This is a genomic window from Mesorhizobium sp. M7A.F.Ca.US.011.01.1.1 (genome assembly GCF_003998295.1).
Taxonomy (GTDB): Bacteria; Pseudomonadota; Alphaproteobacteria; order Rhizobiales; family Rhizobiaceae; genus Mesorhizobium.
The window spans coordinates 166060-223730 of record NZ_RZRT01000005.1; the positions used below are offsets into that span (position 1 = coordinate 166060).

A 57671-nucleotide genomic window follows, 5' to 3' on the forward strand; every position below is an offset into this window, starting at 1 on the left:
GCGGCGTCACATACTGGCCGGTATAGAGCTGGACGCCGGGCTCAGTGGTCCAGACCTCCATCTCGACACCGGAACCGGCGCCTTGCGTCCACGCCGCCTGCTTGAGCGGCCCGCGTGTCGAAGCGAGGCAGAAATTCTGGTCGTAGGGCAGCTGTTCGCCCTCGGTCTCCATGCGCAGCGGCCGCGCCTGGCGGAAATCGAACGGCGTGCCGTCAACCGGCTTGACCACCCCGGTCGGGATCATATCGCCATCGACCGGCAGATAGGCGCCGGCATTCAACATCATTCTGTGGTCGAGAATGTCTCCGGCGCCGCCATCGTTCAGGTTGAAGTAGGAATGCTGGGTGAGGTTGCACAGCGTCGGCTCCTCACAGGTGGCTGTCAGCTCGACGCTGAGCGTGCCGGGGATCTTCAACCGGTAGGTGCAGGTGACATCGAGCGCGCCGGGAAAACCCATCGCGCCCTCGGGATCGTGCAGGGTCAGCGTGACGAAATCCCTGCCATGCAAGGAAACCGTCCACGGCCGGTGGGAGTAACCTTGCGAGCCGCCATGCAGCGTATGCCTGTCGAGGAAGTTTTGCTCGGTCTGGTAGCGGCTGCCGCCAATGGTGAAGCGGCCGTCGCGGATGCGGTTGGCGTAGCGACCGACGACCGCACCGAAGAAGGCCGTATCCGTCTCGTAGCCTTCCAGACTGTCGTAGCCGAGCACCAGCGGCGCATCGTGCCCGGTCAGGCGCAGATCCTGGATGATCGCGCCTAGACCGATGATGTTGGCTGTGATGCCGCCGCCCCTGATCGTGAAGCGACGCACCTGCTCGCCAGCCTGCGTCGTGCCGAAAACCTCGCCGTCCTTCATCGCCATGCCCGTAATGCCAGTTGATCCAGAGGACTTCGGCTTGGTTTTCCCGCTGAGATGGGCAGGCCATTGGCCTCCCCATCTCCGGGATAGAATATCAGAGGCCGAGGCCGCCGATGCAGACATATTTGGTATCGAGGTAATCTTCGATGCCCTGATGTCCGCCTTCCTTGCCGAGGCCGGATTCCTTGACGCCGCCGAACGGTGCCTCCGGCGTGGTGATGAGGCCTTCGTTGACGCCGACCATGCCGTATTTCAGCCCTTCCATGACGCGGAAGGCGCGGCCGAGATCGCCTGTGTAGAAGTAGCAGGCGAGGCCGAATTCGGTGTCGTTGGCGAGCGCTATCGCTTCTTCTTCGGTCTCGAACTTGAACACCGGCGCCACCGGGCCAAAGATCTCTTCCTTCATGAAGCGCATCTTGGGTGTCGCGTTGGCGATGACCGTCGGCTGGAAGAACGAGCCGCCGAGCGCATGGCGCTTGCCGCCGGCGACGATCTTGCCGCCCTTGGATGTGGCGTCGGCGATCAGTTCTTCGACCTTCTCGACCGCCTTCTCGTCGATCAGCGGCCCCTGCTGCACGCCGTCCTCGAGGCCGGAGCCGACCTTCAGCCCGTTGCTGGCGGCAGCGAGCTTCTCGACGAACTTGTCATAGACACCAGCCTGGACAAGGAAGCGGTTGGTGCAGACGCAGGTCTGGCCGGAATTGCGATACTTGGCGGTGATCGCACCGGCGACCGCACGCTCGAGGTCGGCGTCATCGAAGACAATGAACGGCGCGTTGCCGCCGAGTTCCATCGACACTTTCTTGACGGTGACCGACGACTTCTGGATGAGAAGCTTGCCGACTTCGGTCGATCCGGTGAAGGTGATCTTCGACACCAGCGGATTGGCGCAGATCTCGTCGCCGATCTCGCTTGCCGAACCGGTCAGGATGTTGACGACACCCTTGGGGAAGCCGACCTCCTCTGCGAGCGCACCCCAGGCGAGGCCCGAATATGGCGTCTGCGAGGCCGGCTTGACCACTGCGGTGCAGCCGGCGGCGAGCGCCGGGCCGAGCTTGCGGGCCAGCATCGAGGACGGGAAATTCCACGGCGTGATGGCGGCGATGACCCCGACCGGTTCCTTGGTCACCAGGATGCGGCGGTCCGCCCATGGCGACGGCACGACGTCGCCATAGGTGCGGCGGCCTTCCTCGGCGAACCACAATATGTAGGCCGCGGCAGAGCCGATCTCGCCCTTCGATTCGAACAGCGACTTGCCCTGTTCGATGGTCAGCAGTTCGGCCAGCACGTCCTGATTGTCCATCATCGCGTCATGCAGCTTGCGCAGCAGCTTCGAGCGCTCGAGCGCGGTCGTCTTGCGCCAGGTCTTGAAAGCTTCTGCGGCGGCTTCGATGGCGCGGCGGGTCTCGGCTTTGCCCGACTTCGGCACGGTGCCGATCTTGAGACCGGTGGCCGGGTTGTTGACGTCAACCGTCTGGCCGCTGTCAGCCTGCACCCATTCGCCATTGATGAGATTGGCCTGCCGCATGAAATGGCTGGTTTTCTGAAGCATGGTCTATCCTCCGTTCGGCGCGCTGACGGGCCGGTCTGTGAAATCTTCGGTGAGCGTGCGCCATGGACTGAAGCCGGCACGCCGGAGCCACTGCTCTTTACCGAGGGCAAGGCCCGCAAGCAATCGCAAGATGGCATATAGGGGTTGGACCAGCCCGAGGCGAGAGCAGGCCGGACATATGCCGTGCCGATCGCTGGCCGCACCATCTGACTATCGACATATCCTATCCGAAAACGTGGAGCACCACCGTCAGCCAGAAGGCGGTTGTAACAACCGCGCTCGCCGTGGCGATTGTCATCTGGTTCGACGCCAGCGCCTGGCCGCTGTTGAACTGCACGGCGATGAGATAGGAATTGATGCCGGATGGTAGCGCCGCCACCACCACCGCCACTTTGGCCGTCAATGGCGGCAGGCCAAGCAGCCAGACCAGACCGAGAACCAGAGCCGGCATCAGGAACAATTTCAGCACCGAAAGCGCCAGAGCCGGCCGGACATTGCCGGAGATACCGAAGCGGCGCAGGCTGAGGCCCATGGCGAACAGCGCCACTGGCCCGGCAGTGTCAGCCAGCGCATCGACCAGCCGCGTGGCAAGGTTCGGCAGCGGCGCGCCGGTTAGGCGCCATGCCAGCCCGGCCAGGATGCCGATGATCAGGGGATTGGTGAACAGTCTTCTCAGAAAGCTCTGGATGATGCGCAGCGGGTGTACGGGCTCGCTGCCACCGCGGCCAAATATCTCGAACATGATGATCGATGCCATCATCATGGTCGGCAGATGCACGGAAACGAGCAGCGACAGCACTTCGAATCCGCTGGACCCGAATACACCGAGAACGAAGGGAATGCCCAGCAACACCACATTCGAGAAGGACGACGACACTCCACCGACGATACCTGTGCGTGCGTCCCGCCCGAAGATTCGCGTCGTCACCAGATGGCCGGCAGCCCATGTCATTGCAACCGCAGTGAAGTAAGCGCCCCACAGCGACCATGGCGCCACGCCATGGAAATCGGAATTCACCATCGTCCGAAACAGCAGCAGCGGCATCGCCACGTTGATGGCGAATTCAGAGATGCCGTCCCCGCTGGCCGGCTTCAGATAGCCGGTGAGCCCGGTGAGATAGCCGAGAGCGACGAGGCTGAAGACGAAAAGAACGGTTTCGGTGAGCGGCGACATTTTTCAGGGATAGGCGAGCCACGGCCGCGGCGCAATCGCGCCCGAATTTGATCATGCCCGAATTTGATCATGGTAGACTGGCAACGTTATAGAGGGTTTGGATCATCAGGGCGGACACCAACGACAAATGGCCTTTGTCGAAACCTCGAAGCGTAATCTTTTGCAGCAGGCGTGGCTGACGGCTTTCGTCGCCGCATTGCTCTGCCTTGCCGCGACCGCGCTTGCAGTTGCAGAGACGAAAAGCCTCAAAGGCGTGGCGCTGATCATCGGCCAGTCGAAATACGAGCGCATCGCCGCGCTGCCCAACCCGGCCAACGACGCCCGCGACATGGCCAAGATGCTGACCGACCTCGGCTTCGACGCCCGCAGCGTCACCGATCGCGACGCTGTGAAGCTGAAGCGCGACCTGGAGCGCTTCACGGAAGATGCCGAAGGCGCCGATGTCGCCTTCATCTATTATTCCGGTCACGGCATCGAGGCCGGCGGCGAGAACTATCTGGTTCCAGTCGATGCCGACGTGTCGTCCCTCGGAGATGCCAACCAGGCACTGGTGCCGATTTCCGCCGTCATGGACGCGTTGAAAACGACCGTGCCGGTGACGATCGTGCTGCTCGATGCCTGCCGCACCAACCCGTTCCCCGCCGACGCCATGGTGCGGCGCGCGCCGACCGCCTCCGCCTCGCCCATCGGTGCCGGTGGTCTTGGACCGGTACGCGGCGCCAAGGCGCTGGGCGATGCGCCGGCGGCCGACGCGAGCCTGGGTACGGTGGTCGGCTTTGCCGCCGAACCGGGGCGTCCGGCACTCGATGGCGCCGCCGGCGAAAACAGCCCTTATGCGTCCGCCCTGCTGCGCCACCTCGCGGCAATGAAGGGCACCGAATTCGGCTCGGTCATGCGCATGGTGACCGAGGAGGTCTATCTCGACACAAAGGCAAAGCAGCGCCCCTGGGTCAATGAAAGCTTGCGCCGGCTGCTCTATTTCGGCGTCGCGCCGGCGGAGCCTACCGGCGACGACGGGCTGATCACCGGCGAAAGGCGCCAACTCCTGCTGACGATTTCCGACCTGCCCGACCCGAAACGGGCGCAGGTGGAACTGGCCTCGCTGCAGGAAGGCGTGCCGCTCGATGCGCTTTATGGCGTGCTGAAAGCGCTCGGCACGGAAAAGATCCCGGAAGATCCGACCGACCTGCAAAAGGTGCTCGACGCCCAGGCCGAGCGCCTGAAGAAGATGATGTCCGAGCGTGCAGCGCTTCGCACCGACGACCCAGAGATCAAACGGCTTGTCGCCTCCGCCGACAAGGCGATCGGCCAAGGCGCCATCGTGACAGCGCGTAAATTCCTCGACGATGCCGTCGGCCGGATCGAACAGACCAACGATGCGGTCGATCAAGCCGAGGATCTCGTCAAGCAGAAGCGTCTTGCCGATGCCGCGATCTATGCGAGGCGGGCCGATGCCTCTGGCCTGGTGTTCGACTACAAATCCGCAGCCGGCGACTACGCCAAGGCGTTTTCGCTGGCCGAAAAATGGGACGACAAGCTGCGCTGGAACTACAAGAACCAGGAAGCCGAGGCGTTGAACGCCTACGGCTACGCCACCGGCGACCTCGATGCGCTGCAGCACTCCATCGAGGCCTATCGCACTATCCTGAACTTCATCCCAAATGGCGAACAAAACCGCGATTGGGCCATCACTCGCAACAACATGGCGGTGGTGCTGCAGACCATCGGCGAGCGCGAGACGGAGACCGCGCGCCTTGAAGAGGCAGCGCGGATCTTTCGCGATTCCCTTGTCGTGTTCGAGCGCGAGAAGGACGATCTCAACTGGGCCGCAGCGCAGAACAATCTGGCAAATGTGCTGTTGAAGATCGGCGAACGCGAGAGCGACCCGAAGCGCCTGAACGAGGCGGTGGTGGCGATGCGCGCGACGCTCCAGAAACGCCCGCGCGAAAAAGTGCCGCTCGACTGGGCCGCTTCGCAGAACAATCTCGGCCTGGCGCTCTATGCGCTTTCCGAGCGCGAGGCCGCCGGCGAACATCTGACGCAAGCCGAGGCGGCCTACCTGCTGGCACTTGAGGAATACACACGCGAAAAGGCGCCGGTTGAATGGGCGATGGTCGAGAACAATCTCGGCAACACGCTGGTGTCGCTCGGCATCCAACTCAACGACAAGGCGAAGATAAACGAGGCGGCCAACGCGTTCCGTGCCGCGCTTGAAGTGCGAACCCATGACACCTTCCCGGTCTCGTGGGCAACCAGCCGGCTCAACCTCGGCAACGCGCTGAGCGGTGTCGCTCGCTTCGATATGGGCACCGGCGCGCTCGAAGAGGCAGCTGCGGCCTATGACGATGCACTGACGGTGTTTACCCGGCAGCGTTTCCCGATGGACTGGGCGTCGGCGCAGAACAATCTCGGTTCGATCTACCAGACGCTTGGCCAGCGCACCCGAGACGCGGCCAAGCTGGAGCAGTCGGCCGCGGCCTTCCGGGCGGCCCGGCAGGTCTATGTCAGACGAAAATTCCCTCTCGACTGGGCAATGAGCCACTACAATCTCGGTAACACGCTGCAGCTCCTCGGCGGCGTCACCGACAAGCCGGAACATTATGGTGAAGCCATTGCCGCCTACCGCGATGCGTTGCGCGAGTACAAGCGCGAGACAAACCCGCGCCAATGGGCGCTGGCCCAAGCCGGCCTCGGCTCGACGCTGCACTGGCTGAGCATGAGCAATGCCGACCCGAGGACCTTGCTGGAGTCCATCGCGGCCCGCCGAGCAGCCCTCGAAGTGCTCACCGTCGACAAGGCACCGGTCGACTGGGCCAACGCCCAGAACGGCATCGGCATGAGCCTGCTCAACCTCGGCAATCTCGAACGCACCGACAAATACCTCGGTGATGCCGAGGCCGCCTTCGCGGCCACGCTGAAGGTATTCACCAGGGAAAGCCTGCCCATGCAATGGGCCTTCGCGCAGAACAATCTCGGTGACGTGAGCTGGAACCGAGCCAGCTATGGCGGGGGCAAGGCCGAATATCAAAAGGCGATCGAATTCTTCGAGAACGCCAAGCAGGGCTTTACCGAAGCCGGCTACACGATCCCGATCCCGCTCACCGACCAGAAGATCGATCTGGTGAAGAAGCAGATGGCGAAGAAGTAGGTCTACGCATCCCGCCGACCGCGCCTTGTCTTTCGGCTGGCTTTACCGTCCCTATATGTCCCGTCACCGGAACCCATTGCCGGGAACCGGAGAAGGATAGCGGATGATTCGATTTGCCTTGGCGTTGTTCCTGTTTCTTATTCCCGGCGTGGCCCACGCCACGGATGCAGGCTGGGCGCTGCTGCGCGATGGCGGACATGTCGTGCTGCTGCGCCATGCCATGGTCACCGGCACCACCGACCCGGCCAATTTCGACATCGACAGTTGCGCCACCCAGATGAACCTGTCGGCCCGTGGCAAGCAACAGGCGAGCAAGATCGGCGCTCTGTTTGCCGCCCGTGCGGCACCGATCGAGCGCGTGTTGTCCAGCCGCTATTGCCGCTGCCTCGACACTGCCCGCATCGCCTTCGAGGCCGAGCCGGAGCTGTTTGCGCCGCTTGATCTCCTGAAGAGCGATCCGGCCGAGAAGGCAGCACAACTCGACGCGATCATGAAGGAGATCCGCGCCTATTCCGGCTCCGACAATCTGGTCATGGTCACCCATCTGGAAGACATCGTGGCGCTGACCGGCATCTCACCGCGCGAAGGCGAGGCCGTGGTCGTGGAGCCGCAGGGCGATGGCCTGCGCGTACTCGGCCGCGTCACCTTCTGAGCTCCCTGCGCGCGATCGCTGACGTCGAAAGCGGTGTTGCCGAAATGCCACCGCCGCAAGAAGCCGCGAATTCGCCACGACAATGCCGCTTGCGACAACCCGTCGCAGGGGCTATAGGCGCGCTCCCGGTCACGAGAACCGAAGTGAGCACAACGGTTGGAGCTTTCGCCTCCGCCCGTGCAGGCGGCTTTGCCGCCCTGTATACGGCGCCGCTTTGGGGATTGGGATCGCGGATGTAGCTCAACTGGGAGAGCGCCGGATTTTGTCCGGAGGTTGTGGGTTCGAGTCCCGTCGTCTGCACCACGGATAGCTCAGCTGGAAGAGCATCAGATTGTCAATCTGACTGTCGAAGGTTCGATTCCTTCTCCATTGGCCTCCAAGCCATCCGAAAAACGGTCCGGGGACTGGAATGCGAAAGACTGGACGGATGGCCCAAGCCCTCGGGCGCGGATCATCCCAAGCGTCTTTCGCCATCGGCTCGCGGCCAGGCCCGCGGTGACGATCAAGGCGCAGTGTCGCCGGCAAAGGAAGCTTCGGCCTCCGGCGCCCGCTTCGCTGCCCCGCGATCCGCTCCCGAAGGCCCGCCACGGATTGATGCCACCAGTCCCCGGATCATTCGTGCCCGGACGATGACGCAAGACGATGATGTGAAACGAGAAACGAAAGGAACGATCGACGCATGACTTGACGCCTCGCATGGGGCCATGCCCGACAGGAGTGAAACAATGACAATTCTCGACAAGGTTCTTGGACGCGAGCGCGTCCTCGTAAAGGAAAACGAACGTGCCCTCACCCTCCACAAGGGTGAGATCAAGACTGTCCTGCTGCCGGGCGAACATTGGCTCGCCAACCGGCGCGGCAGCCTTGAAGTGTCCCGGCACGATCTGAAGAACCCGGAATTCGTTTCGGCATACGAGAAGGCGTTGTTCGACAAGCTCCCGGATGTGGCCGCGCGTCATTTCACCGTCGTTCGCACCGGGCGCACGGATGTCGCCATTATCGAGCGTGACGGCAATCTGCACGCCGTTCTGGCGCCGGACCGCAAGCTCGTGCTGTGGACGGATGCCGGTCCGTGGAAGGTGACGCTGATCGACACATCGGTCGATCTCGCCATCGATGCGGCGGTCATGCGCCGGCTCGGCCAGGCCCGGAAGGCGGAATTGATGTCGGTCCATCCGGTCGTCGACGGTCAGGCCGGACTGCTGTTCATCGACGGCGTCCTGGTCAGGACGCTGACGGCGGGCGTGCATGGCTTCTGGAACGTCGGACGCATGGTGCAGATCAAGGTCGTCGACCTCAAGCGCCAGTCGCTCGACGTTGCCGGGCAGGAAGTGCTGACCAAGGATCGCGTGACGATCCGCGTCAACATCGCAGCCGAATACCGGGTCGTCGATCCTGTCAAGGCGGTGAGCATGGTGAAGGACTTCTCCGAAGCCCTTTACCGCGCCCTGCAGTACGCCTTCCGCAAGACCCTTGGCGCGCTGACACTCGATCAGATCCTTGAAAAGAAGGTGACGATCGACGAGGAAGCCGCTGGCAAGGTCCGCGCCGATATGGCCGAGATCGGGGTGGAGGTCAGCGATATCGCCCTCAAGGATGTCATCCTGCCGGGCGAGATGCGCGAGATCCTCAACCAGGTGGTGTCGGCCGAAAAGCAGGCCGAGGCCAACATCATCCGTCGCCGCGAGGAGACGAACGCGACGCGTTCCCTCCTCAACACGGCCAGGGTGATGGCGGAAAACCCGGTGATGCTGCGGTTGAAGGAGCTTGAGGCTCTGGAAACCATCGCCGGCAAGGTCGAGCGGCTGACCGTCCACAACGGAACGGGCGGGCTGCTGAACGACCTGGTCAAGCTCCGCGACAGCTGATGCATGTCGCCCAAAGTGGTTCCGGTTTTGGGAAAACGACATGCCTCGAAACAAAGGCTGACGTAGCGTCAACAAGAAGGGCCGCCGGGTAAACCGGCGGCCTTCTTGCGTTTTCCGGACACCCTACCCATCTGCGCCCGGCGTATCAGGCCTTTTCCTGCCGGGAAAAACCGATTAGACAGCGCCCAAACCAGATGCGGACAGATTCCGCCCGCAACCGAAGGAAAAGCCCTTGTCCACCACGTTCGACAAAGTCGCCAAGATCATTGCCGACACCAGCGAGATCGATATCGAAACCATCACGCCCGAGAGCCACACGATCGACGATCTCGGCATCGACAGCCTCGATTTCCTCGACATCGTCTTCGCCATCGACAAGGAATTCGGCATCAAGGTGCCGCTGGAAAAGTGGACCCAGGAAGTTAACGACGGCAAGGCTTCGACCGACGATTACTTCGTCATGAAGAACCTGTGCGCCAAGATCGACGCACTGGTTGCCGCCAAGACCGCCTGACTTCGGTTGAGCGCGCGATCTTGACGCGCCCTGCCGCCTGACCCACAAAGCCGCTCATGAGCAGCCCCCGCGACGTCGTCATCACTGGTATCGGCCTTGTCTCCTCGCTGGGGGAAGGTCCGGACGCCCATTGGCAGAAGCTCGCGCAGCCGGGCCTGGAACCGGTGCTCGAAGCGGCGCGCTTTGCACCCTATACCGTCCATCCATTGCCGGAGATCGACTGGAACCTGCAGATCGCCAAACGCGGCGATCAGCGCCAGATGGAAACCTGGCAGAGGCTCGGCACCTATGCCGCAGGCCTGGCGCTGGACGACGCCGGCATCAAGGGCAATGACGAACTCTGCACGACCATGGACATGGTTGTGGCCGCAGGCGGCGGCGAACGCGACGAGGCGGTCGATGCCGCCATTCTCGCCGCTTCGGAAAGCCGCAACGACCGCGATGTGCTGCTCAACGAGAAATTGACCACCGAATTGCGGCCGACTTTGTTTCTGGCCCAGCTTTCCAATCTGCTCGCCGGCAACATCTCCATCGTCCACAAGGTGACGGGATCGTCCAGAACCTTCATGGGCGAGGAAGGTGCCGGCGTCGCCGCCGTCGAGACCGCCGCCGCGCGCATCCGCTCGGGCCAGTCGACTCACATCCTGGTCGGCGGCGCCTTTCAGACCGAACATTCCGACATGCTGCTCGGCTATGAACTCGCCGGCTATCTGCATCGCGGCCCCTGGAAGCCAGTCTGGCAAAGACACGGTGCTGAGGGCGGCGGCGTCGTGACCGGTTCCGGCGGTGCCTTCCTGGTGCTGGAGCAACGCGAGCATGCAACAAGCCGGGGCCGAAAGATCTATGCCGAGCTTGGGCCGGTCGTCTCCGGCCGCGCCAGGCGGCCACGGGGAGAACTCGACGTCGAGATCGCCGCGCTGCTCAAGCAGGCTGCAATGCCGAACGGCAAATTGCTGGCCCTGTCGGGCGCGTCGGGCGCCCATACGGCAACCATCGCCGAGAAAGCCGCGCTCGACGCCAATCCGGCGATTGCCGCGCGCGGCTTCTCGACGCTGACCGGGCACATGAAGGAAGCACAGTTTCCCTTCGCCGTGGCACTGGCGGCGCTGGCCGTCGATCGCAAGGCCGCCTACCCCGTTTTTGATGCCGCAGCCGAGAAGCCGTTCGAAGGGGTTCCCGCAACCGTCCTTGCAACGGCGATCGGCTATCACCAATTCGAGGGCATGGCGCTGATCAACGCCGCCTGAGGCGGTGTTCCACGATCCATGCTGCAACGATAAACGCTCGAGGGCTCCCGCATGGCCAATCTGAACGATCATATGGGCAGGCCGATCGTCGCCGTCACCGGCATCGGCGTGGTGACCTCGCTTGGCGTCGGCAAGGCCGACAATTGGGCGGCGCTGACCTCGGGCAAGTCGGGCATCCACCCGATCACCCGTTTTCCGGTCGATCATCTCAACACCCGCATCTCCGGCATGGTCGACTTCCTGCCATCGAGCTCGAAGGGCTCCAGCCACCTCACCTATGAACTGGCGGAAACCGCCGCGCGTGAGGCCGTGGCCGAATCCGGCCTCGATTCCGGTGATTTCGGTGGTCCTCTCTTCCTCGCTTCACCGCCGGTCGAACTCGACTGGCACGACCGCTTCGCGCTCTACAATTCCGACAAACTGGACTCCGGCGGCGAACGGCTGCTGCGGGTGGCGCGCGGATTGAAGGAACTCGACATTTTCGAGACCACGCAGTTCGGCTCGATCGCGGACCGGCTTGCCGACCGTTTCGGCACACGCGGGCTGCCGATCACGCTGTCGACCGCTTGCGCTTCCGGCGCCACCGCCATCCAGCTCGGTGTCGAGGCGATCCGCCGCGGCGAATGCGACCGGGCGCTGTCGATCGGCGCCGACGGTTCGGCAACCGCCGAGGCGCTGATCCGCTTCTCGCTGCTGTCGGCGCTGTCGACCCACAACGACATTCCCGAAAAGGCGTCAAAACCCTTCTCCAAGGAGCGCGACGGCTTTGTGCTGGCCGAGGGCTCCGGCGCTCTCGTGCTGGAATCGCTGGAAGCCGCGATGGCGCGCGGCGCCACGATTCTTGGCATCCTGCGCGGCTGCGGCGAAAAGGCGGACGATTTCCACCGCACCCGCTCGAAGCCGGACGCTTCGCCGGCGATCGCGGCGGTCCGTGCTGTGCTTGCCGATGCCGGCTTGAGCGAAGACGAGATCGACTACGTGAACGCTCACGGCACTTCGACGCCCGAAAACGACAAGATGGAGCATCTGTCGCTGTCGACCGTGTTCGGCGAGCGGATCGGCTCGATGCCGGTCTCGTCGAACAAATCGATGATCGGCCACACGCTGTCGGCGGCGGGCGCCGTCGAGGCGGCGTTCTCGCTGATGACGATGCGCGAAAGCGTCATTCCGCCGACCATCAACTATGACAATCCCGACCCCGCGATCGTGCTCGACGTGGTGCCGAACAAGAAGCGCAATGCCGAGGTCCGCACCGTTCTGTCGAACTCCTTCGGCTTCGGCGGCCAGAACACTTGCCTTGTCATGGCGCGGGAACCGGTCTAAGCGACCTTTTTCAGCCAGACCGAAACCGACAGGCCCAATGCGCGCATTGCAACTTATCGAGGACCGCCGTCTTGAAACGGTGGACCTGCCGCCACCCTCACCGCCGGCACTTGGCGAAGTCACGCTGCGCATCAAGGCGGTGGCGCTGAACCATATCGACGTCTGGGGCTGGCGCGGCATGGCCTTCGCCAAGCGCAAGCTGCCTCTGGTCGTCGGCGCCGAAGCCTCCGGCGAGGTCGAGGCGGTAGGCCCCGGCGTTTCCAGCCTGCTGCCCGGACAATTGGTATCGATCTACGGCGCGCGCACCTGCGGCCTCTGCCGAGCCTGCCGCGAAGGCCGCGACAACCTCTGTGAACATGTTTCGGGTGTGCACGGTTTCCATCTCGACGGTTTCGCGCAAGAGAAGATCAACCTGCCGGCTCGCCTGCTGGTCCCTGCCCCGCCCGGCGTAACCGACATCGGCGCGGCGGTCGCGCCCGTCACCTTCGGCACGGTCGAGCACATGCTGTTCGACAACGCCAGGCTACAGCCCGGCGAGACGATCCTTATCCATGCCGGCGGATCCGGCATCGGCTCGGCGGCCATCCAGCTGGCCAAGCGGATGGGCTGCACCATCATCACCACGGTCGGCTCCAACGACAAGATCGACAAGGCCAAGGCGCTCGGCGCCGACCATGTCATCAACTACCGCGACGACCGTTTCGAGGGCGTCGTGCGCAAGCTGACCAAGAAGAAGGGCGTCGATGTCGTCTTCGAACATGTCGGCGCCGACACTTTTGCCGCCTCGATGTTGTGCCTGAAGCGTGGCGGCCGCCTGGTGACCTGCGGTTCGACTTCCGGCGTGTCGACGCAGATCAACCTCATGCAGCTGTTCCAGCAGCAATTGAAACTGCTTGGCTCCTTTGGCTGCCGCATGGAGAACATGGCAAACGCCATGCAGAAAATGGCGGCGGGACAGGTCGCACCTGTCATCGATACCGAAGTCGACTTCGACGGTATAGATGCCGCGCTGAAGCGCATGGAAGGCCGCGACGTGTTCGGCAAGATCATCCTGCGCGTCGGCTAGAGCCTTGACCTCTGTGTTCAAGAAGTTCCGCCGGGATCTAAAATTTCGTTACGGCAGGCAACTGCGCCAGCTCAATTACTGGCTGGTGGCGCGGGCGGCGATGATGATCATCTCCGTCCTGCGTCTGCTGCCGGCCGACAGTGCGCTGAATTTCGCTGACCGCGTCGCACGCCTGGTCGGCCCCCGGGTGGGACGCCATCAGGTCGCCGTCGACAATCTGCGCAAGGCCTATCCGAAAAAGAGCGAGGCCGAAATCCAGGAGATCGCCTCCGACATGTGGGGCAACATGGCCCGTCTTGCCGCGGAATACATCTTTCTCGACGCCCTCTTCGACTATGACCCCACGGCCAGCAAGCCCGGCCGCATCGAGGTCAAGGGAGCGGACCACTTCCTCGAAATCGCTGCCGAACAGAAGCCGCATATCGTCTTTACCGGCCATCTCGGCAATTTCGAATTGCTGCCTGTGGCGGCGGCGACCTTCGGCATGAACATCACGGCGCTGTTTCGGCCGCCCAACAATCCCTATCTTGCCGACTACATCCTCTCGACGCGCCGCTCGACCATGGGCTCGTTGCTGCCATCGATGGCCGGTGCCTCATTCGCCTTGGCCGGGGTCCTGGAGAACGGCGGCAACATCGGCATCCTTGTCGACCAGAAATTCTCCAATGGACTGGATACGACGTTCTTCGGCCGTCCGTGCCAGAGCAATCGGGTGCTGGCCACCCTTGCCCGTCACTATGACTGCGACGTCTATCCGGCGCGCTGCATCAGGCTGCCAGGCAACCGCTTCCGGCTCGAAATCGAGGACAAGCTGACATTGCCGCGCACCGCTGACGGCAGCGTCGATGTCCACGCCACCACCCAGCGTCTCAACGATGTCGTCGAACGCTGGGTGCGAGAAGATCCCGGCCAGTGGATGTGGTTCCACAAAAGGTGGGAGATCAGCGGCGGGCGTCGAAAGCGGCCCTCGCAGGCAAAAGCGGTCCCAAACGCTTAAACAGAACTGCTGGCGAGGGTGTTAGCCCTGCGCCAGCCGACAACAGCGAACCTGAATCTCTTCAGTTCGTCACGACAATCCGCGTATTGCCGAAGCCGGCTTGCCGAACCATCGCATAGAAGGCGGCGGCGTTGGTCGGGTGCAAGCGCACACAGCCATGCGATGCCGGGCGCCCGAGCTGCCTCACCGCGCCGGTGCCGTGAATGGCATAGCCGCCGCGGAAGAACACGGAATGAGGCATCGGCGACATGTCGTACTTGCGCGAATACCACATCCGCGCCGTCCGTTGCGGCCGATAGCTGCCGCGCGGGGTAATGTAGCCTTTGCGCGCGGTGGAGACGCTCCACCGGTAAACCGACGCACCATATCTGACGGTCATCGTCTGCGACGACACGTCAATATTTGCAACGAGGCTGGCTGCCCAGCCCTGCCCCGAAGCACCGAACAGCATCGCAACAAACACGGCTGCCATGAGAACTGTCTTTTTCATGCGATCAAACCCCTTTGATTGCCCCTAACCTGTCTGCCCTCAAATTGTCTTTCATCTTTTCAATGGCAGATGAACGGGCTAACACACACACCTTGACCAATTCGCCAATCCAAAGCAGCGAATTTGAACGATTTCCCGCAATAGTTGCCGCAACGACACGCCGCACGGGCTCGATCACCAACGGGCTTGCAAAACCAAGACGATCGCTGCTCAACTCCGCGCATGAACGAGCGACTCCTCCGGGCAATCGATGATCGTCGCGACGATGTCGTCGCGCTGACCACTGAGCTGATCCGGTTTCCGACCATCAATCCACCCGGCGAGGCCTATCGGCCATGCGCCGAATATCTCGGCGCGCGGCTGAAGAAGAGCGGTTTCGAGACCGAGTTCATCCGCGCCGAAGGCACGCCCGGCGACACCGACCGCTACCCGCGCGTCAATGTCGTTGCCCGTTTCGACGGAAGATCGTCAGGCGCCTGCGTCCACTTCAACTCGCACATCGACGTGGTCGAAGCTGGCGACGGCTGGACCGTCGATCCTTTTGCCGGCATCGTCAAAGACGGCAAGGTCTACGGCCGCGGCGCCTGCGACATGAAGGGCGGTCTTGCCGCCTCGATCGTCGCAGCCGAAGCCTTCCTGGAAGTCTTCCCCGATTTTCCCGGCGCCATCGAAATATCCGGCACGGTCGACGAGGAGTCCGGTGGTTTCGGCGGCGTCGCCCATCTGGCGAGCCTGGGCTATTTCTCGAAGCCCAGAGTCGACCACGTCATCATACCCGAGCCGCTCAACAAGGACCGCATCTGCCTCGGTCATCGCGGTGTCTGGTGGGCGGAGATCGAGACCAAGGGGGAGATCGCGCACGGCTCGATGCCGTTTCTCGGCGACAATGCCGTACGTCACATGGGCGCCGTGCTGAGGGCTTTCGAGGACGAGCTGTTCCCCGCACTCGACCGCAAGATGACGCGCATGCCGGTCGTGCCCGAAGGGGCAAAACGCTCGACCATGAACATCAATTCGATCCATGGCGGCCAGACCGAGGACTTCCGGCCCGGCCTGCCGTCGCCCAACGTGCCCGACTCCTGCCGGCTGACCATCGACCGCCGTTTCCTGCTGGAGGAAGATCTCGACACCGTCAAAGGCGAAGTGACCGGTATTCTCGACCGGCTAAAGCGCGAGCGGACAAAATTCGACTACGAAATCCGCGACCTGATGGAAGTGCTGCCGCTGATGACCAAGCGCGACGCCCCGGTGGTCAAGGCGGTTGCGCAAGGCATCATGGCGATCTTCGACCGCGAACCCGACTATGTCATTTCGCCCGGCACCTACGACCAGAAGCACATTGCGCGCATCGGCCATATCTATGATTGCATCGCCTATGGGCCGGGCATTCTCGACCTCGCCCACCGGCCGGACGAATGGGTCGGGATATCGGACATGGTGGAATCGGCCAAGGTGATGGCGATCGGGCTCAACGTGCTGCTGCGCGGCACAGCCACGGAATAGGTGCGCACCGCGACAAGCTTCGACCTGCCGATGCGGTCGCCAGGACAAAAACATTCCCGGCCCCGCCAACGGGCAGAACGAAACGCAATTTACTCCGTGGCGAAATCACGCTTCTATCGCCGCGGTTTGAGCACCTGTCTGAAACGCATGGGGAGTTGCACGATGAAACTGTGGAAAACCATCCTGGCCGCTGCAGTGCTGTCACTGGCCGGCACCTCGGCGTTTGCCGCTCGTACCGACCTGGTCATCGGCATCGCGCTCGAACCACCGCATCTCGATCCGACCGCCGGTGCCGCCGCGGCGATCGACGAGGTGCTTTACGCCAATGTGTTCGAGGGCCTGACGCGCATCGGGCCGAATGGCGAGGTGCTGCCGGATCTGGCCGAAAGCTGGACCATTTCCGATGACGGCAAAGTGTACACCTTCAAGCTGCACACCGGCGTGAAATTCCATGACGGCACCGACTTCGACGCCAGCGACGTAAAATTCTCGCTCGATCGAGCCCGCGCCGAAAATTCCGTCAACGCACAAAAGGGCCTGTTCGCCGCCATCGACAAAGTCGACGTGGTCGACCCGGCAACCGTCAAGGTCACGCTGAAAAACCCGCAGGGCTCGTTCCTCTACAATATGGGCTGGGGCGACGCGGTAATCGTGGCGCCGGAATCTGCAGACACCAACAAGGAGAAGCCGATCGGCACCGGCCCGTTCAAATTCCAGAACTGGGCCAAGGGATCGTCGATCACCTTGGTCAAATCGGACAGTTACTGGGGAACGCCGGCGTCCCTCGACAAGGCCGAATTCCGCATCGTGCCCGATGCCGCGGCCTATGTGCCGGCCCTGCTTTCCGGCGACATCCAGGCTTTCCCGTTCTTCGATGCCGACAGTGTCGCGCAGGTCAAGGACGATCCGCGCTTCAAGGTGGTGATCGGCTCGACCGAGGGTGAGACCATCCTGTCGATCAACAACAAGAAGCCTCCGTTCGACAAATTGCAGGTGAGGCAGGCGATCTCCTACGCGCTCGACCGCAAGGCGATCATCGACGGCGCCTCGGCCGGCCTCGGCCAGCCGATCGGCTCGCACATGTCGCCGGCCAGCAAGGATTATGTCGACCTCACCGGCCGCTACCCGCATGATGTCGCCAAGGCCAAGGAATTGCTGAAAGAGGCAGGCCTCGAAAACGGCTTCAAGGCGACGCTGAAACTGCCGCCGCCCGCCTATGCCCGCCTCGGTGGCGAAATCATAGCCTCACAACTTCGCGACGTCGGCATCGATCTGGAGATCATCCCGGTCGAATGGGCGCAGTGGCTGGATCAGGTGTTCACCAAGAAGGATTACGACCTGACCATCGTCTCCCACACCGAGCCCAACGACATCGATATCTATTCGCGCAAGGACTATTATTTCAACTACGACAATCCGGCTTTCGACAAGGTGATCGCCGATCTCGGCGTCACCTCCGACGAAGCCAAGCGCAAGGAATTGCTGGGGCAAGCGCAGAAGATCCTGGCCGACGACGCCGTGGTCGGCTTCCTCTACGAATTACCGAAGGTCGGCGTCTGGGACGCCAAGCTGCAAGGCCTGTGGGAAAACGCACCGATCCAGGCCAATGATTTGACCAAGGTGAAGTGGTCGGATTGAAGACTCAGGCTGCCTGGCGGAACTTGCGCTCCGTCACACCCCCCTCTGCCCTGCCGGGCATCTCCCCCGCAAGGGGGGAGATCGGCAGTTTGGCCGATGGTGCACCCTTTGCAACCTTCTTGGTCTGCGCACCGTCAACGATTGGCGAAAGCCTCGATGAGAGCACAATCTCCCCCCTTGCGGGGGAGATGTCCGGCAGGACAGAGGGGGGTGTGCGGGAACGCAACCTTTGCCCGGTGGACAAAATAACAGTGCCTCCGCTTCCATGACCGCCTATCTCCTAAAACGCATCGCCGTCGCCATCGCCACGCTGCTGCTGGCTTCCATGGTGGTGTTCGCCGTGCTGGAGATCCTGCCCGGCGATCCGGCACGGCTGATGCTGGGCATGAACGCAAGCGCCGACCAGATCGAACTTCTCCGCAACCAGATGGGCCTCAACGCGCCACTGGCCTTGCGCTATCTGCACTGGGCCGGCGGCCTGCTCAGCCTCGATTTCGGCCGTTCCTACACCTATTCGGTGCCGGTCATCGACCTGGTGCGCGAGCGGCTTGCCGTCTCGCTGCCGCTGGCGCTGATTGCGCTTGCGCTCTCCACCATCATCGCGATTCCCATTGGCCTGTTTTCCGCCAGCCGACGTGGACGCGCCGGTGATACGATTTCGATGGGTGCCGCACAGCTTGGCGTCGCCGTGCCCAATTTCTGGTTCGCGCTGATGCTGATCTATGTGTTCGCCGTCTGGCTGCGGCTGGTCCCGGCCGGTGGGTTTCCCGGCTGGAGTGCCGGCGTCTGGCCAGCCCTGAAATCGCTGCTGCTGCCGGCGGTCGCCCTTGCCTTGCCGCAAGCCGCGATCCTGGCGCGCGTCACCCGCTCGGCGCTGATCGAGGTGCTGAACGAGGACTATATACGCACCGCCCGTGCCAAGGGTCTGCCCTACCGCGCCGTGCTGTGGCGGCATGCGCTGCGCAACGCCATGATCCCGGTGCTGACCATTCTGGGCCTGCAATTCGCCTTTCTGCTTGCCGGCACCATCATCATCGAGAATGTCTTTTACCTGCCCGGCCTCGGCCGGCTGGTGTTCCAGGCCATCACCCAGCGCGATCTGATCGTCGTCGAAAGCGTCGTCATGCTGCTGGTCGCCGCCGTCATCGCCGTCAACCTGCTGGTCGACCTTTCCTATGCGGTCGTCGATCCGCGCCTGAGAAGCCGGCAATGACACTGCACATCGACAAATCGGAGGAGACGTTCGGCAGCATCCTGGCCAAAGCATTCAGGAATACCGCCTTCGTTGCCGGTTTCGTCATCACCTTGCTGATCCTGGCAATGGCTTCAGTCTCTTATGCCTGGACGCCCTACGACGTCACGAAACTGGTGATATCCGACAAGACGCAGGCACCCTCGGTGGCGCACTGGTTCGGCACCGACCATTTCGGCCGCGATATCCTGTCGATGGTCATGGTCGGCGCCCGCAATTCGATTGCCGTGGCACTGGTCGCGGTGGGCATCGGCATGGGCGTCGGCGTGCCGCTCGGCGCCTTTGCGGCGGCACGCGGCGGCCTCGTCGACGAAGCGCTGATGCGGCTGAACGATCTCGTCTTCGCCTTCCCGGCTTTGCTGTCGGCGATCATGATTACCGCCATCTTCGGGCCGGGTGCCGTCAACGCCATCATCGCCATCGGCATCTTCAACATCCCGGTCTTTGCCCGTGTCGCCCGCGCCGGCGCGCTGGCGATCTGGCCGCGCGAGTTCATTCTGGCCGCGCGCGCCGCCGGCAAGAGCAGCACGCAGATCACAATCGAACATGTGCTGCCCAACATCGCCACGCTGCTCCTGGTGCAAGGCACCATCCAGTTCGCGCTGGGCATCCTGGCCGAGGCCGGGCTTTCCTATCTGGGCCTGGGTGCCCAGCCGCCGATGCCGAGCTGGGGCCGCATGCTGTTCGACGCGCAGACCCGCATGGTGGTGGCGCCATGGATGGCGATCTTTCCGGGCATGGCGATCGTCGTCGCCGTGCTGGGACTGAACCTGCTGGGCGACGGCATTGCCGACATCCTCGATCCGAAATCGCGGCGGCAGCGATGAGCCTGCTCGACATTGAGAACCTGTCGCTAACTATCGGCGACACGCAGATCCTCAGGGGTGTGGGGCTCTCCGTCGCGCCCGGCGAGGTGATGGGCCTGGTCGGCGAATCCGGTTCCGGCAAATCGATGACCGCGCTGACGGTGATGCAGCTTCTGCCCCATGCCGCGCGCGCCACCGGACATGTCACATTCGACGGCATCGACATCCTGGCAGCAACCGAGGACCAGATGTGCGCGCTGCGCGGCGACGACATCGGCATGGTGTTCCAGGAGCCGATGACGGCGCTCAATCCGGTCAAGACCATCGGCGAACAGGTTGCCGAAGGCATACGCTGGCACACCAAGGCCAGCCGCGCCGAAGCCGAAGACCGGGCGCGAAAGATGCTCGACCGCGTCGGCTTGCCCGAGGCGAAATTCCCGATGGCGCGCTATCCGCACGAACTGTCCGGCGGCCAGCGCCAGCGCGTCGTCATCGCCATCGCCTGCGCGCTGAAGCCGAAGCTGCTGATCGCCGACGAACCGACGACGGCGCTCGACGTGGTGCTGCAGGCACAGATCCTCGACCTGTTGCGCGACCTCGTCACTGAGAGCCGCATGGGCCTGCTCCTGATCTCGCACGACCTCGCCGTGGTGACCGAGATGGCCGACCGCATCACCATCCTGCGCCATGGCGAAGTGATGGAGGCCGGCGACACGGCGCGCACGCTGTCCGAACAGACCCACCCCTACACGCGCCAGCTGGCGCAGGCCTCGATGCATGTGCCGGCGCGCGCCAGGCCGCATGACATCGAGACGGGCCGCCCTTTGCTTCAGGTCGAAAGCGTGACCCGCGACTACCCCGGCCGACGCACCTCATTGTTCAAACGCGCGCCTGGTATCCGAGCCGTCGACGATGTCTCCCTGTCGATGGCGCCGGGTCAGTCCGTGGCGCTGGTCGGCCGCTCCGGTTGCGGCAAGTCAACGCTCGCCCGCATGATCCTGGCGCTGGACCAGCCAAGCTCGGGCACGATCCGGTTCCGAGGCGAGACCGTCACCGGCAAGAGCGAAGCCGAGCTGAAGCCGGCGCGACGTAACATGCAGGTCGTCTTCCAGGATCCCTACGGTTCCTTCGACCCGCGCCAGAAAGTCGAAAAACTGATCGCCGAACCCCTGCATGTGCTGGAGAAAAAGCCGACGCGCGCCGAACGCCGCGAGATGGTGGCGCATGCGCTGCACGAAGTCGGTCTCGGCATCAGCGACATGGACAAATACCCGCACGAATTTTCCGGCGGCCAGCGCCAGCGCCTGTCGATCGCCCGCGCCATCATCACCCGCCCGAAGCTGGTCGTCGCCGACGAGCCGGTCTCGGCGCTCGACGTCTCGATCCGCGCCCAAATCCTCGATTTATTCGCCGAGCTCAACCAGAAGCTCGGCATCGCCTATCTCTTCATCACCCACGATTTGACCGTCGCCCGCGCCATCACGGACGAGGTGCTGGTCATGCATGACGGCAAGGTCGTCGAGCGCGGCAAGACGAGCGAGGTGCTCGACCACCCGCAATCCGAGGCTGCCAAGGCGCTTGTCACCGCTGCCCCTGACTTGCACCGGGCAATCGCGAAGCGGCTGCGAGAGCAAGGCTGATCAGGAGAGAAGGCGGCCCAATCACTCCTGCGGCTTCACCACATCGACCGGGCTGATATCGAGCAGGTCGAGCGTGCGGCGCAGCAGGCGTATCTCGCTCTCGGCCAATTGCGAATCCGCCTTGGCGATATCGGCCATATGTTTGGCCAATTGCCGGCGCCGCTCGACATCGAGGTCGCGGAACAGTGCGATCGCCTGCGAACCATTGGTCTCGTAGCCGAACTCGTTGAGATATTCGATGACGCTGTCGATACTGCTTTCCGCAATGCCGAAGGCGTCCTTGCAGATGCGCCGGAAGGCAACCATCTCGCTCTCGCTGACAGACCCGTCGGCCAGGATCATGCGAAACAACATCAGCAGTTCCGCCGACAAGACCGGATCGTCCGCCACCTTGCGCACACCCGGGTCGCCGTCGAATATCTGACGTATCTGGTCCAGCAATGCGAATGCCATCAGGAGCCTCTTTCCGGGTTAACCACAAAAATACAAATCCAAGCGCGATGCGCTTGGATAGAGGTAGCGCGGAATCGACCTTGCGCAAACAGGGCGGCCGTGGTCGAACGCCCGATATTTTAGCCGGCCGGACACCCCCATACATCAGATGATCGACCTTAGCATCCAGACCGTCGCCATGCTCGCCTTCGCCGCCTTTGCCGCGGGCTTTGTCGATTCGATCGCCGGCGGTGGCGGGCTGATCACGGTGCCGGCGCTGCTGCTTGCCGGCTTCACGCCGGTCCAGGCGCTCGCCACCAACAAACTGCAAGGCATGTTCGGTTCGGGCTCGGCGACCATCCACTACGCATCGAAGGGTCATGTCGATCTGCGCCGGCAATTGCCATCGGCGCTTTTGGCCCTTGTCGGAAGCGCCATCGGCGCCTTGCTGGCAACGATCGTGCCGGGTGACATTCTGCGGGCTGCCCTTCCCATCGTGCTGATCGCCATCGCACTCTACTTCGCGTTCAAGCCCAACATGAACGATGTCGATCGCGCCGAGCGCCTGTCGCCGTTCCTGTTCGGACTGACCCTGGTGCCCGCCATCGGCTTCTACGACGGCCTGTTTGGACCGGGCGCGGGCTCCTTCTACATGCTGGCCTTCGTGGCGCTTGCCGGCTATGGCGTGCTCAAGGCGACAGCGCATACCAAGCTGCTCAACTTCGCCTCCAACATCGGCGGCTTCATCGTCTTCGCGGCCTTCGGCGTCGTCTACTGGAAGATCGGCCTGATGATGGGCGTTGCCCAGTTCCTCGGCGCCCGCGTCGGCGCCAGCCTGGCCATGCGCATCGGCGCAAAACTGATCAAGCCGCTGCTGGTAATCGTGTGCCTGGCGCTGGCGGTGAAGCTGCTGGCCGACCCTGCGAACCCGCTGCGGGCCTTGATTGGTGTGTGATCACGCGCCCTGATAGAATGCCGCTGTTCGAATCATGTTGGAGAGGCAGACATGAATCTTAGCGCACCTACCCAGATCGTTTTTATCATCTCCGTTGTTATCGCCATCATCGGCGTTCTCGCCGCGCTTGGCGTTCTTGCGTTCATTCCACTCGCATCGGTGTGGATCGTGCTTATTGCTTTCATCGTGCTTGCCGGCGGCTGCTTGATGCGCGGCGCCTGACACGTTCTCTTGAAGTGGGGACGAGGAGCGTCCGGCCAAAAGCCGGGCGCTTTTGATTCCGGCCAAGGGTCTGCTAGATTTCTTTCTACGGAAGGATGGCCGATGCCAGTCGAGATGCAACCCCGGCAAGAGCAGGACCGATCTGTCGCCGGGCGGTTCGAGATGCGCCGGCGCCTGCCCGATCCTCGACTTCAGGGCATGGTGTCGGACATTTGCGGCTATCGCGAAACAGCGCCCGGCCATCTGCGCAACGTCGAATACGCGTCGCTCACCGTACCGCTGGTCATCAGCTTCGCCGAACCCTTCGCCATCGGCCTCGGCAAGGCGCCCGGCGACAATGACCGCTTCGCCAGTTTCGCCGCCGGCCTCTTTGCCGGACCGGTGGTGATCGAATCCTTCGGCGGTGCCTGCTGCGTCCAGGTCAACTTCACGCCGCTTGGCGCACGCCGTTTCTTCCGCCTGCCGATGAGCGAACTGACAGACAGCATGGTCGTCCTCGACGACGTGCTTGGCGCGCAAGGCTTGGCGCTGCGTGAAAAGCTTGGCAACACGCCGGACTGGACGACGCGTTTCGATATGGCCGAAGCCTTCGTCACCGCCCGTCTCGAGAATGCCAGCGAGACGCCGCTCGAAATAGCCTGGGCCTATGACCGCATCATCACATCCGGCGGCCGGACCCGCATTGGATCGATCGCCGAAAGGCTGGGCTGGAGCCGCAAACATCTCGCCGGCAGTTTTTCCAACGCCATCGGCATCGGCCCCAAGACGCTGTCGCGCATCGTCCGCTTCAACCGGGCGCTCGGCCTGTCGAGACAGCCGGCAGCCGACTGGGCTGGCATAGCCGCCGATTGCGGCTATGCCGACCAGGCGCATCTGGTGCGCGAGTTTCGCGACCTCGCCGGCGAGACGCCAACCGCGCTTTCAATCAGGTAACATTTCTTCAAGACCTTGGGACGGCCTTCGACGACAGTGGGCATCGACCAACCCAACTGAAGGAGTTCCCATGCCCACCACCGCTGAAGCGCCGCGGCTTTACCCCGCTTTGCGCTACAAGAACGCTGCAAAAATGATCGACTGGCTGGGCGAAGCCTTCGGCTTCAGCGTTCGTGCCCGCTATGGCGAAGGCGATGTCGTACACCATGCCGAATTGGTCTTCGGCTCCTCGATGATCATGCTGGGCACGGTGCGCGACGACGACTACGGCAAGATGGTCGGCGAGCCCGGCTCAGGCGGCGGCAAGTCGATCTACATTGCCGTCGACGATGCCGATGCCGCCTATGCCAAGGCCAGGAAGGCCGGCGCCACCATCATCCAGGAATTGACCAACCGCGACTATGGCAGCCGCGAGTTCATCTGCCGCGACCCGGAAGGCAATGTCTGGTCGTTTGGCACCTACTGGCCGAAGGGAAGCGAAAGGGCCTGAACGACCATCGCCAGCGCTTGAAGTCGGCGAAAGCGTCCGAACTTCGTCATACCAGGGCGAAGCAGGAGCGAAGCTCCGTCGCGGAGACCCTGGTATCCATGCCGTGACCTCAACCAAAGAGTGCAACGGAGCAGAATTCTGCACCGAAGCAACGCTTCGAAGTCGCGGCATGGATCCTCGGGTCTGCGCCGCGTCGCTACGCTCCTTGCTCCGCCCGTGGATGACGACGTGATGGGCGTTTATCGCTAGTTGCCAAGGTGGTTCGCCAAACGGGCTCTATCGAGCCAGCGCAAAGATCGCGTCGCAGTCGAGATAAGTCTCCAGCTCGGCTGCGACCTCGTCCAAGGCCCGCTCGACCTCGGCCCGATAGTCGATGCCACCGCCCTTGATGCCGAGGCTTTCGAGGAATTTCCCGCGAAAGCCGTCGGCGCCAAACAGACCGTGCATATAGGTGCCGATCACCTTGCCATCGGCCGAGACTGCTCCGTCATCGACGCCATTGATGACTGCCGACGGCCGCAGCGTATCCGGCCCGGTGGTGCGACCGAGATGGATTTCATAACCTTCGAGCGGCAGGTCGAACGGCACCGAGCGCGCGCTGACGTTGCGCACCGTCTTTTCCGGTTCCATCACCGTTTCGACGTCGAGCAGGCCGAGCCCTTCGGCTTCGGTGACGCTGCCCTCGATGCCGTCGGGATCGCACACCATACGGCCGAGCATCTGGAAGCCGCCGCAAATGCCGACGACATGACCGCCGCGCTTGCGGTGCGTGAGCAGGTCGCGATCCCAGCCGTTCTCGCGGAACTTCAGAAGATCGCCGATCGTCGACTTCGAGCCTGGAATGACCACCAGCCCCGCATCGGCGGGCAGCGGCCTTCCCGGCGGCACGAACACCACCTCGACCTGCGGTTCGGCCTTGAGCGGGTCGAGATCGTCGAAATTGGCGATGCGGCCAAGCATCGGCACCGCCACCTTCAGCGCGCGCGCTTCGCCGGACGCCAGCCGTTCAAGCACCACCGAATCTTCCGAAGGCAGGCGTGCCGCCGCCTTCAGCCACGGAACGACACCGAAACAGCGCCATCCCGTGAATGTCTCGATCGACCTTATGCCGTCGTCGAACAGCGAAACGTCGCCGCGGAACTTGTTGATGAGATAGCCGACGATCATCCGCCGGTCCTCTTCCGGCAGGATCAGATGCGTGCCGGCGACCGAAGCGATGACGCCGCCGCGATCGATGTCACCGACCAGCACCACCGGCACGTCGGCGCGCGTGGCAAAGCCCATATTGGCGATGTCGCGGCTGCGCAGGTTGATCTCGGCCGGCGAGCCGGCGCCCTCTACGATGACCAGATCGGCGCCCTCGCCGACCTTGCTCCAGGAGTCCAGCACGGCATCCATCAGCCGGCCCTTCATCGCCTGGTAGTCGCGCGCCCGCGCTTCCCCGAACATTTTGCCCTGCACGATGACCTGTGCGCCGACATCGGTCTGCGGCTTCAGCAGCACCGGGTTCATGTGGACCGATGGCGCGACACCGCAAGCGATCGCCTGCAGCCATTGCGCGCGGCCGATTTCGCCGCCGCCGGCATTGTCGTCGCTGGGGATATCGGCGACGGCGGCGTTGTTCGACATGTTCTGCGGCTTGAACGGCCGCACCTTCAGACCACGGTTCTTTGCCGCGCGGCAGAGGCCGGCGACCAGCACCGTCTTGCCGACATCCGAGCCGGTGCCTTGCAGCATGATCGCCCTGGCCATCAGCCCCTGCCCTGCGCCACGGTTCCGGTAATGTCGGATTTCTGCGCCAGCGGCCCGCCGCGCCAGATGTAGAGCGCCAGCAATGGCTCCTTGCCGGTGCGCATGGCATGATTGACGTTGGACGCGTGGTGGACGACCTCGCCGGCCGTGCGCATGCAAAAGCCGCTCTCGCCCATGCGCCATTCGGTACCGCCGGTCAGCGGAATGTAGATTTCCTCGGCAATGTGATGGTGGTCGGGATAGACGATATCAGGCCCAAGGATCAGCACGCCGGCGGCGACCGCGTCATTGACGAAGTGGCCTCGGGTGCCGAACACTTCCAGCCAGCCGTAATTGTCGATGAACTCCTTTCCGAAATCCGCCTCGCCATAGGTCTGCCCCCAGCGGAAATCATTCCGACGCTCGGCAAGCAGTTGCACCAGCGGCTTGGCATCCGGCGGCGCCAGTTCGGCGGCGCGACCAAGATGGCGCAGGCAGGCAAGCGGATGCGGCTCCAGCGTGCGGGCCGGCATGTCCCAGCCGATCCGCGGCACGGCATCGCGCACCAGGGCGTGATCGACGGACGCAAGGTATGCGTGGAACCGGACCAGCAGTTCATCGAATTTTGTCGCCACATCTTACTCCGGACATGCATTGATGCACAGCCGCTCCGCAGGGGATCGGGTTGCGCGGCGGCATCATTGGTCTAGATTGGTGCGCGCGCAAAGCCAAAAACGACAGGCCAGCGAGCTAGCTGGCCAGCACATAGGGAGCACGCCATGGACGCCGCGGTCGATGCGAGCACCAGCCAGTTCGAACTCAACGAGGAGCAGCGTGCCATCCAGGAGATGGCGCAAGCCTTCGCCGCCGACCGTGTCGCGCCGAAAGCGCTCGACTGGGACCGCAACAAGCATTTCCCGGCCGACGTGATCCGCGAGACCGGGCCGCTCGGGCTCGGCGGCATCTATATCAGGGACGATGTCGGCGGTTCGGCACTTGGCCGGCTCGATGCCGTGCTGATCTTCGAGGCGCTTTCGCACGCCGATCCGGCCTTTTCGTCCTTCATCTCGATCCACAACATGGTGGCCTCGATGATCGACCGTTTCGGCAATGACGAACAGCGCCTGCGCTTCCTACCAAAACTGACCTCGATGGAATGGCTGGCGAGCTACTGCCTGACCGAGCCAGGCTCCGGCTCCGACGCCGCGGCGCTCAAGACCCGTGCGGTCAGGAGCGGCGGCGACTATGTCCTCAACGGCACCAAGCAGTTCATCTCGGGCGCCGGCGACAGCGATGTCTACGCCGTCATGGTGCGCACCGGTGCCGAGGGGCCGAAAGGCATTTCCACCATCATCGTGCCGAAAGACGCGCCAGGCCTCTCCTTCGGCGCCAACGAACACAAGATGGGCTGGCACATGCAGTCGACCCGCCAGGTCATTTTCGAGGATTGCAAGGTACCGGCCGAGAACCTTTTGTCCGGCGAAGGCGCGGGCTTCGGCATCGCCATGGCCGGGCTCGACGGCGGCCGGCTGAACATATCAGCCTGTTCGCTGGGCGGCGCGCAGTCGGCGCTCGACAAGGCGCTTTCCTACACCGCCGAGCGCAAGGCTTTCGGCTCGAAGATCAACCAGTTCCAGGCGCTGCAGTTCAGGCTGGCCGACATGGAGACCGAGCTGCAGGCGGCGCGTATTTTCCTTTATGCCGCCGCCTCGAAGCTCGACAGCAAGGCGCCGGATGCCGGCAAATGGTCGGCGATGGCCAAGCGCTTCGTCACCGACACCGGCTTCAATGTCGCCAACGACGCACTGCAACTGCTCGGCGGCTACGGCTACCTGCACGATTACGGCATCGAGAAACTGGTGCGGGACCTGCGGGTACACCAGATCCTCGAAGGCACCAACGAGATCATGCGCGTCATCATCGCGCGGGCATTAATTGGCCGCTGACGGCAACAATTCAGGAGAAATCGATGAGCACCATTGCCTTCATCGGCCTAGGGAACATGGGTAATCCGATGGCCGCTAACCTGGTCAAGGCGGGGCATGCGGTGAATGGTTTCGACCTTGTGCCGGAAAGCCTCACCGTCGCCCGAGAGCATGGCGTGACTGTGATGGCCAACGCCGTTGCCGCAGCGAAGGATGCCGATGTGGTGATTACGATGCTTCCCGCTGGCAAGCATGTGCTCTCCGTCTACGAAGACATCGCGCCCAAGGCGAAAAAGGGGGCGCTGTTCATCGATTCCTCCACCATCGATGTGGAGTCGGCGCGCAAGGTGCACGCCATAGCCGCCAAACACGGCCTGCTATCCATCGATGCGCCCGTCTCAGGCGGCACCGGCGGTGCCGCAGCCGGCACGCTGACCTTCATGGCCGGAGGCTCCGATGACGCCTTTGCAACTGCGGAGCCGATCCTGAAGCCGATGGCCGGCCGCATCGTCCATTGCGGCGGCGACGGCGCCGGCCAGGCGGCAAAGATCTGCAACAACATGATCCTCGGCATTTCGATGATCGGTGTCGCCGAAGCCTTCGTGCTGGCGGAAAAGCTCGGCCTGTCACACCAGGCGCTGTTCGACGTGGCCTCCACCTCCTCCGGCCAGTGCTGGTCCTTGACCACCTATTGCCCGGTGCCCGGCCCGGTGCCGACTTCGCCCGCAAACAGGGACTACAACCCAGGATTTGCAGCAGCACTGATGCTGAAAGACCTGAAATTGTCCCAGGAAGCCGCGCAAAGTGCGGGTGCTGTAACGCCGCTTGGTGCCGAAGCAGCCCAGCTCTATGCCTTGTTCAACGCCCAGGGACATGGCGGCGTCGATTTCTCCGGCATAATTAATTTTCTCAGGGGTATCCCAGCGTAACCCACGGATTTGGCGGGTTTTTCCGGTTTCCTTCGGTGGAAAAAATGCAAATTTAGATTTGCTTAAGCTCTCGATAACTCCGCGGTAACGATGTCCCTATAAAACGGACTGCGAGGCGGACATATCTCATCCGCCCGGCGCTCCGGATCAGGTCTCGCGTACCGGAGCCCGTAAGTTTCGACAAGTGCCATAAGTTTCGCAAAGTGTTTGCGTAGCGAAGCGCCATGCGTATCTGGCAAAGCCGCGTTCCTGATGGAGCGCGGTTTTTGCGTTTTGCCCTGCAGCACGTTTTGAGACATCGATAACCCGGAAACTGTACTCCGGGATGCCTCACAAGCGCCCGCGGGCGCCTTCCGGATCATAGGGCGAGGCGGCGATCACCTTGGCCGCGCGGCGCTCGCCGAGGATGGACACCTCGAGCTCGATACCGGGCGACACAAGGTCCAGGGGCAGCAGCGCGAGTGCGATGTCGTGACCAAGAGTATAGGAAAAGCCTGCCGAAGTGACGTGACCAACGAGTGCGCCTTCGCGGTAGACGCCCTCGAAGGCGAACGCGCTCGCACCTTCGGTATCGATCGACAGCGTGACGATCCGGCGTGTCACCTGCTTCTGTTTTGCGACCAGTGCCACGCGGCCGATGAAGTCCCCCTTGTCGAGGTTGACGAAGCGGTCGAGACCGCTTTCCCAGGCTGACAATTCAAGATTCATATCCCGATACATGGCCCGATAGGATTTATCGAGACGAAGCGATTCCAGCGCTTGAAGTCCGACCAGTCTCAGCCCGTGTGCCTCTCCCGATGCCAGAAGTGCCTCCAGCAAATGCCGCTGATAGCAGAGCGGATGATAGAGCTCCCATCCCAATTCGCCCGAATAGTTGACGCGCAGCAGTCGCACGTCGCTTGCCATGCCGACAGTGCCGGACTGCACGCTGAACCAGGGGAAGGCCTCGTTGGAGAGATTTATCTCCGTCAGCGGCTGCAATATGTCGCGCGCCTTCGGCCCAACCACCGTGAAGCTGCCGCGATCCTCCGTGACGTTGCGCAGATGCACGCTGCCGTCCTTCGGCAACAGCCGGCGGAGATCGTCAAGGTTCCAGCGCTCTGCGCGCGGCGTCGATATGAGGTAGAACAGGTCGCTCTGCAGCCGCGCCACCACATATTCGGCCTGCACGCCGCCGGCTGGCGTCAGGTGATGGGCAAGAGCGACGCGACCGGGACGCGGCAGTCTGTTGGCCAGGATTCCGTCGAGCCAGTCCCTTGCGCCCGGTCCGCTGACCTCGAACTTGGTCATTGGTGTCATCTCGACCAGGCCAGCGGCCTGGCGGACAGCCTGGACCTCCGCGGCGACGTGGTTCCCTTTGGGGGTCCAGCGCCAGCTGTAGACGTTGCGCGCTTCGACACCCGCAGGCGCAAACCAACTCGGCATCTCCCAGCCGTTCAACACATCCCATACCGCGCCGAGCTGGCTTAGACGGTCATAGGAAGGGGCCGTTTTCTGCGGTCGCGCCGCCGGCATGTCCTGGCCAGGATAGTGCTGTGCGGCGTGGGTGCCCCAGGCTTCCCGGACCTTTGCCCGGGTCCAGTTCTTGTTGGCATATTGGCCGAACCGACGGGGATCCAGTTCCGCCGTGTCGATGCTGTTGCCACCCTCCACGATCCGTTCGGAGAGGTAATAGCCAATCGCACCGCCCCAAAGGATGCCCCCTGGCACTCCTTCGGCGAGCCAGACATTCTCCAGGCCCCACGCCTGCCCCATCAGCGGCAGTTCATCGGCTGTCATCTGGAAAGGTCCTCGCACGTTCCGCTTGATGCCGGCGCGTCCGAGCGCGGGAACTAGTTCGGTCGCGCGTTCCCAGTTCCAGGACACAGCGTCGAAGTCTTCATCAAGCAGATCGGCGCCGAACCATTCCGGGACGCCGTTTTCACCGAACAGCTTGAGCTGCTCGGTGCGCTCATAGGGGCCGAACATCAGCCCGTCTCCCTCTTCGCGCAGATAGCCCTCGTAACCCTCGTCCCTGAGGATCGGCATCTCCGGAAGACCAAGCCGTTTGCGTTCCACGATTTCGGGAACCGCCTCGGTGATCCAGTACTGATGCAGGATCGGGATCGCGGGAATGTCCAGGCCCAGCATGGCGCCTGTCTGGCGTGCGTAATTGCCGGTTGCAAGGATGACATGTTCGCAAACGATGTCACCGCGCGAGGTCTTGACCTTCCACTCGCCGCTCGGCATCCGCTCGAAACCCACAACCTCGGTATCAAGATGGATCTTCGCGCCGAGGTCGCGTGCACCCTTGGCCATGGCCTGGGTGACATCGGCGGGTGCAATGTGGCCGTCATCGGGATGGTAGAGGGCGCCCAGCATGCTGTTGTTGTCGAGCAGCGGCCAGATCTCTCGCGCCTCCGCGGGCGATACGATCCGGGCCCGCACACCCTGGACCTCGGCGACGTCCATATAGCTTCTGTACTCGTCCAGCCTGTCGCGCGTATTGGCAATGCGCAGTTGCCCGCATTTGTGCCAGCCGACGTTCTGGCCCGTCTCCGCCTCCAGGCCTTCATAGATTTCGATCGACCTGGCGATCATGCGGCCGACATTGCGGCTGCGCGCGTAAGAGGGGATGAGCCCCGCGGCATGCCATGTCGACCCGGCCGTAAGCTGTGTTCGCTCCAGCAATGCCACATCGGTCCAGCCGCGCTTTGCCAGGCCGTAGAGAATGCCGGCACCCACACAGCCGCCACCGACCACGACCGCACGAAAGGAACTCACCATATGCGCGTGCCCTTGTATGAAATTGCCACCGGTCCACATGAACGCATGCGCATACTGTCAGACAGCATCCGGCTTTTCAGCATATTTCCTTGTCTGGAACGCAGCAGTGGTCACCCGATTGTTGGGCCACAAAGCCGGCCGAACTGTCAGCTGTCGCGCCCGCGTCTTTGCGTTTTGCCCAGCTATATTCCGATTGCAGCATTCGGGATCGGGACATGATCTTCGTTGATCAGCACGATCGGCGCATCGGTTCCCTCGACCCTGACGACCAGCAGGCGCAAGCTCCATGTGCCGGCTGTCCGGACAGCGGTCGAATAGGCCGTGCCCTTGCCCTTGGCGCCGTGGACCGGAATGCCGAACTGGGCGTCGCCGGCCCCATTTGCATTGACGTTGAGATGGCCGCCGACCCAGAAACTGTCGGTCAAATCATCACCCAACGCCGCCTTGACGCGGTCGTCGGCGCGAAGCCTGTCCATCGTCATGTGATAGGCATCGCTGCCTTTCAGGACGTAGGGAATGCTGCCCACCATCGTCGCGCAGCCGCCAATCCCGACCACCCAGACGGCAAGGCCGGCGATTGCCCAGTTGCGCTGCGTCTTGCGGAACTGCTCGGCGTCACGCCAGGCGCGGTTCTGCCAGGCCCAGCGGCTGCCGCGCGCGCCCAGCACGATGATCATGATGATGTTGACGACAGGGATCAGCGCCAGCAGCGCAATGAAGGTGCTGTTGCCGATGCCCCAGATCCAGTTGAGGAAGAAGGCGCCCCAGTTCCAGCGGTCGAGTTCGGCTGGAATTTCAGCCGGCTGGTTGAGCGGTTGTCCGGCCATCGTGTCCCCCATCGGTGACGTACCGACTGATTCTAGCGCATGAGCCCGTCAATGCGCAAAATCAAAGTTCTGCAACTTCTGTCAGGTCTTGTTGGAGAGCCGGCGAAAGTTCGCTTTCACGGCACGGCTTGCCGGCTTCAGCGCGGCGCCGATCGAGCGTTCAGCGGCGACACCGTTAAACAGCGACGGCGTGCGGCCGGAAAAGACCTCCGGCCAGAACCGCGATGCCGATTGCAGGAAAGACATTTGCGCCGCAAGCGCACCTTCGGCCATGGCAACGGTCTTCTCGTTGACCGCACGCGCGGTCTCCGTGCTCCATGGCTGGCTGCTCCCGCCATCCATGGCCATCAACGGCAGCCGCATCATCGCCACCAGCGGCGCCAGCATCAGGTCGTCGCCGATGCTGGCCGCTTCTTGCGTCCGTCGGCTTTTGCCGGTCTTTCTCATGGAAACAAACCCCTTGTCGCGGCCGAATCAGCCGCAGCCCCACACACTACGCGCTTGTGGTGGAATTCGTTCGCTTCCCGCTTCAGCATGGTCTCAAGGCTGGGCGCTCCCTCAAGGAGCGCCCAGCCAAGGGGTCGAGTTCTACCGCTTGCGAAGATCGGCTTGCGCCAGATCCAGCGCCTTCGAGATGCGGTCGCAGGCCATGTCGATCGTATCGCGGGTCCAGATCAGCGGCGGCGACAGGATCATCGTGTCGCCGGTAGCGCGCAGCATCATGCCGTGCGCGATGGCATGATCGCGCACGGTCACCGCCGCACTTCCAGCCGGCAGGAACCGCTCCTTGGTCGCCTTGTCCTTGACGATCTCGATCGCGCCCATCAGTCCGATCGAACGCACCTCGCCGACCAGATCATGTCCGGCAATGCGCTCCTGCAACGCCTTGGCGAAATAAGGACCGGTGTCGTTCCTGACGCGGTCGACCAGCCCTTCGCGCTCGATGATCTCGAGGTTCTTCAGCGCCACGGCGCAGGCCACCGGGTGGCCGGAATAGGTGTAGCCATGGTTGAACTCGCCGCCCTTCTCGACCAGCGTCGAGGCGATGCGGTCGCCAACCAGCAATGCCGACAGCGGCTGATAGCCCGAGGTCAGAGCCTTGGCGGTGGTGATCGTGTCGGGCTCGATGCCGAGCGTCTGGGCGGCGAACCATTCGCCGGTGCGGCCATAACCGGTGATGACTTCGTCCAGCATCAGCAGGACATCGTATTTGCGGCAGATGCGCTGCACTTCCGGCCAGTAGCTCGCCGGCGGTATCTTCACGCCGCCCGCCCCCATGACCGGCTCGCCGATAAACGCGGCAACCTTGTCGGCGCCGGCTTCGAGGATCGCCTCCTCGACAGCCCCGGCCGCGCGCAGGCCGAAATCATGATCGCTCTCGCCAGGCAGAGCCAGTTCATAGGCGTAGGGCATCATCACATGGACTATGTTGGGCACCGCACCGTTGAGCTGCTTGTGCATACCATCCATGCCGCCGAGCGAGGTGCCGGCAACGGTCGAGCCGTGATAGGCCATCTTGCGCGAGATGATGCGGTTCTTCTCCGGCTGGCCTTCCAGCACCCAATAGTGGCGCACGAGACGCAGGGCCGTGTCGTTGGCCTCCGAGCCCGACGAGCCATAGAACACCTGGTTGACGTGCTTCGGCGCGATCTCCGCCAGCTTCTTGGACAGCAGCACTGGCGTCGGCGTCGAGCATTTGAAGAAGGAGTTGTAATAAGGCAGTTCCTTCATCTGGGCATAGGCGGCCTCGGCCAGCTCGTCACGGCCATAGCCGATGTTGACGCACCACAGCCCGGCCATGCCGTCGAGGATTTCAGCCCCTTCGGAATCGTAGATGAAAGGGCCGTTGGCATGGGTGATGATGCGCGACCCGGCCCCGCGCATTTCCTTGTGGTCGGTGAACGGATGCAGATGATGCGCGGCGTCGATCTGCTGAAGCTGCTTCAGCGAATAATTCTGATAGGTCATGTCTGATCTTTCCTCTGGATTCTATCCGGCAAGCCGGGGCGAATGCTTCAGAGGCACAGAGGTGGCGAATAGCCGATGCGGGCGCACAGCCGCAAAAGCTCAGCGCGCAGTGTACGCGGTGACGGCGTCACCGCGACCCGCAATGCGCGAGCCTCAAATGCGTCAATCAACATCCTGACGAGAGCCATGGAAGCCACCTTAGAGCAAAGGCTGGTCGAGGAGAACCACCCTTTGCTTGGCCCATAACGGAATGAGTCTAGGCCTTGGCTGTCAGCGCCCTCTGCAGGAAAACATATTTCATCGCCGTCTGCGCCGCCTGCGGCCGGCGGTCGCCACGCCCGCCATGGCCGCCCTCGGTCTCCTCGAAGAACAGCGTCCTGGCATGGCCGGCTTCCTGCAGGCGGGCGGCCATCTTGCGCGCATGGCCGGGATGGACCCGATCGTCAGCGGTCGATGTGGTCAGCAGCACCGGCGGATAGGCGGCAGCGGCGTCGACATGCTGGTAGGGCGAGTAGGCTGAAAGCCACTTCGCGTCTTCGGGTTTCGACGGATCGCCGTATTCGGCCATCCACGAGGCGCCGGGCGGCAATTCGGCGTAACGCAGCATGTCGAGCAGCGGCACCTCGATGATGACGGCGCCGAAAAGCTCGGGATGCTGCGTCAAGGAAACGCCGGTCAGCAAGCCGCCATTCGAACCACCCTGGATGCCGAGTGAGCTTGCTGTCGCGATGCCGCGCTTGACGACGTCCTGCGCGACCGCTGCGAAATCATCGAATCCGTTTTGGCGATTGCCCTTGAGCGCCGCTTGATGCCAGGCCGGGCCGAACTCGCCGCCGCCACGGATGCAGGCCTGCACATAGGCATTGCCCTTTTCCAGCCATAGCCTGCCGCGCACGCCGGCATAGCCGGGCAGCAGCGGCACTTCGAAACCGCCATAGCCGTAAAGCAGCGTCGGCACCGGCCCCTTCTGATCGCGCCGCCTGACGACGAAATAAGGGATCATCGTGCCGTCCTTGGAGCGCGCCTCGAACTGTTCCGAGATGAGCGGCGAGGCATCGAAACGCGCCGGCTGCGACTTCACGGTAGCGAGCGTCTCGCCATTGTCGTCAGACCAGATGATCGAACTCGGCGTCAGGAAATCGGTGAAGGAGAAGGACACGCTCGAGCCGAACTGCTCGGCATGGCTGATGCCGACATTGCCATTTTCGGGCAGCGCCACCGGTTTCAGCGACCAGTTGCCATCCTTGCGCTCGCAGACGACGACCTTGCCGCGCACATTGTCCATCAGGCTGATGAACAGCCGGTCCCGCGTGCGGGCAACGCCGGCTATGGAAACGCGATATGCCGGCTCGAACAAGGTTTCGACAGGTCCGAGCGCGCCGATCTTGACCCAGTGCGCGAGATCCAGCGAATAGAGGCCGTCGGGCTTGCAAACCGTGCCGTCGGGCGCCGTCCATGGACTGCGCACGCCGAACACGAGCTGATCCCTGAATATTGCCGTATCGGTCATGTCGTCCGGTAGCGGCAGTTGTTTGTTTTCGCCGGAAGGCAGCCGAAGGAAGATGTGCGAAGCGAAGAAATTCAGCGTTCGAGCCAGGACCAGATAACGTCTGTCACCGTCGTACTCGACAGCGGCACCAACGGCGAGATCCTCTTTCTGCGTCTCGAAGATCGGCGTCGCGTCCTCCAGCTTGGTACCGCGCTTCCACAGCTTTATGACTCGCGGATAGCCGGACTCGGTCTTGTCGGCCTCGTCGAAAGCGGCCGAAACAATCACGGTGTCCTTATCCAGCCAGCTGAAGCCCGACTTGGAAGCGGGTGCACGAAACCCACCCTCGACAAACGACTTGGTCGCGATGTCGAATTCGCGCATCTCGCTGGCATCGCCGCCATCCGGCGACATACTCACCAGGCAACGGTTGAAGTCCGGATAGAGTCGGCTTGCACCGCCAAAAACCCATTTTACCCCCTCCTTCGCCGCAAGCTGGTCGAAGTCGATGATCGTTTCCCAGTCGGGCTTCTCGGTCTTGTAGGAAGCGACGGTCGTGCGGCGCCAGAGGCCGAGCACATTGGTCTTGTCCTGCCAGAAATTGTAGACATGGCCGGCTTTTGCCGCGCCGACCGCGATGTTGTCCTCGGCCGTCATCAGGTTGAGCGCGGTCTGGAACGACGCCTGATAGGACGGATCGCCCTGCAATTCGCCAACCGTGACCTCGTTCTGGCGATGTACCCAGTCCAGTGACTGCTTGGCCGTCCTGTCCTCCAGCCAGAGGAAGGGATCGTCGGTCGAGGGGGTGGAATTCGGCGTCTGGGTGGCAGGCTTGGTCATGAGGTCTCCGATAAACGCGTTGCTTTGAAAAAGCCAACGCCGATAGGCCGTATCGATATTCACTAGGCTCAGCGCACAATTGAGGCTTTCCGCCCACCAGCGAGGCTAGCAATAGCCAGCGCCAAGCACAGCAGCCCAAGCGTGATCGGCAGCCCGCCGGCACCCAAAATATCCATCGCGCCGCCCGCCAGCGGCGGCACGGCGATACCGCCGACGCCCCACATCAAGGAAAAGGCCGCATTACCGGCAACCAGTGCGGAGCCGGTGAAGCGTTCGCCGAGCTCGATGATCGACATCGTGTAGATGCCGTAGGAAACCGCGCCCCAGACAAAGATCATTGGCCAGATGAGCGGCGATTCGATGAGAAGCGGAAGCAGGACGCAGCCGAGCACCGTGATCGCGACGCAGGCGAGCCGCACCTGGCGCGCGGAAAGCCTTTCCGCCAGCAGGCCTAGCGGCACCTGCATGGCGATATTGCCGGCAATCATCACCGACAGCAGCGCCGACATGCGGATCTCGGTGATGCCGTGATGGGTGCCATAGACCGGCAGCAACGCCAGCGCGCCCTGTTCGAAGCCGGCGGCGACTATGACGGCAAACAAAAGCAGCCACGCCAGCGGCACGAAACCCAGGACGGAAACCTGATGCCCGGCCTCGTCGACCTTTGGCAAGCGCGGCAGCACCGAGGCCAGGCAAATGCCGCACAGCACGAAGGCGAGAATGCCGACGAGGAAGGGCGGCCAGCCCTCGGTGCCGACGGCAAGCAGGCACAGTGGCCCGGCCGCGAAACCGGCCGAGATGATCGTCGAATAGACACCCATGACGCGCCCTCGCCGGGCCGGCGGCGCCAGCGCGATGACCCAGATCTCGCTCAGCACATAGAGCGGGTTGGTCACCACACCGATCAGGAAGCGCAGGGGAAACCACAAATAGACATTTTGCGTCCAGCCGATCAGCGCCAGCACGACAGCCGAAAGGGCCGCACAGGTAAGCGCCGTGCGCCCTGCCCCGAACCGCCGCGCCAGCGCCGGGATCAATGGCGACGACAGGATGAAACCGATCGGCGTCATGGCCGCCGACAAGCCGATCATCGCTGGCGAAACGCCCTGGCGCTGCAGGATGAAACTCAGCAGCGGATAGGACAACCCTTGCGCGATGGCGAACACCGAGACGGTCGCGATCACACCGGTGATCGCTGCCCATTGCATCGCCTCGTCCTTGTTCGATTCAACCAAATTCATGTGCGCACCGCTATCGAGGCTGCAGGATTAGCGATTGAGCAACGTGGTGGTAAGCCCCTGGCAGGCGAAAACCGCTTTCTCCGGACAATGCCTGCCAGGAGGGTGGGACTGTCAGGAGGTCGGGCTCGTCAGGAAGCTCGGCGCACGGACGACCGGTACAGCGCGAACATCACCAGCACCGCGTCGAGGCCGGCAATGACGACCGGCAGCCCGAGCGCGCCGAAGCCTTGCATGAGCAGGCCGGCACCGGGCGGGCCGACGATGCCACCGACGCCCCACATCAGTGCAAAGGCAGCGTTGCCGGCGACCAGCACAGAGCCCTTGAACCGGCTGCCGAGTTCGACCAATGCCATGGTGTAGACGCCGTAACCGACCGCGCCCATCACCAGCAGCACGACCCAGATCAACGGCGTTGTGATCAGCAGAGGCAGCAAAAGCGCGCAAACGGTTGTTGCCAGCGCGCAGACGATGATCATGGCGCGGCCGCCAAAACGCTCCGCGAGAAGGCCGAGTGGTATCTGCAGCAGGATGTTTCCGAGGGAAAGCGCCATCACCAGCGAGGCCAGAACGGCTTCGGCCAGGCCGTAGCTGGCGCCGAAGACCGGCACCAGCGCATAGGTGCTCTGCTGGACCGCCGCCGAGACAAGCACGGCAAGCAGCAGCGCAGGCGCCATCCTGGCAAAGCCGACAAGGCCGCTGGCAGGCTGGCCGTCATCCTCGAATCCGGTGAGCTTAGACGAGACCGCGTGCAGGATCACCGCGCAGAGCGCGAAACCGGCGACGCCGACCATGAAGGGCGCCCAGCCCGACGTACCGAGCAGGGTCAGCGCGAATGGCCCGGCGGCGTAACCGGCGCCCATCAGCGTGTTGAACACGCCCATCACCCTGCCGCGCCGCGATGGCGGCGCCAGCGACAGTGCCCAAACCTCGCCAAGGATGTAGAGCGGGTTGATGACGACGCCGATAATAAAGCGAATGACGAACCACGCCACCCAGTCCTGCAGATAGCCGATGCCCAGGAAGCAGAGTGCGCCGATCAGCGAGCAGCCGACCGCCAGGTTGCGCCCACCGACCAGCCGCACCGCCGCCGGCACGAAGGAAGCCGAAAAGATCAGCCCGAGCGGCATCATCGCCGCCGACAAGCCGATCAGCGCCGGCGACATGCCTTGTTTCTGCATCAGCAGCGTGAACAGCGGCGAGCTCAGCCCTTGCGCAGCGCCAAACATGGCAAGTGCCGCGGTGACGGCGGCAAGCGCTGCCCACTGCGTTCCCGCTTCGCCTTCGCTCGAGCCGGTCGCGACCATGCTGGTTCTGTCATCCATATGAAGTGCTGGCCATCGGGCCAGCAAGCCCGACTAGCTACGGGTTCGATCCGGGCAAAGGAAGGGCCGGCAGGCGAAATCCGCTTGCGCCAACGGGGTGATGGGATCAGGCCGATGTCGCGGCCGCGCGGCTGCCGTTCCGGCATGTCGCTTCCCTCGCCCTAGTGGTCGCCGCCTCCGCAATGGCTGGACAGCCGCCGGTCCATTATGCCGCCCGCTATCGCATCCTACGAGGACCATCATGACCGCCGCCCTACAACCCTTGGAACCGGCATTGGCCACCGACCGCGCCCGTCGCGGCGGCCGCGCCGGAAAGCGCGCCGGCGGCTCGGCCGCGTTCGAGCAGCCGGCTTTCCGCCAGCTGAAGAACCCGCTGGCGCCGACCAGGCTGGTCTCCGACGACGAGCTGGAATCGATCCACCTCGCTTCCCTGCGCGTGCTGCGGGAAATCGGCGTCGACGTGCTGCATGACGAGGCCCGGAGCATCATGAAGGCGCATGGCGCCGATGTGCGCGACGGCTCAGAACGGGTGCGCTTCGACAGCGACATGATCCTGGAACTGGTGTCGCACTGCCCGTCGGAGTTCACCATCCATGCCCGCAATCCCGCTCACAATGTGCGCTTCGGCGGCAACAATGTGATCATCTCGATGATGGCGTCGGCGCCCAATTGCTCCGATATCGATCGTGGCCGCCGGCCCGGCAACCAGCAGGACTACCGCAACTTCCTCAAGCTTGCGCAGATGCACAACATCCTGAACTGCACGGGCGGCTATCCGGTCGAGCCGACCGATATCCATCCGTCCGTCCGCCACCTCGAATGCATCCGCGATCTCAGCGTGCTCACCGACAAGGTGTTCCACATCTATTCGCTCGGCAAGGAGCGCAATGTCGACGGCATCGAGATCGCCAGGATCGCGCGCGGCATCAGCCATGAACAGATGCTGGAGGAACCATCCGTCTTCACCATCATCAACACGAATTCGCCGCTCAAGCTCGACGTGCCGATGATGGAAGGCATCATCCAGATGTCGAGCAAGGGCCAGGTCGTCGTCGTGACGCCGTTCACCCTGTCGGGGGCCATGGCGCCTGTCACCATCGCCGGCGCACTGGTGCAGCAGAACGCCGAGGCGCTTGCCGGCATCGCCTTCGCCCAGATGGTGCGCAAGGGCGCGCCCGTCGGCTATGGCGGCTTCACCTCCAATGTCGACATGAAGTCCGGTTCGCCGGCGTTCGGCACGCCGGAATACATGAAGGCGCAGCTTGTCGGCGGCCAGCTTGCCCGCCGCTACAACATCCCCTACCGCACCTCCAACACTTGCGCCGCCAACACGGTCGACGCGCAGGCGGCTTATGAAAGCGTGTTCTCGCTGTGGGGCGCCATCCAGGGCGGCGGCAATCTGATGATGCATGCCGCCGGCTGGCTCGAGGGCGGCCTGCGCTGCTCCTACGAGAAGACCATTCTGGACATCGACCTGCTGCAGATGGTGGCCGAATTCCTGACCCCGCTCGATCTTTCCGAAGATGCACTCGGCTTCGACGCCATCCAGTCGGTGGGGCCAGGCGGCCATTTCTTCGGCACCCAGCACACGCAGGACCGCTACAAGACCGCCTTCTATTCGCCGATCCTCTCCGACTGGCGCAATTACGAGACCTGGGCGGAAGCCGGCTCACCGACGGCGCTCGAAAAGGCCAACAAGGTCTGGAAGGAGCGGCTGGCGTCCTATGAGGAGCCTTACATGGATCCGGCCATCCGCGAGGAACTCAACGCCTTCGTCGCCAAGCGGCGGTCCGAAGGCGGCGCGCCGACCGATTTTTGATCATCTGTGTTGTTGATGAACAGTCGACCCCCACTCCGTCGAGCTGCGCTCGACACCTCTTCCCCGATCGACGGGGGAGAGGAAAGGCGCGAGCTTATACAGGCTGGCTCCCTTCCTCTCCCTCCGGAGGGGGGAGAGGTGGCGTCGCGAAGCGGCGACGGAGTGGGGGAAGCCGTTCCTGAAACGCGCAGCCGCCGCAAAATTGGTACAACGAAGATAGCGCGTAACCTACGGCAAGCGGGCAACCAGGCGGAAGCATTGCTTTGATGAACAGTCGACCCCCACTCCGTCGAGCTACGCTCGACACCTCTCCCCCGATCGACGGGGTAGAGGAAAGGTGCGAGCTTATACAGGCTGGCTCCCTTCCTCTCCCTCCGGAGGGGGGAGAGGTGGCGCCGCGAAGCGGCGACGGAGTGGGGGAAGCCGTTCATGAAACGCGCAGCCGCCGAAAAACAGGCACAACTCGGCGAGCGAGAAAACTCAGGCAAGGCGACAATCAAGCCGAAGCGCTGCTTTGGCTTGAGTTAAAAGCCCGCAAGCTTGGCGGTTACAAGTTCACGCGACAGTTCTCTATCGAACCATACTACGCTGACTTCGCTTGCCGCGAAAATTGGCTTGTCGTGGAAATCGACGGGCACCAACACGCCGGCAGTTCATATGACCGCCACCGCGACGACTTCATGCGCGCTCAAGGCTATTCGATCCTGCGTGTTTGGAACCATGACGTCCTGAAACATCGCACGTCGGTCTGTGAAACCATCCTCGCCGCGCTTGATGGCAGGCTGGCCGAGAACATCGCTGCATCCGATCTCCGCTTTGTCTTCACACCCCGCTCACCCGATTCAATCTCTTCAAAAACGGACTTATCTAGATGAAATCTCACGTAAAAGCGGTTGTCATCGGCGGCGGCGTCGTCGGCTGCTCGGTTCTCTACCACCTGGCCAAGGCCGGCTGGACCGACATCATGCTGATCGAGCGCTCTGAGCTCACCTCCGGCTCGTCCTGGCATGCGGCGGGCGGCTTCCACACGCTGAACGGCGACCCCAACGTCGCCAAGCTGCAGGCCTATACGGTGCAGCTCTACAAGGAGATCGAGGAAATATCGGGCCAGTCCTGCTCGCTGCACCTGACCGGCGGCGTGATGATGGCCGATACGCCGGAACGCATGGATTTCCTGCGCCTTGCCCACGCCAAGGGCCGCTATCTCGGCATGGACACAGAGCTGATCACCCCGTCCGAAGCCAAGGCGATGTTCCCGCTGATGGACGAGACCAATTTCGTCGGTGCCATGTGGGATCCGGTCGAGGGCCATCTCGACCCGTCCGGCACCACCATCGCCTATTCCAAGGCGGCGAAAAAACTCGGCGCCGAGATCGTGCTGCGCAACCGCGTCGTCGAACTGACACAGGAGGTCGACGGCACCTGGAACGTCGTCACCGAACAGGGCACGGTGAAGGCCGAGCATGTCGTCAATTGCGGCGGCCTGTGGGCGCGCGAGATCGGGCGCATGGTCGGCGTCGAACTGCCGGTGCTGGCCATGGAGCACATGTATTTGCTCACCGAGCCGATGCCGGAGGTCGAGGAATTCAACAAGTCGACCGGCCGCGAAATGATCGGCGTGCTCGACTTCAAGGGCGAGATCTACACCCGCCAGGAGCGCAATGGCATCCTGCTCGGCACCTATGAGAAGGCCTGCAAGCCGTGGTCGCCGGTCAACACGCCGTGGGATTTCGGCCATGAATTGCTGCCGCCCGATCTCGACCGCATGGCGCCGTCGCTGGAAATCGGCTTCAAGCATTTCCCCGGCATCGAGAAGGCCGGCATCAAGCAGATCATCAACGGCCCCTTCACCTTCGCGCTCGACGGCAACCCGCTGGTCGGCCCGGTGCAGGGCCTGACCAATTTTTGGTGCGCCTGCGCCGTGATGGCCGGCTTCAGCCAGGGCGGCGGCGTCGGCTTGGCGCTGTCGAACTGGATGGTCCATGGCGATCCCGGCTTCGACGTCTGGGGCATGGATGTCACCCGCTTCGGCGAATGGGCCGGCCTGCGCTACACCAACGCCAAGGTGCGCGAAAACTATTCGCGCCGCTTCTCCATCCGCTTCCCCAATGAGGAACTCCCGGCGGCACGCCCGGCGCAGACGACCCCGCTCTACGACACGATGCTGGCCAACAACGCCGTCATGGGCGACAGCTGGGGACTTGAGACACCGCTCTGGTTCGCACCTGAAGGCAAGGAACCCAGGGATATCGTCTCCTTCCACCGCTCCAACGATTTTGGGCCGATCAGCGAGGAAGTGCGCGCCACGCGTGAGCGTGTCGGTGTCACCGAGATCGCCAATTTTGCCAAATACGAAGTCTCGGGACCCGCGGCCGAGGATTTCCTCAACCGGCTGATGACCAACCGCATGCCGAAGACCCGCCGCATCGTGCTGACGCCGATGCTCAACGAATTCGGCAAGCTGATCGGCGACTTCACCATCGCCAAGGCGGCAGAAGACCGCTTCATGATCTGGGGCTCGTCGGCGGCGCAGAAATACCACATGCGCTGGTTCGAGAAGCACCTGCCGAAGGACGGAACGGTGCGCATCCACCGCTTCGACCAGACGCTGGTCGGCCTGTCGATCGCCGGGCCGAAATCGCGGGACTTGCTGCAGAAACTGGTCGATGTCGACGTCTCGACAAAAGCCTTCCGCTTCATGGATTTCCGCGAGATGGCGGTTGGGGGGGCGCCCTGCATGGTCAACCGCATCACCTACACCGGCGACCTCGGCTATGAAATCTGGATGGCGCCGGCCTACGAGCGCCTGGTTTACAAAGCGATCAAGGACGCCGGCGAGGAATTCGGCCTTGTCGATTTCGGCATGCGCGCTCTGCTCTCCATGCGCCTCGAAAAGAATTTTCCGACCTGGTTCCGCGAGTTGCGGCCGATCTACGGACCGTTCGAAGGCGCGATGGACCGCTTCATCAAGCTCGAGAAGAACGATTTTATCGGCCGCGAGGCCGCCGCCAAGGAACATGCTGAGGGACCAAAGCTGCGCCGCGTCTCCTTCATCGTCGATGCCACCGATGCCGATGTCATGGGCGACGAACCGATCTGGGCCAAGGTCAGCAAGGACTATGGCACGGTGGAAAAGCCGCATGGCTATGGCGCGCCACGCTTCGACAAGGGCGGCAAGGAAATACGCGGCTCCAAGGCTGCCGAAGGCGCGTCCGCCGTGCGCGGCATCGTCGACGGCGACTGGCGCGTGGTCGGCTGGGTCACGTCGGGCGGCTATGCGCATTATGTGCAGAAGTCGATGGCGCAGGGCTACGTCCCCGCCGCGCTTGCCGAGGACGAAAGTGCTGGGCTGTTCGAGATCGAGATCCTCGGTCACCGTCGGCCGGCCCGCATCAATGTCGAAGCGCCCTTCGATCCGAGCGGCGAGAAGATGCGGACCTGAGGTTCGACGATGGACAGCGCGGGGCCGAAGGGCAGCTTTGGCCGGCATCGCAAGATCATGCCGTTCGAACCCGGCTCGATCGAAGCCTTGCGCGACGTCTCCCGCCAGAAGGCGGCTTCGCTCAACCAGCATGTGCTGGGCTATGGCGCGCAGGCCGAGGCTGAATGGGCTGCGGCAGGCATTGCCGCTCCCGACCTCCCGGCGATGCGCCAATACCGGCTGGAGCGCATCCGCGCCGAGCTGAGGCGCCGCGACTATGCCGGCGCCCTGCTCTACGACCCCGTCAACATCCGCTACGCCACCGACTCGACCAACATGCAGCTGTGGGTGGCGCACAACCCGACGCGGCATTGCTTTGTCGCCACCGAAGGGCCGGTGGTGCTGTTCGACTATTTCTCCTGCGAGCATTTGTCCGACCATTCCGGCGTCGTCGACGAAGTGCGGCCGGCAGTGTCGTGGATGTATCTCTATGGCGGTGAGCTGACCGAGCAGAAAGTTCGCCGTTGGGCCGCCGGCATCGCCGATCTGGTGAAAGAACATGGCGGCGGCAACAGCCGCGTCGCCGTCGACCATATCAATCCGGAGGGCGTCGAAGAACTGGCGCGGCTTGGTATCTCCATCGGCAATGGCGAAGCGGTGATGGAGAACGCGCGGCTGATCAAATCGCCGGACGAAATCCTCGCCATGCGCCGCGCCATCGCCGCTTGCGAGGCGGCGATGGGCGAGATGGAACAGGCGCTGAAGCCGGGGATTTCCGAAAACGAATTGTGGGCGGAACTGCACCGCGGCAACATCGCGCGCGGCGGCGAATGGATCGAGACGCGACTGCTGACGTCAGGCCCGCGCACCAATCCATGGTTCCAGGAATGCTCGTCACGCAAGATTGTATCAGGCGACCTCGTCGCCTTCGACACCGACCTTATCGGCCCCTACGGCTTCTGCGCCGACCTGTCGCGGACATGGCTGTGCGGCGATGCAAAGCCGACCAATGAACAGCGCGACCTGTTCCGTATCGCCGCCGATCAGATCGAGCACAACACGGCACTGATGCAGCCGGGCATCTCGTTTCGCGACCTCGTCGAGCGCTCGGCCGTGCCACCGGGAGACTGCTTCCCGACGCGATACGGCGTGCTCTATCATGGCGTCGGCCTGGCCGACGAGTATCCGACACTACCGCATGCCAGCGACTGGACATCGGACACGCCGGACGGCGTGCTGGAACCGGGCATGGTCCTGTGCGTGGAAAGCTATATCGGCCGGCTTGGCGGGCGCGAAGGCGTCAAGATCGAGGAACAGATCCTGATCACCGAGACCGGCAACGAACAGCTCTCAACCTACCCGTTGGATACGAGGCTGCTCGGCTAGCCCGGCAAGGGCCTCGCGCAACGCCCCAACCGTCTTTTCCGGTGTCACCGCGGCGGTGATGTAAGGCAGGCCTTTGCGCCGTCCGGTCCAGCCGACGACCGCCACCTTTTTCGCCGCCGGCTCGAAACGCTGCGCCAGTGCCCAGCTCTCGCAGTCGATCGCAGCTATATCGGCCTTGCCCTGGGCGACAGCGATGATCGAGCCGCGATGGCCACCGCTTTCGCTGCGCGACGAGAAGATGCCCAGGCTTTCGCCGGCCGTTTGCAGGTCGCGCGTCAGCGCAATAGTACCCGACATCGAATCGAGGCTGTTGAAGGTAAAGCGCTTGCCGCGCATCAGATCAAGCGGGAGCAAGGGGCTGCCATCCGCCGGCGATCGAATCTCTGGCCCCTCGCCTGTCCGCATCACCAGCGCGCTGGAATAGAGTTCGCCCTGCCCGCCTTCATAGGCGTCGTAACTGGGCTGGCCGATCACCTGCACATGCCTGGACAGGCCGAGTTCCATCGGCCCCCAGCAGGTCTGCGCGAACAGCAGCGCCGGGTGCAGCCACAGTCTGTGAAAATCGAGTTCGTCCGGCGGCAATGTCGCTGGATCGGGTGCGATCAATGCACCGGCAGCATCACGAATTCCGCCCGGCACCGGCGGCAGGTCACCATTGCGACGCGCGATGGTTTCCGGCGCGTCGATGCCCTTTTGCCGAAACGCATCGCGCAGCAGCACCCATTGCGCGTCGACTTCATCGCGCACTTCGGGCCAATCATACATCGGCAACGCCGCAACCAATTCACTCATGCCGATATCAAACCATCATGTCTGGAAAAGGATCGCAAAAACGCGGCGTCCAATCAGAATTGGCCGACACGGATTCCGGATAGACCGGAATCATTCCTTCGGCGGCTCGGCGGGAACCGGCGCACTGCCGAGCCCGCTGATGCTGCGCGCCCTGATGCGTGGCTTGAAGGCCCTGCCCGGCTCGGCTTGACGCCGCAGCACCGGGTGCACGATCGGTTCCTTCGCCTTGAAGGCATAGGCTTTGATCAGCGCGAAATAGTTCGGATAGGCATAGCCATTGTTCATCCGCAGCCATTCTTCACGGCGGTCGCTAAACAGCTTGGGCAGCTTGTACCAAGCCACGGTCGGGGTCTTGTGATGGACGAAGTGCAGATTGTTGTTGAGGAACAGGAACGACAGCGGCGAGCGCTCGACGATCACCGTGCGGCCTTCCGGATGTTCCGACCATTGATGCTCGGCAAACGTACGGATCGAGATCAGCGACTGGCCAAGCCAGACCGGCACGAGAATGTAAAGCCACAGTGGAATGCCGAAGCCGAACTGCACGATCGGCATCACGACGGCAAGGCCGATCGCGTGCAGCATCCAGGCCTTGCGGATCGCCTTGTCGCCGGCCATCACCTGCTTGGCATCGTCGATGAAGAAGCCGACGCATGACAGCCACGGGCCGAGCACGAAGCGGCCGGCCATGGTGTTGTTGATCTTGAGCAGGAATTTCATCGTCGGCGGCAACTCGTCATGCTGCCAGAGCGCCTGATAATAGCTTTCCGGATCGTCCAGCGGATCGGTCAGCCGCTCGTCGGCGTGGTGGCGCAGATGGATGGTCTTGAAGCGGCGGAATGGCCAGACCAGACCGATCGGCAGAAACACGAAGGCTTCGTTCACCCGCGCGTTGCGTGTCGGATGACCGTGCAGCACTTCGTGCATGATTGACGATTGCAGTGCAGCGGTGAAAGCCAGCACGGCGAGCGCCAGGACGGGATAGGATGGCCAGAGCAGAAAACCGGTGGCGAGCCATGTTGCGTAGCAGAAGAAGGCGAGTATCACGGTTGGCCACTCAATGGCCGGTACGCTGTGTCGCCTGATGCTCTTGCTCGTCATGCTATCGACCACTGTCCCTCAGTCGCCGGAACCCCAATTGGTTCCTGACAGCATTGTGTCAGGAGAAATGATTCCACTCAACGAGACAAAGTGCACAAACTGTTGCGATTGCGCATTTTTGACCGCATATGTTATACATTGTAAACAGACATGGGGATTCATTTACGCCTGAAACCGCCCCGGAGCGGTTTCGGCGCAAATTTTTCCTCAATCGGGGTGAAGCACGCACATGGACAAGCGGGACCTGTCGACGATCTTCCGCGAACGCCTGAAAATGCTCTTGACACGCTCCGACCTGAACCAGTCGGCTTTCGCGACCGCGGTCGGCATCGACCGCTCGGCGCTATCGCAGTTGCTGTCGGGTGCCTCGACGCGCCTGCCCCGCGCCGAAACGCTGCTCAGCATCGCCGCCGAGTTCAAGGTGTCGCTCGACTGGCTTCTCGGTCTCAGCCAGGACGAGGGTCTCACCGGCGAAATCCGCGAGAGCCTGGAGATCGAGGAGGCACCGGACGGCTTCGACCGCACGCTGCTGGCCAAATGGCATGCCGAGGCGGCCGGCACCAAGATCCGCTACGTGCCTGCCGGCATTCCCGATCTTCTGCGCACCGAAGCGCTGGTCGACTACGAAGCCGGCATCACCAACAAGAGCCGCCTGGCGCAGGCCGGAGAAACGCAATACCGCATCGACTACAACAGGCGCCCGGAAACCGACATGGAAGTCTGCATGCCGCGCCACACGCTGGAGATCTTTGCGCGCGGGCTGGGTGTCTGGGACCGTTTCCCCGAAGCCGACCGGCGCGCCCAGTTGCTGCACATGGCGACGCTGCTCGACGACCTCTACCCGACCTTCCGGCTGTTTCTCTATGATGGGCGGATGCGCTATTCGATCCCCTACACCATCTTCGGCCCCTATCGTGCCGCCATCTATGTCGGCGACATGTATCTGGTGCTCAACGCCACCCAGCCGATCCAGACGCTGATCCAGCATTTCGACAATCTGATCCGGGCCGCCGACATCAATGCGCACGAGGCGTCCGGCTTCGCGCACAGACTGGCCGGCATGTCGTTCCCAACAGGCACTGTCTGATCACTGGCAACGATGATCCCTCGGACGGAAACCGGCCTCCGCATTGGCGGCCGCGCTACCGTTATATCATTGACTACACATAAAGACTTTTTTATATCCTTATCCGACTTCGAACATGAAAGCCAATCCGATGACGACCATCAACCCGATCGATGCGCTGCTGGCTGAAAAGGGCGTGCTGCTGGCCGATGGCGCCACCGGCACCAATTTGTTCGCCATGGGTCTGGAGGCCGGCGAGGCACCCGAGCTGCTGAACGAGACGGCGCCCGACACCATCACCAGCCTGCACCAGAATTTCGTCGATGCCGGCGCCGACATCATCCTCACCAACTCGTTCGGCGGCACCCGTCACCGCTTGAAGCTGCACCATGCGCAGGACCGCGCGCATGCGCTGAACAAGCGCGCCGCCGAGCTTGCTCGTGCCGTTGCCGACAGAGCCGGCCGCAAGGTGATCGTCGCCGGCTCGGTCGGCCCGACCGGCGAATTGCTGGTGCCGCTCGGCGCCATGACCTATGACGAGGCGGTCGACGCCTTCGCCGAGCAGATCGAGGGTCTCAAGGAAGGCGGCGCCGAAGTCGCCTGGATCGAGACGATGTCGGCTCCCGACGAGATCCGCGCCGCCGCCGAGGCTGCCATCCGCGTCGGCCTGCCCTACACCTATACCGGTTCCTTCGACACCGCTGGCCGCACCATGATGGGCCTGCTGCCCAGGGATATCCACGGCGTCACCGACGGCCTGTCGCAGGCGCCTCTCGGCGTTGGTGCCAATTGCGGCGTCGGCGCATCCGACATCCTGGCCTCGCTGCTCGACATGACGGAGGCGAAGCCGGAGGCCACGGTGATCGTTAAGGGCAATTGCGGCATTCCCGAATTCCGCGGCACCGAGATCCATTATTCCGGCACGCCCGAACTGATGGCCGACTATGTCAGGCTCGCCGTCGATGGCGGCGCCAAAATTATCGGCGGCTGTTGCGGCACCTCGTTCCAGCACCTCGCCGCGATGCGCAAGGCGCTCGACGCGCACACCAGGGCGGATCGTCCGACGGTTGCCGCGATCGTCGAACGCATCGGTCCGATGCGCAACAAGGTGGCGACGGAAAACACCGCCGAGACCAGCGAAGCCCGCCGCGAGCGCCGCCGCAGCCGGGCCTGACCCATCGGTTTTCGACTATTCGCTGTTGTCGGCGTAGCTCGACTGCGCCGACTTGAAGTCGACCACATTGTCGCCGCGCATCGTCATCAGCGCGCCTGAAGCGCTGGGGTCGGTGATCTGTTCCAGCATGATGCGGAAGCGGTCGTTGGTCAGCGCCGATATGGCGGTATGGCGCGCTTGCGCGACATCGTCACTGATACGCCTGGATTCCGATGATGGGGCCGATGAAACCGCCGAGGCGTCTGGCGCTGGAGGTATCGAGTTGGCGATAGTCCTGATCTGCAATTTCGGCTCCCTCAAGCCCGGTACACTTGTCCTGCGTAACAAGGAGGGAGTTGCGATCCGGTACCGGAAATGCCGCGCAATTTAACGACCCGGAAAATCCGCGAAAAAAGGCCGGCAAGGTTTCCCTCGCCGGCCTGCCTCACCCGCCCGCGGTCGGTTCCCCGTATCAGAACGATCCCATCTGAAAGAAACCGGCCGTCATCACCACTTACCGGTTCCCGCCCAGCGCAGAGGCAAGGCGCACAAGCGAGAGGAACTCGGCCCTGTACCCAAACGGGTCGACTCCTCGAGCGGCGGTGGCGATCTCCATGATCTTGTCGTAGCCGAACTTCGCGGTCGCATCCTGGTCGCGCAGCTTCTGGCCGAAGGCGGCGACCGCGACGGAGAAGCGCTGATCGGTGCTGGCCTGGTCGAAGGACGAAATCTCGTTGGCCGAGGTCACCGGCGTGGTGATCAGCTTCGAGACGTCTTCATTCGGCAGCTTGTAGCGGATCTTGACGAAGGCATATTCGTCCGCGTTGGCGACGCCGCCATTGTCCACCGACGCCTGGCCGTAGCGCAGCGGATCGATCTGCTCGCCGCCGCTGCCTTTCGGCGTGATCTCGTAGATCGCGGTGACCGAGTGACCGGAGCCAATATCGCCGGCATCGACGCGGTCATTGTTGAAATCCTCGCGGTTCAAGGCGCGGGTCTCGTAGCCGATCAGGCGATATTCGGAGACCTTGTTCGGATTGAACTCGACCTGGATCTTCACGTCCTTGGCGATGGTGAACAGCGTCGAGGAGGCATCCTCGACCAGCACCTTCTCCGCCTCGGCCAGCGTGTCGATATAGGCGGCGGTGCCGTTGCCGTTCTGGGCGATGGTCTGCATCATCTGGTCGTTCAGATTGCCGCGGCCGAAGCCGAACACCGACAGGAAAACACCGGTCTTGCGCTCTTGCTCGATCAGCCGCTTCAGATCATCGTCGTCGCTCTGGCCGACATTGAAGTCGCCGTCGGTGGCAAGCATCACCCGGTTGACGCCACCCTTGACGAAGGATTTTTGCGCCAATCTGTAGGCTTCCTTGATGCCCGCCTCGCCGGCCGTGCTGCCGCCGGGCGTCAAATTGTCGATGGCACTGAGGATCTTGTCCTTTTCGGACGCCTTGGTCGGCTCCAGGACTGTGCCGGCGTCCCCCGCATAGGTCACGATCGATATGGTGTCGTCGGCCTTCAGCTTGCCGACCAGCAGCCGGAAAGCCGATTTGAGCAGCGGCAGCTTGTCCGGCTCGTCCATCGAGCCCGAGACATCGATCAGGAAGACCAGATTGGCCTTCGGCTGCTCGGTCGGCTTGACGTCAAAACCCTTTATGGCGACATGCATCAGCCTGGTGTGCGTGTTCCACGGCGTCGGCATGACGCTGACGGTCGAGTTGAATGGTGTCGAGGCCGACTCCGGACCCTTCCAGTCATAGGGGAAGTAGTTGATCATCTCCTCGACGCGCACCGTATCGGCCTGCGGCAGGGTGCCCTGCTTCAGCGAGCCGCGCACGAAGGAATAGGAGGCCGTGTCGACGTCGATCGAGAAGGTCGAGACCGGGTCCTCGAGTGCCGCATGCACCGGATTGGTCTTGAAATCCTCGATGCGGTCGCGATTTTCCTCCTGCGGCAGCATCTGGTCGGCCGGCGCCATGGCCGGCTGCTGCGGCGCCATCAGCTTCGACTCCGCCGCCATGCGGGCTCGCGACGTGCTGGGTACACTTGCAGCGCCATCCAGTGCGAATTCACCTGTCGGTGCCGGTGGCGCAGGCTCGGCCAGCACACCGCGCTGCAGCGCATTTTGTTGTGCAGCGCCCCCAGCAACGGTCGATTCGGATTTGTGCGGCGAGGCCGGCGCCACAAGCGCATCGGTGGCGTCGCGGTTTTCCACATCGGCGTCGGCCTTCTTGTCCTTCTCCAGCCCGGTCGGAGCCGGCTTCGGCTGAGCGGTCGTTGGCTTCACCGTCGCCGGCTTGTCGGCCAGCGTCTCGCTGATTTTCTCGTCGCCGCCGAATTTCGGCGGCTGTTCCCTCAGCAGATGGAAGGTGGCGTATCCGGCGATCGGCAGGGCGACGAGCCCGGCAAGAGCCGGCGTGGCAATGAGTTTCTTTTGCATGATCTCGCTCCAGAGCTTTTGTGCTCGCTCTGTGAGACGAAGCCCGCCAACCGATCCTTGGGTAACGGCAGAAATATTTTCCTGATCGTAGGCGCGCAGGGCGGCTTCGAAAGCACGTGCCTTGGCGTCCTGGGCGGGCGCCGGCGCCGCTATATCGCGCAATCTGTTGAGTTCGTTGTCGTCGACCATGGTTACACTTCCCCGGCCGCGCGCATCAGCGTCTTCAGCCGTTTCTTCGCTTCATGGATGTGCCAGGAAACCGTCGTCTCCGAGATCGCCATCGCCTCGGCGGCGGCCGCATGGCTCAGGCCCTCGCCATAGACCAAAAGCACGGCGTCGCGCTGCTTGTCCGGCAATCGCCGGACGGCTGCCCACAGCGCTTCGGCAGGGTCTTCCGGTTCGACCGACGCCTCGCCCGAGATCAATGCATGGACGCCATAGGCCTCGGTCTTGACGGTCTCGCGGGCGGACTTTCGCATCATGTCGCGCGCGGCGTTCATCGTCACGGAATAGAGCCATGTCGTGAAAGCGCCGCCGCCGCGATAGTCGCGGATCGCCTTGCCCAGCCTGACGCAGACTTCCTGGGCGATGTCTTCGGCATCGGCCTTCCTGCCGCACCAGCGATAGGCGGCGCGATAGACGAAGTCATAGTGCCTTTCCAGCAATGTGCCGAAGGCCCCTCTGTCTCCGCCCTTCGCCCGCCCGATCAGTTCGGCGTCGGAGGCTTCGCTCTCATCCAGCATCATCGCCATCATTTGCCTGTTGGACGAAGGCTAATGGCTAATCCTTGGGGCAATGGAAAGATTTTTTGGAAACCGCCGGATCGTAGCCGTCGGCACCCCGCTTGACACATCCATATCTCGGCGGTTATACGTCGATCAATAGCCACCGGGTTATCGATCCAAAATGAACAACGCTCACGATGTCCTCTTCAGAACGCTCTCCGATCCGACGCGTCGGGCAATCTTCGAGCGCCTGTGCCGGCAAGGCGAGCAGACGGTCGGCGCCCTGACCGCTCAGTCAGGGGTCTCGCAGCCGGCGGTGTCGAAGCATCTCGGCGTGCTCAGGCAGGCCGGGCTGGTGCGCGACCGCCATCAAGGACGGCAGACCCATTATAGCGCCCAGCTGGCAGCACTTTCCCCGCTGACCGACTGGACGAACCAGATGAACACGTTCTGGCAGAGCCGGTTCGACGACCTCGAAAATTTGCTCAAAAGAATGGACCAATGACCAACATCGCTACCGAAACGCGCTCCGTCATCGTCGAACGTGAGATCCCCTATCCGCCGGAAAAAATCTGGCGCGCGCTGACCCAGCCGCATCTGATCGAGGAATGGCTGATGAAGAACGACTTCAAGCCAGTCGTGGACCATCGTTTCAATCTGCGAAAGGAACCGCAGCCTGACGTGAGCATCGTTGTCGACTGTCAGGTAACAGCCGTCGAATTGAACAAGACACTGTCCTACACGTGGCAGGCCTATGGCCTTGAGAGTGTCGTCACCTGGACTCTCCTGCCGACCAGCACGGGCACCCGGTTGCGCATGGAACAATCCGGCTTCCGGCCGGACCAGGAGCAGGCGTATCGGGGCGCGACGAGCGGGTGGCGGCAGTACTTTACGAATCTGAGTCAGGTCCTGGCGCGGATAGATTGAAACCCGCCGGTGCGGATCGGTGGTTCGCGTCGGCTGTTTTGACAGGAGGAACTATTGGACTGGAACATGTGGGTTCGGCAAATTCATCGCTGGCTGTCGATCATCTTTACGCTGACCGTCATCACCAACTTCGCCACCATGGCATTCGGCCAGCCTCCCGCCTGGGTGGTCTACTCGCCGCTCCTGCCGCTCTTCCTGCTGCTGTTCAGCGGCCTGTACATGTTCGTGCTGCCCTATGCCGCCAAGGGCCGTGGCGCGCCGCGTGCCGGCGGATAGAGTGGGTAGAATGGCCAAGACACAGGGTCAGTCGACCAAGGCCGCACCAGTCCTGCTCTCGGGCGGCAACCCGCAAATCGCCAAGGGCGACGGCGACGCCCCGGTGCAGGCCTATATCGCTGCGATGCCGGGCTGGAAGCGTGGCCTCGGCGAGCGGCTTCACGCGCTCATCGAACACAACGTGCCCGACGTGCGCAAGGCCGTGCGATGGAACTCGCCCTTCTACGGCATCGAAGGCCAGGGCTGGTTCGTGAGTTTCCATGTCTTCACCCACTATTTGAAGGTGACCTTCTTCAGTGGCATCTCATTGCAGCCGATCCCACCTGGCGGCACGGCCAAGAGCAAGGATGTGCGCTGGATCGACATCCGCGAAGACGATCAGTTCGATGAGGCGAGGATGGTGGAATGGATCACGCAGGCCGCGGCCCTGCCCGGCTGGATCCCGTAGCGGCCGCAACGACGACTGCAAGCAAAAATTCGAATTCTTTCCTGCCGAAAGGCGGGGCCAAAGACGACAGAGGAGAAAGAGCCATGAAGATCAAGCTGACCAGCGTGTATGTGGACAACCAGGAAAACGCACTGCGCTTCTACACCGACGTGCTGGGCTTCACCAAAAAGGCCGATTTCAGCAACGGGCCCTATCGCTGGCTGACCGTTGCCTCGGCTGAAGAACCTGATGGAACCGAGCTGCAGCTCGCGCTCAACGACAACCCGGCCGCCAAGGCCTATCAGGAAGCCATTTTCAAGCAGGGTCAGCCCGCGATCATGTTCTTCACCGACGACGTCAAGGGCGACTACGAGCGCATCAAGGCGAAGGGCGGCGCGTTTATCAAGCCGCCGACCGAGGCGACCGGCTCGACCATCGCCCAGTTGAACGACAGCTGCGGCAACCTCGTTCAGATCACCCAGCTGGCGCGCTGGTAACGGGCGGCGGTTGAACGCGTCGAGGCACAGGAGACACCCAATGACCCCCTCGCAACAGATCGACCAGCTGATCGCCGGCCTCACCGATTGGCGCGGCGAGACGCTCGCCGGCATCCGCAAGACCATCCTTGCAGCCGACCCGGACATCGTCGAGGAGTGGAAGTGGATGGGGAGCCCGGTATGGTGCCTCGACGGCAACATCGTGGTCGGCAACGCCCACAAAGACAAGGTGAAGCTGACCTTTTCCCATGGCGCCAGCCTGCCGGACCCCGACAAGCTGTTCAACAACGGTTTCGGCGGCAAGGTGTGGCGGGCAATCGATATCCTTGAGGGCGATAGGCTCGATGAGCGTGCTTTGAAAGACCTCGTCCGCGCAGCGATCGATTACAACCAGGCCAAAAAGAAAAAGAAGGCGGCTACCGGGACGAAGCCACGGACGTAAGTCTAGGCCGCCTGCCCCGCCACCCAGCCCGATGACCATGCCCACTGGAAATTATAGCCGCCCAGCCAACCCGTGACATCGACGACTTCGCCGATGAAAAACAGGCCCGGCACGGATTTTGCCTGCATCGTCTTCTGGTCCAGCCCGTTGGTGTCGACCCCGCCCAGCGTCACTTCGGCGGTGCGGTAGCCCTCCGAGCCGGCAGGCTTGATGCGCCAGTCATTGACTGCGGCAGTTATGGTTTTCATCTGGGCGTCGGAAAGATCGGCAAGGTTGCCGTGGATCCCGGTGCGCTCGGCGATCGACTGCGCAAGCCGCTTCGGCAGATGGTTTGCCAGCACCGTCTGCACCGCTTGCCGCCCATTGCCGCGCTTGGCGGTACGAATGAGGTCCGCCACGTCAACCCCAGGCAGCATGGCGATGCGGATTTCATCGCCCTCGCGCCAATAGGAAGAAATCTGCAGGATGGACGGCCCGCTGACGCCGCGATGCGTGAACAGCATCGCTTCGGAAAACCGCGTCTTGCCGCAGGCGACTTCCGCGTCGACGGCGTTGCCGGCCAGCGGCGCCAGCCGCTCGAGCGTGTTTGCGTCGAAGGTCAGCGGCACCAGCGCCGGCCGCGTTTCGACAATGGCAAGACCGAACCGTTCGGCAAGCTCGTAGCCGAAACCGGTCGCCCCCATCTTGGGGATCGACTTGCCGCCGCAGGCCACGACCAAGGACTGGCAGCTAATTGTGCCGGTGGAGAGGGCGAGCACAAACCCCTCCTCGGTTTTGCGGACATCCTCGACCTTGGTCGAGAGCGCCAGCTCCACGCCCCTGCCCTGCATTTCCGAGACCAGCATGTCGATGATCTGGCGTGCCGAGCCGTCGCAGAACAGCTGTCCCAGCGTCTTTTCGTGATAGGCGATGCGGTGGCGTTCGACGAGGGCGATGAAATCGCGCTGCGTGTAGCGGCTGAGCGCCGAAATGCAGAAATGCGGATTGCCCGACAGAAAATTCTTCGGGCTGGCATGCATGTTGGTGAAGTTGCACCGGCCTCCGCCGGAGATGCGGATCTTCTCGCCAGGCAATGCCGCATGATCGAGGATCAGCACCGAACGGCCGCGCTTGGCCGCCTCCACGGCGCACATCATTCCGGCGGCACCCGCGCCGATGATCACGACATCATAGAATTGCATCAGGCTGTTCGTTCCCGCTCGACCGGCTCATCCGGCGCCGCGCCACTTGCGCTGCCTGATACCACTTTGGCCCCACAATTCCCTAGCAATCCCGTCTCAGCAGCTTGGTGATCTGGGGGGCGACGATTGTGGTGAACAGTCCGGGATCGCCGAAAGCCCTCGCAGAAAGCATTGCCCCGTGAACCGATGCCATCAGCATCTGGGCCTCCTCCTCCGGTC

52 protein-coding genes and 2 tRNA genes (2 of these 54 only partly in view) are annotated in these 57671 nt (G+C 63.0%); 33 read left to right on the forward strand and 21 right to left on the reverse strand.

Annotated elements, in window-relative coordinates:
• The 3 genes from EOA13_RS09330 to EOA13_RS09340 form a co-directional block, all read right to left on the reverse strand.
• Positions 1-862 carry the 5' portion of an aldose epimerase family protein gene (locus tag EOA13_RS09330; protein WP_127291658.1) on the reverse strand. Its footprint begins 161 nt before the window's first position, so 862 of the gene's 1023 nt are visible here — the first part of the coding sequence; its start codon is at positions 860-862; its stop codon lies beyond the left edge, outside the window.
• A gap of 91 nt (positions 863-953) precedes the next feature.
• Positions 954-2411 (reverse strand): NAD-dependent succinate-semialdehyde dehydrogenase, encoded by a 1458-nt coding sequence (locus EOA13_RS09335; protein ID WP_127291661.1) that lies wholly within the window; start codon positions 2409-2411, stop codon positions 954-956.
• A gap of 223 nt (positions 2412-2634) precedes the next feature.
• A complete protein-coding gene (locus tag EOA13_RS09340) occupies positions 2635-3585 on the reverse strand; it encodes an AEC family transporter (protein WP_127291664.1) in 951 nt (316 codons plus the stop codon).
• Between the two features lie 127 nt (positions 3586-3712).
• Here EOA13_RS09340 and EOA13_RS09345 point away from each other — a divergent pair, with 127 nt between their 5' ends.
• The 10 genes from EOA13_RS09345 (at position 3713) to EOA13_RS09390 (ending at position 14400) form a co-directional block, all read left to right on the forward strand.
• The gene (locus tag EOA13_RS09345; protein WP_127291667.1) at positions 3713-6733 is read left to right on the forward strand and encodes a caspase domain-containing protein; all 3021 of its coding nucleotides are present in this window, start codon (positions 3713-3715) and stop codon (positions 6731-6733) included.
• A 103-nt stretch (positions 6734-6836) separates the two neighbouring features.
• Entirely contained in the window at positions 6837-7385 is a 549-nt protein-coding gene (locus tag EOA13_RS09350; RefSeq protein ID WP_127291669.1) for a histidine phosphatase family protein, read from the forward strand.
• Between the two features lie 229 nt (positions 7386-7614).
• Positions 7615-7688 (forward strand) — tRNA-Lys (locus tag EOA13_RS09355).
• Between the two features lie 2 nt (positions 7689-7690).
• Positions 7691-7764 (forward strand) — tRNA-Asp (locus tag EOA13_RS09360).
• Positions 7765-8110: 346 nt separating this feature from the next.
• A complete protein-coding gene (locus tag EOA13_RS09365; RefSeq protein ID WP_023812260.1) occupies positions 8111-9253 on the forward strand; it encodes a slipin family protein in 1143 nt (380 codons plus the stop codon).
• Between the two features lie 232 nt (positions 9254-9485).
• On the forward strand, positions 9486-9767 hold the full coding sequence (locus tag EOA13_RS09370) for an acyl carrier protein (protein WP_006203389.1): 282 nt from the start codon (positions 9486-9488) through the stop codon (positions 9765-9767).
• Between the two features lie 56 nt (positions 9768-9823).
• Complete coding sequence (locus tag EOA13_RS09375; protein WP_127291672.1) at positions 9824-11014, forward strand: beta-ketoacyl-ACP synthase; 1191 nt, start codon at positions 9824-9826, stop codon at positions 11012-11014.
• 51 nt (positions 11015-11065) lie between these two features.
• On the forward strand, positions 11066-12337 hold the full coding sequence (locus tag EOA13_RS09380) for a beta-ketoacyl-ACP synthase (RefSeq protein WP_127291675.1): 1272 nt from the start codon (positions 11066-11068) through the stop codon (positions 12335-12337).
• 37 nt (positions 12338-12374) lie between these two features.
• Positions 12375-13403, forward strand: a complete 1029-nt coding sequence (locus tag EOA13_RS09385; protein WP_127291678.1) for a zinc-binding dehydrogenase — start codon at positions 12375-12377, stop codon at positions 13401-13403.
• Positions 13404-13416: 13 nt separating this feature from the next.
• Positions 13417-14400, forward strand: a complete 984-nt coding sequence (locus tag EOA13_RS09390; RefSeq protein ID WP_164780037.1) for a lipid A biosynthesis lauroyl acyltransferase — start codon at positions 13417-13419, stop codon at positions 14398-14400.
• Positions 14401-14461: 61 nt separating this feature from the next.
• On the opposite strand, the gene EOA13_RS09395 is transcribed toward EOA13_RS09390, so the two are convergent.
• Positions 14462-14890 carry a L,D-transpeptidase gene (locus tag EOA13_RS09395; protein ID WP_023812266.1) on the reverse strand — a complete coding sequence of 143 codons (429 nt, stop codon included), beginning with the start codon at positions 14888-14890 and terminating at the stop codon, positions 14462-14464.
• 222 nt (positions 14891-15112) lie between these two features.
• Between EOA13_RS09395 and EOA13_RS09400 the strand changes: the two genes are divergently transcribed.
• From EOA13_RS09400 to EOA13_RS09425, 5 genes are all read left to right on the forward strand, one after another.
• Positions 15113-16393, forward strand: coding sequence for an acetylornithine deacetylase/succinyl-diaminopimelate desuccinylase family protein (locus tag EOA13_RS09400; protein ID WP_127291684.1), 1281 nt, complete (start codon positions 15113-15115; stop codon positions 16391-16393).
• 162 nt (positions 16394-16555) lie between these two features.
• Entirely contained in the window at positions 16556-18031 is a 1476-nt protein-coding gene (locus EOA13_RS09405) for an ABC transporter substrate-binding protein (protein WP_127291687.1), read from the forward strand.
• Positions 18032-18296: 265 nt separating this feature from the next.
• The gene (locus EOA13_RS09415; RefSeq protein WP_127291692.1) at positions 18297-19244 is read left to right on the forward strand and encodes an ABC transporter permease; all 948 of its coding nucleotides are present in this window, start codon (positions 18297-18299) and stop codon (positions 19242-19244) included.
• Complete coding sequence (locus EOA13_RS09420; RefSeq protein ID WP_127291694.1) at positions 19241-20110, forward strand: ABC transporter permease; 870 nt, start codon at positions 19241-19243, stop codon at positions 20108-20110. Before EOA13_RS09415 ends, EOA13_RS09420 begins: the two co-directional genes overlap by 4 nt.
• The gene (locus EOA13_RS09425; RefSeq protein ID WP_127291697.1) at positions 20107-21729 is read left to right on the forward strand and encodes a dipeptide ABC transporter ATP-binding protein; all 1623 of its coding nucleotides are present in this window, start codon (positions 20107-20109) and stop codon (positions 21727-21729) included. Before EOA13_RS09420 ends, EOA13_RS09425 begins: the two co-directional genes overlap by 4 nt.
• 21 nt (positions 21730-21750) lie before the next feature.
• Here the strand turns inward: EOA13_RS09425 and EOA13_RS09430 are convergent, their stop codons facing one another.
• Complete coding sequence (locus tag EOA13_RS09430) at positions 21751-22182, reverse strand: TerB family tellurite resistance protein (RefSeq protein WP_127291699.1); 432 nt, start codon at positions 22180-22182, stop codon at positions 21751-21753.
• Positions 22183-22330: 148 nt separating this feature from the next.
• Between EOA13_RS09430 and EOA13_RS09435 the strand changes: the two genes are divergently transcribed.
• The 4 genes from EOA13_RS09435 to EOA13_RS09450 all read left to right on the forward strand — a co-directional run bounded on the left by EOA13_RS09435 (position 22331) and on the right by EOA13_RS09450 (position 24761).
• The gene (locus EOA13_RS09435; protein ID WP_127291702.1) at positions 22331-23116 is read left to right on the forward strand and encodes a TSUP family transporter; all 786 of its coding nucleotides are present in this window, start codon (positions 22331-22333) and stop codon (positions 23114-23116) included.
• A gap of 51 nt (positions 23117-23167) precedes the next feature.
• The gene (locus tag EOA13_RS09440; protein WP_023812274.1) at positions 23168-23338 is read left to right on the forward strand and encodes a hypothetical protein; all 171 of its coding nucleotides are present in this window, start codon (positions 23168-23170) and stop codon (positions 23336-23338) included.
• Positions 23339-23440: 102 nt separating this feature from the next.
• On the forward strand, positions 23441-24271 hold the full coding sequence (locus tag EOA13_RS09445) for an AraC family transcriptional regulator (protein WP_127291705.1): 831 nt from the start codon (positions 23441-23443) through the stop codon (positions 24269-24271).
• A gap of 70 nt (positions 24272-24341) precedes the next feature.
• Positions 24342-24761 (forward strand): VOC family protein, encoded by a 420-nt coding sequence (locus EOA13_RS09450; protein ID WP_127291708.1) that lies wholly within the window; start codon positions 24342-24344, stop codon positions 24759-24761.
• Between the two features lie 276 nt (positions 24762-25037).
• Here EOA13_RS09450 and EOA13_RS09455 read toward each other — a convergent pair whose 3' ends face one another.
• Complete coding sequence (locus tag EOA13_RS09455; RefSeq protein WP_127291710.1) at positions 25038-26513, reverse strand: cobyric acid synthase; 1476 nt, start codon at positions 26511-26513, stop codon at positions 25038-25040.
• Positions 26513-27127 carry a dimethylsulfonioproprionate lyase family protein gene (locus tag EOA13_RS09460; RefSeq protein ID WP_127291713.1) on the reverse strand — a complete coding sequence of 205 codons (615 nt, stop codon included), beginning with the start codon at positions 27125-27127 and terminating at the stop codon, positions 26513-26515. Before EOA13_RS09460 ends, EOA13_RS09455 begins: the two co-directional genes overlap by 1 nt.
• 144 nt (positions 27128-27271) lie before the next feature.
• Here EOA13_RS09460 and EOA13_RS09465 point away from each other — a divergent pair, with 144 nt between their 5' ends.
• The gene (locus tag EOA13_RS09465) at positions 27272-28438 is read left to right on the forward strand and encodes an isobutyryl-CoA dehydrogenase (protein WP_127291716.1); all 1167 of its coding nucleotides are present in this window, start codon (positions 27272-27274) and stop codon (positions 28436-28438) included.
• Between the two features lie 23 nt (positions 28439-28461).
• The gene (gene mmsB, locus EOA13_RS09470) at positions 28462-29346 is read left to right on the forward strand and encodes a 3-hydroxyisobutyrate dehydrogenase (protein ID WP_127291719.1); all 885 of its coding nucleotides are present in this window, start codon (positions 28462-28464) and stop codon (positions 29344-29346) included.
• A 330-nt stretch (positions 29347-29676) separates the two neighbouring features.
• On the opposite strand, the gene EOA13_RS09475 is transcribed toward mmsB, so the two are convergent.
• The 7 genes from EOA13_RS09475 to EOA13_RS09510 all read right to left on the reverse strand — a co-directional run bounded on the left by EOA13_RS09475 (position 29677) and on the right by EOA13_RS09510 (position 39781).
• A complete protein-coding gene (locus tag EOA13_RS09475) occupies positions 29677-32112 on the reverse strand; it encodes an FAD-dependent oxidoreductase (RefSeq protein ID WP_127291721.1) in 2436 nt (811 codons plus the stop codon).
• 182 nt (positions 32113-32294) lie between these two features.
• Positions 32295-32939 carry a cytochrome c oxidase assembly factor Coa1 family protein gene (locus tag EOA13_RS09480; protein WP_127291724.1) on the reverse strand — a complete coding sequence of 215 codons (645 nt, stop codon included), beginning with the start codon at positions 32937-32939 and terminating at the stop codon, positions 32295-32297.
• A gap of 81 nt (positions 32940-33020) precedes the next feature.
• Complete coding sequence (locus EOA13_RS09485; RefSeq protein WP_127291727.1) at positions 33021-33386, reverse strand: hypothetical protein; 366 nt, start codon at positions 33384-33386, stop codon at positions 33021-33023.
• Between the two features lie 141 nt (positions 33387-33527).
• Positions 33528-34907: an aspartate aminotransferase family protein gene (locus EOA13_RS09490; RefSeq protein ID WP_127268234.1), complete on the reverse strand. Its 1380-nt coding sequence runs from the start codon at positions 34905-34907 to the stop codon at positions 33528-33530.
• A 256-nt stretch (positions 34908-35163) separates the two neighbouring features.
• Complete coding sequence (locus tag EOA13_RS09500; protein WP_127291729.1) at positions 35164-37236, reverse strand: prolyl oligopeptidase family protein; 2073 nt, start codon at positions 37234-37236, stop codon at positions 35164-35166.
• Between the two features lie 68 nt (positions 37237-37304).
• Positions 37305-38477, reverse strand: a complete 1173-nt coding sequence (locus EOA13_RS09505) for an MFS transporter (RefSeq protein WP_127291731.1) — start codon at positions 38475-38477, stop codon at positions 37305-37307.
• A 128-nt stretch (positions 38478-38605) separates the two neighbouring features.
• Positions 38606-39781 (reverse strand): MFS transporter, encoded by a 1176-nt coding sequence (locus tag EOA13_RS09510; RefSeq protein WP_127291930.1) that lies wholly within the window; start codon positions 39779-39781, stop codon positions 38606-38608.
• A gap of 259 nt (positions 39782-40040) precedes the next feature.
• Between EOA13_RS09510 and EOA13_RS09515 the strand changes: the two genes are divergently transcribed.
• The 4 genes from EOA13_RS09515 to EOA13_RS09535 all read left to right on the forward strand — a co-directional run bounded on the left by EOA13_RS09515 (position 40041) and on the right by EOA13_RS09535 (position 46425).
• Positions 40041-41618, forward strand: a complete 1578-nt coding sequence (locus EOA13_RS09515) for a trimethylamine methyltransferase family protein (RefSeq protein ID WP_127291733.1) — start codon at positions 40041-40043, stop codon at positions 41616-41618.
• Positions 41619-42007: 389 nt separating this feature from the next.
• On the forward strand, positions 42008-42493 hold the full coding sequence (locus tag EOA13_RS09525; RefSeq protein ID WP_127291737.1) for a DUF559 domain-containing protein: 486 nt from the start codon (positions 42008-42010) through the stop codon (positions 42491-42493).
• Positions 42490-45060: an FAD-dependent oxidoreductase gene (locus tag EOA13_RS09530; RefSeq protein ID WP_127291740.1), complete on the forward strand. Its 2571-nt coding sequence runs from the start codon at positions 42490-42492 to the stop codon at positions 45058-45060. Before EOA13_RS09525 ends, EOA13_RS09530 begins: the two co-directional genes overlap by 4 nt.
• A gap of 9 nt (positions 45061-45069) precedes the next feature.
• On the forward strand, positions 45070-46425 hold the full coding sequence (locus EOA13_RS09535; protein ID WP_127291743.1) for a Xaa-Pro peptidase family protein: 1356 nt from the start codon (positions 45070-45072) through the stop codon (positions 46423-46425).
• Here EOA13_RS09535 and EOA13_RS09540 read toward each other — a convergent pair.
• Together EOA13_RS09540 and EOA13_RS09545 are read right to left on the reverse strand one after the other, a co-directional pair.
• Positions 46390-47217, reverse strand: a complete 828-nt coding sequence (locus tag EOA13_RS09540) for a PhnD/SsuA/transferrin family substrate-binding protein (RefSeq protein WP_127291746.1) — start codon at positions 47215-47217, stop codon at positions 46390-46392. The genes EOA13_RS09535 and EOA13_RS09540 overlap by 36 nt on opposite strands.
• A gap of 90 nt (positions 47218-47307) precedes the next feature.
• The gene (locus tag EOA13_RS09545) at positions 47308-48318 is read right to left on the reverse strand and encodes a fatty acid desaturase (protein ID WP_164780032.1); all 1011 of its coding nucleotides are present in this window, start codon (positions 48316-48318) and stop codon (positions 47308-47310) included.
• A 229-nt stretch (positions 48319-48547) separates the two neighbouring features.
• On the opposite strand from EOA13_RS09545, the gene EOA13_RS09550 reads away from it, so the two are divergent.
• Together EOA13_RS09550 and bmt are read left to right on the forward strand one after the other, a co-directional pair.
• Positions 48548-49405, forward strand: coding sequence for a helix-turn-helix transcriptional regulator (locus EOA13_RS09550; protein WP_127291748.1), 858 nt, complete (start codon positions 48548-48550; stop codon positions 49403-49405).
• Positions 49406-49535: 130 nt separating this feature from the next.
• Positions 49536-50558 carry a betaine--homocysteine S-methyltransferase gene (bmt, locus tag EOA13_RS09555; protein WP_164780038.1) on the forward strand — a complete coding sequence of 341 codons (1023 nt, stop codon included), beginning with the start codon at positions 49536-49538 and terminating at the stop codon, positions 50556-50558.
• Positions 50559-50573: 15 nt separating this feature from the next.
• On the opposite strand, the gene EOA13_RS37860 is transcribed toward bmt, so the two are convergent.
• From EOA13_RS37860 to EOA13_RS09570, 3 genes are all read right to left on the reverse strand, one after another.
• On the reverse strand, positions 50574-50843 hold the full coding sequence (locus tag EOA13_RS37860) for a hypothetical protein (protein WP_164780033.1): 270 nt from the start codon (positions 50841-50843) through the stop codon (positions 50574-50576).
• Between the two features lie 208 nt (positions 50844-51051).
• Positions 51052-53166: a von Willebrand factor type A domain-containing protein gene (locus EOA13_RS09565; protein WP_127291754.1), complete on the reverse strand. Its 2115-nt coding sequence runs from the start codon at positions 53164-53166 to the stop codon at positions 51052-51054.
• A 2-nt stretch (positions 53167-53168) separates the two neighbouring features.
• Positions 53169-53729, reverse strand: coding sequence for an RNA polymerase sigma factor (locus EOA13_RS09570; protein WP_127291756.1), 561 nt, complete (start codon positions 53727-53729; stop codon positions 53169-53171).
• Between the two features lie 154 nt (positions 53730-53883).
• On the opposite strand from EOA13_RS09570, the gene EOA13_RS09575 reads away from it, so the two are divergent.
• The 6 genes from EOA13_RS09575 to EOA13_RS09600 all read left to right on the forward strand — a co-directional run bounded on the left by EOA13_RS09575 (position 53884) and on the right by EOA13_RS09600 (position 56271).
• Positions 53884-54207: a metalloregulator ArsR/SmtB family transcription factor gene (locus EOA13_RS09575; RefSeq protein ID WP_127291759.1), complete on the forward strand. Its 324-nt coding sequence runs from the start codon at positions 53884-53886 to the stop codon at positions 54205-54207.
• Positions 54204-54629, forward strand: a complete 426-nt coding sequence (locus EOA13_RS09580) for an SRPBCC domain-containing protein (RefSeq protein WP_127291762.1) — start codon at positions 54204-54206, stop codon at positions 54627-54629. The genes EOA13_RS09575 and EOA13_RS09580 overlap by 4 nt, the downstream gene beginning before the upstream one ends.
• A 54-nt stretch (positions 54630-54683) precedes the next feature.
• Complete coding sequence (locus tag EOA13_RS09585; protein ID WP_127291765.1) at positions 54684-54905, forward strand: hypothetical protein; 222 nt, start codon at positions 54684-54686, stop codon at positions 54903-54905.
• 10 nt (positions 54906-54915) lie between these two features.
• On the forward strand, positions 54916-55353 hold the full coding sequence (locus EOA13_RS09590) for a DUF1801 domain-containing protein (RefSeq protein ID WP_127291768.1): 438 nt from the start codon (positions 54916-54918) through the stop codon (positions 55351-55353).
• Between the two features lie 83 nt (positions 55354-55436).
• Positions 55437-55829: a VOC family protein gene (locus EOA13_RS09595; protein WP_127291770.1), complete on the forward strand. Its 393-nt coding sequence runs from the start codon at positions 55437-55439 to the stop codon at positions 55827-55829.
• Positions 55830-55869: 40 nt separating this feature from the next.
• On the forward strand, positions 55870-56271 hold the full coding sequence (locus EOA13_RS09600; RefSeq protein ID WP_127291773.1) for a DUF1801 domain-containing protein: 402 nt from the start codon (positions 55870-55872) through the stop codon (positions 56269-56271).
• 2 nt (positions 56272-56273) lie between these two features.
• On the opposite strand, the gene EOA13_RS09605 is transcribed toward EOA13_RS09600, so the two are convergent.
• The gene (locus EOA13_RS09605; RefSeq protein ID WP_127291776.1) at positions 56274-57452 is read right to left on the reverse strand and encodes an NAD(P)/FAD-dependent oxidoreductase; all 1179 of its coding nucleotides are present in this window, start codon (positions 57450-57452) and stop codon (positions 56274-56276) included.
• Between the two features lie 82 nt (positions 57453-57534).
• Positions 57535-57671 carry the end of a TetR/AcrR family transcriptional regulator gene (locus tag EOA13_RS09610; protein ID WP_127291779.1) on the reverse strand. The gene runs 451 nt beyond the window's last position, so 137 of the gene's 588 nt are visible here — the last part of the coding sequence; its start codon lies beyond the right edge, outside the window; the stop codon is at positions 57535-57537.

Coding starts and splice junctions, on each gene's coding strand:
- EOA13_RS09440 (WP_023812274.1), top strand. CDS start 23,168: ATGAATCTTAGCGCACCTACCCAGATCGTTTTTATCATCTCCGTTGTT.
- EOA13_RS09455 (WP_127291710.1), bottom strand. CDS start 26,513: ATGGCCAGGGCGATCATGCTGCAAGGCACCGGCTCGGATGTCGGCAAG.
- EOA13_RS09515 (WP_127291733.1), top strand. CDS start 40,041: ATGACCGCCGCCCTACAACCCTTGGAACCGGCATTGGCCACCGACCGC.
- EOA13_RS09385 (WP_127291678.1), top strand. CDS start 12,375: ATGCGCGCATTGCAACTTATCGAGGACCGCCGTCTTGAAACGGTGGAC.
- EOA13_RS09420 (WP_127291694.1), top strand. CDS start 19,241: ATGACACTGCACATCGACAAATCGGAGGAGACGTTCGGCAGCATCCTG.
- EOA13_RS09600 (WP_127291773.1), top strand. CDS start 55,870: ATGACCCCCTCGCAACAGATCGACCAGCTGATCGCCGGCCTCACCGAT.
- EOA13_RS09545 (WP_164780032.1), bottom strand. CDS start 48,318: ATGACGAGCAAGAGCATCAGGCGACACAGCGTACCGGCCATTGAGTGG.
- EOA13_RS09365 (WP_023812260.1), top strand. CDS start 8,111: ATGACAATTCTCGACAAGGTTCTTGGACGCGAGCGCGTCCTCGTAAAG.
- EOA13_RS09575 (WP_127291759.1), top strand. CDS start 53,884: ATGAACAACGCTCACGATGTCCTCTTCAGAACGCTCTCCGATCCGACG.
- EOA13_RS09565 (WP_127291754.1), bottom strand. CDS start 53,166: ATGGTCGACGACAACGAACTCAACAGATTGCGCGATATAGCGGCGCCG.
- EOA13_RS09485 (WP_127291727.1), bottom strand. CDS start 33,386: ATGAGAAAGACCGGCAAAAGCCGACGGACGCAAGAAGCGGCCAGCATC.
- EOA13_RS09445 (WP_127291705.1), top strand. CDS start 23,441: ATGCCAGTCGAGATGCAACCCCGGCAAGAGCAGGACCGATCTGTCGCC.
- EOA13_RS09500 (WP_127291729.1), bottom strand. CDS start 37,236: ATGACCAAGCCTGCCACCCAGACGCCGAATTCCACCCCCTCGACCGAC.
- EOA13_RS09425 (WP_127291697.1), top strand. CDS start 20,107: ATGAGCCTGCTCGACATTGAGAACCTGTCGCTAACTATCGGCGACACG.
- EOA13_RS09540 (WP_127291746.1), bottom strand. CDS start 47,217: ATGAGTGAATTGGTTGCGGCGTTGCCGATGTATGATTGGCCCGAAGTG.
- EOA13_RS09490 (WP_127268234.1), bottom strand. CDS start 34,907: ATGACCTATCAGAATTATTCGCTGAAGCAGCTTCAGCAGATCGACGCC.
- mmsB (WP_127291719.1), top strand. CDS start 28,462: ATGAGCACCATTGCCTTCATCGGCCTAGGGAACATGGGTAATCCGATG.
- EOA13_RS09435 (WP_127291702.1), top strand. CDS start 22,331: ATGATCGACCTTAGCATCCAGACCGTCGCCATGCTCGCCTTCGCCGCC.
- EOA13_RS09345 (WP_127291667.1), top strand. CDS start 3,713: ATGGCCTTTGTCGAAACCTCGAAGCGTAATCTTTTGCAGCAGGCGTGG.
- EOA13_RS09335 (WP_127291661.1), bottom strand. CDS start 2,411: ATGCTTCAGAAAACCAGCCATTTCATGCGGCAGGCCAATCTCATCAAT.
- EOA13_RS09550 (WP_127291748.1), top strand. CDS start 48,548: ATGGACAAGCGGGACCTGTCGACGATCTTCCGCGAACGCCTGAAAATG.
- EOA13_RS09340 (WP_127291664.1), bottom strand. CDS start 3,585: ATGTCGCCGCTCACCGAAACCGTTCTTTTCGTCTTCAGCCTCGTCGCT.
- bmt (WP_164780038.1), top strand. CDS start 49,536: ATGACGACCATCAACCCGATCGATGCGCTGCTGGCTGAAAAGGGCGTG.
- EOA13_RS09400 (WP_127291684.1), top strand. CDS start 15,113: ATGAACGAGCGACTCCTCCGGGCAATCGATGATCGTCGCGACGATGTC.
- EOA13_RS09570 (WP_127291756.1), bottom strand. CDS start 53,729: ATGGCGATGATGCTGGATGAGAGCGAAGCCTCCGACGCCGAACTGATC.
- EOA13_RS09375 (WP_127291672.1), top strand. CDS start 9,824: ATGAGCAGCCCCCGCGACGTCGTCATCACTGGTATCGGCCTTGTCTCC.
- EOA13_RS09430 (WP_127291699.1), bottom strand. CDS start 22,182: ATGGCATTCGCATTGCTGGACCAGATACGTCAGATATTCGACGGCGAC.
- EOA13_RS09475 (WP_127291721.1), bottom strand. CDS start 32,112: ATGGTGAGTTCCTTTCGTGCGGTCGTGGTCGGTGGCGGCTGTGTGGGT.
- EOA13_RS09395 (WP_023812266.1), bottom strand. CDS start 14,890: ATGAAAAAGACAGTTCTCATGGCAGCCGTGTTTGTTGCGATGCTGTTC.
- EOA13_RS09450 (WP_127291708.1), top strand. CDS start 24,342: ATGCCCACCACCGCTGAAGCGCCGCGGCTTTACCCCGCTTTGCGCTAC.
- EOA13_RS09595 (WP_127291770.1), top strand. CDS start 55,437: ATGAAGATCAAGCTGACCAGCGTGTATGTGGACAACCAGGAAAACGCA.
- EOA13_RS09415 (WP_127291692.1), top strand. CDS start 18,297: ATGACCGCCTATCTCCTAAAACGCATCGCCGTCGCCATCGCCACGCTG.
- EOA13_RS09530 (WP_127291740.1), top strand. CDS start 42,490: ATGAAATCTCACGTAAAAGCGGTTGTCATCGGCGGCGGCGTCGTCGGC.
- EOA13_RS09480 (WP_127291724.1), bottom strand. CDS start 32,939: ATGGCCGGACAACCGCTCAACCAGCCGGCTGAAATTCCAGCCGAACTC.
- EOA13_RS09580 (WP_127291762.1), top strand. CDS start 54,204: ATGACCAACATCGCTACCGAAACGCGCTCCGTCATCGTCGAACGTGAG.
- EOA13_RS09510 (WP_127291930.1), bottom strand. CDS start 39,781: ATGGTCGCGACCGGCTCGAGCGAAGGCGAAGCGGGAACGCAGTGGGCA.
- EOA13_RS09590 (WP_127291768.1), top strand. CDS start 54,916: ATGGCCAAGACACAGGGTCAGTCGACCAAGGCCGCACCAGTCCTGCTC.
- EOA13_RS09405 (WP_127291687.1), top strand. CDS start 16,556: ATGAAACTGTGGAAAACCATCCTGGCCGCTGCAGTGCTGTCACTGGCC.
- EOA13_RS09505 (WP_127291731.1), bottom strand. CDS start 38,477: ATGAATTTGGTTGAATCGAACAAGGACGAGGCGATGCAATGGGCAGCG.
- EOA13_RS09605 (WP_127291776.1), bottom strand. CDS start 57,452: ATGCAATTCTATGATGTCGTGATCATCGGCGCGGGTGCCGCCGGAATG.
- EOA13_RS09465 (WP_127291716.1), top strand. CDS start 27,272: ATGGACGCCGCGGTCGATGCGAGCACCAGCCAGTTCGAACTCAACGAG.
- EOA13_RS09380 (WP_127291675.1), top strand. CDS start 11,066: ATGGCCAATCTGAACGATCATATGGGCAGGCCGATCGTCGCCGTCACC.
- EOA13_RS09350 (WP_127291669.1), top strand. CDS start 6,837: ATGATTCGATTTGCCTTGGCGTTGTTCCTGTTTCTTATTCCCGGCGTG.
- EOA13_RS09535 (WP_127291743.1), top strand. CDS start 45,070: ATGGACAGCGCGGGGCCGAAGGGCAGCTTTGGCCGGCATCGCAAGATC.